The sequence below is a fragment of the Lipingzhangella rawalii genome (assembly GCF_031628175.1).
GTDB classification, from domain to species: Bacteria; Actinomycetota; Actinomycetes; order Streptosporangiales; family Streptosporangiaceae; genus Lipingzhangella_A; species Lipingzhangella_A rawalii.
Genome location: NZ_JAVLVT010000009.1, coordinates 98,430 through 156,100, shown reverse-complemented (window position 1 = coordinate 156,100; position 57,671 = coordinate 98,430). Strand labels below are relative to the sequence as shown.

The following is a 57,671-nucleotide window of genomic DNA, read 5'->3' as shown; positions in this document are numbered from 1 at the left end:
TAGCCGCGACCTCGATCGGACAGGCCGCTCGGGCGGACCATCTGGCCGACCAGCCACAGAGCCGTCGCCGGGTCCAGCCGCGTCGTCGCGAATGCGTCCAAGCCGAGGTCGAACCGCGCCCGCGGTGTCGGCTGGATCGGAACGGCGCCTGCGTAGGTCCAGGGCGTGGTATTCGTCACCAGGGCCAGTTGCAGATTCTCAAGCGGGGGATGGCCGGGAATCTCCAGGCTCACCGCGGGTGCGCGCAGTGTCCGCTCGGCGAGGAATACGCGCACCGCGGCGGCCGCGTACCGTGCGGGTGAGGCCCGGGCGCCAGAACGGCGTTGTTTCTCCACGGCCCGAATCACGCTGGCATCCCAACCCAGGCCGGCGCAGAACAGGAAATGACGCAGAGTGATCCCGTCGTCCAGCCGACCCACGCCGATGGTGCGGGGGGAATTCCGACGCAGGGACTCCAGGATCGCGCCGCTGGCTTCGATCGGATCGGCGGGTAGCCCGAGGGAGCGAACGAAGACATTGGCGCTGCCCCCCGGAAGCGCGGCCAGGAGCGGACGCTGACCCGCGGGAGTCTCCAGGATCCCGTTTGCGGCCTCGTTGACGGTGCCGTCCCCACCCAGGCACACGACGACGTCGTCGCCGGCCTGGCTTGCCGCTCGGGCCAGCTCGGTGGCGTGCCCGCGGTGCGCGGTGTGGGTAACGCGCAGCTCCAGTTCGCTGGCGAACGCACGCACGATGACGTCTCGCGCCCGCGTTGTCGTCGAGGTGGCCCGTGGGTTGACGATGAAGAGTCCGCGCACACCGGCAGTGTACGCAACCGGATCGTGGCCGGTCACCGAGCGCCGCGGGCGGGTAGAGTGCCTGGTGTGGTGTTTCGCCGTCCGCTCACACTCGTATTCGCCGCCGCTGTGGAGGCCCTCTACGGAGTCGCACTCGCGGGGGCGGGCCTGTTCTGGCTGGTCCTCACCACCCTGGGACACGCCGAGGATCTCATGGCCGCGTTCGGGGTGGCCCTCTTCGCCGTCGGCACTGGTGTTGTGCTCTGCCTGGCAGCTTGGGGATTGTTCACCCGCCGGAACTGGGCGCGCACACCGGTGGTTCTCACCCAGCTGTTCGCGCTCGGAATCGCCTGGTACCAACTGACCGCGGAGCCCTACACACTCGGCGCCGCGTTGGGGCTGCTCTCGGCCGTCACCCTGGGCTGCGTACTGGCCCCCGCCACGACCACGGCGCTGTTCCCGGAAGAACATGGCGGCAGCACCGCCGAGGAGGGATCTGCGGACGGGTCGCGGCCCCGGTCGTCGCCACCTCGAGGCCCTCGCTCCGGAGACTGACCCGTCCGGAGCCGCTGTACCTGGCCCGGCGAGCCAGGACCCAGCTGCCTCGTTCCGGCCCGCTGCGACGGTGTGCGGTCCAGGCCCGCCCTATTCCTCGGTGGTGAGAGCCTGGCGGAGCTGTGCCAGGGTTCGTGCCAGCAGCCGCGAGACGTGCATCTGGGAGATCCCCAGTTCGGCGGCGATCTGCGACTGGGTCATGTTCCCGAAGAAGCGCAGTAGCAGGATGCGCTTCTCTCGGGGCGGCAGCCCCTCCAGGAGGGGTTTCAGCGACTCCCGGTACTCCACTCCCTCCAGCGAGTCGTCCACGATCCCCAGCGAGTCCGCGACGGCCGGGGCGTCATCATCCCCGGAGTCGGGGGCGTCCAGGGACACGGTCGAGTAGGCGTTCGCGGACTCCAGCCCCTCGAGGACGTCCTCCTCCGACATGTTGAGATGGTCGGCGAGTTCGTGCACCGTGGGCGCGCGACCCTCCCGTTGGGACAGGTCACTCACGGCTTTCGTCAGAGACAGTTTGAGTTCCTGGAGCCGTCGTGGAACCCGGACCGCCCATCCCTTGTCGCGGAAGTGTCGCTTGATCTCACCGACGATAGTGGGGGTTGCGTAGGTGGAGAACTCGACCCCTCGGTCCAGATCGAACCGATCGATCGACTTGATCAGCCCGATCGTGGCCACCTGAGTGAGATCGTCGAGCCACTCCCCCCGATTGCGGAAGCGCCGCGCCAGATATTCCACGAGTGGCAGGTGTAGCTCCACCAACTCGTCGCGGATCTGCTGACGTTCGGGCGCGTCCTCATCCAACTCGCCCAGCCGTTCGAACAGCTCCCGCGCGCGGGCCCGGTCAGGAACGCCATGCGTCGCCTTCGCGGTCAGCGTGAGCCCCCTCTCGCTCATACCGACTCCGTAGAGCCGCGGCGCTTATGGAGGACGATGACCACCCGGTCATCCACGCCCGTGTGTGTGTCCACATCGCCGGCGAGCGCGGACAACACGGTCCACGCGAAGGTGTCCTGTGCGGGAAGCCGCCCATCGGCCGTGAGAACCGAGACCGCTACGCGCATCCCGTCCCCGGTCAGCTCGAACTCGGTAGTCAGATCCGTTCCGGGCAGCGCCTGCGCCAGGAGCATCGCGCAGGCCTCGTCCACCCCGATCCGCAGATCCTCGATCTCGTCGAGTGTGAAGTCCAGGCGCGCCGCGAGCCCGGCGGTAGCCGTACGGAGGACGGACAGGTAAGCACTGTCGGCCGGCATCCGGACGGTCACCGCATCCCGTACCCCGGTGGGCACAGCGATTTCCTCAGTCACGTCCCTCCTCTACTGGAAGCGAGTTCGTCGCTTGGGAGCAATCTATCTTGTTTGACCCCAGTTGCGGGGACGTCGAGGAAGGCGTGTATGCGTCGAGGCCGGTGACCTGCGTGGTGCCGCCGCACACGGGACCGGTCCGTCTCTAGAGCACCTTGGAGAGGAAGCTGCGGGTGCGTTCGTGCTGCGGGTTTCCCAGGACCTCGCGGGGCGCCCCGGACTCGACCACCACACCCTCGTCCATGAAGACGAAGCTGTCCGCGACCTCGCGGGCGAAGCCGACCTCGTGCGTGACCACGATCATCGTCATGCCCTCGCTGGCCAGATCCCGCATCACATCGAGGACGTCCCCGACCAGTTCCGGGTCGAGGGCACTGGTCGGCTCGTCGAACAGCATCAGTGCGGGGTTCATTGCCAAGGCCCGGGCGATGGCGACGCGCTGCTGTTGCCCGCCCGAGAGCTGGCGCGGGTAGGCCCGCGCCTTGTTGGCGAGTCCGACCCGATCCAAGAGCTCCAGGGCGTGCTGCTGAATCTGGGAGCGGGTGCCGCCCCGCCGACCTCGGGCCTGGAGTGGCGCCTCCACCACATTGCCCAACACCGACATGTGCGGGAACAGATTGAAGTTCTGGAACACCATCCCGATGTTGCGCCGCTGTGCCGCCACCTCACGGTCGTGGAGCTCGTACAGCTTTCCGCCTTTCTGGCGGTAGCCCATCAACTGACCGTCGACCCACAGCCGGCCGGCATTGATCTTCTCCAGATGGTTCACACAGCGCAGGAACGTGGACTTTCCCGAACCGGAGGGGCCCATGACACACATGACCTCGCCCCGGCGCACCCGCAGGTCGATTCCCTGGAGGACCGGGAGTCGACCGAAGCGCTTGTACACGCGTTCGGCCACAACCATGTTTTCGGAGCTGGGGGTGGCTTCGGGATGCCCGTGCGCTACTGGCATTGCTGGTAGGTGCCTCGTGCTTCTAGTTGGTAGGAACTGTGGTGCCGCGTTCCCCCTGGTGGAACGAACGTTCGAGGAAGTACTGGCCAATCATGAACAGGCTCGTGATGGCGAGATACCACAGGCAGGCCGCCACCAACATCGGAAACAGGTTGAAGGTACGTGCACCGATGTTGTTCAGCTGGAAGAACAGCTCCGTCGTCACGGGCACGTAGGCCACGAGCGCGGTGTCCTTGAGCATGGCCACGGTCTCGTTTCCGGTCGGCGGAATGATGACCCGTAGCGCCTGTGGCAGGGTGATCCGGCGCAGGATCGTCGACCGGCGCAGGCCCAGAGCCTGGGCGGCCTCGGTCTGTCCCCGGTCCACGGACTGGAGCCCAGCCCGAACGATCTCCGCCATGTAGGCCCCCTCGGACAGGGCCAGGGCCAGCAGCCCCGCCGTGAACCCGCGGAGGTAGGTGCGGGTCTCGATTCCGAAGATCCGGGCCTCGCCCTCCAGGCCGAGGAGCGGCATCCAGTAGTGGTCGAACGGGATGCCGAACTCGATGGTTCCGTACAGGATCGCGATATTGCCGAACAGGACCGCGAGTACCAGCCGGGGTACCGCACGGAACACCCAGGTGTACAGCCAGGCCAGTGTTGCCAGTACCGGGTTTCCGGACAGGCGCATCACGGCGGCCAGGATCCCCAGCACGATGCCGATGAGCATCGCGAGCACCGTCAGCAGGAGGGTGGTGCGGACCCCGATGAGCACGGGTTCGGTGAACATGTTGTCGAACATGAAGTCCCACTGGAATGCGGGATTCGTCAGCAACATGTGTACGAACTGCGCGGCCAGGACCATGCAGACCAGGGCAGCGAGCCAGCGGCCGGGGTGTCGGACCGGGATGGCCCGGATCTCCTCGGGAGGTGGCCCGTCGGCGGTGCCGACAGTGCCGCCAGCGTCGGTGATGCCGCCGGCACTGTCGGCACCACCGGAGTCCGTTCTGGGTGGCTGGTTGCCGGCGGCGTGTACGCCGCCGGCGTTGTCCGCGGAGGAGGATGTCACGTCCGAGGACCCTACCTACTCGTCGAGGTCGGGATTGACCTGCGGCTCTGTGATTGCTCCCTCAGTGACGTCCCACTCGTCGAGAACCTCGTCGTAGACGCCGTCCTCGATGATGGCCTCGTAGCCGGCACGGATGGCCTCGGCGAGCTCGTCCTGGTCCTCGTGGACCACGGCCCCATACGGCGCCGCCTCGTACTGCTCACCGAGGGTTTCCAACTGGCCGTCGGTCAGCTCCACGGCGTAGGCCACCACGGGCATGTCCGCCAGGCCCGCGTGGTTCACTCCGGAGACCACGGTCTCGTTGGCGTTCTCCTGGCTGGGGAACTCCTCGATGGAGATCTCCTCCTCGCCGGCCTCCACACACTCCTCGCTGCGGGCCTCGAGGTCCTCTACCTGGACGGTGGCGGTCTCCACGGCGATGTTCAGCCCGCAGGCGTTGTCGGGGTCGACGTCGTCCGGGTTCCCGGAGCGGGTGAACCACTGGGTGCCCACGGTGAAGTAGCTCACCATGTTCACCTGTTCGAGGCGGTCCTCGTTGATGGTGAAGGAGGAGACGCCCGCGTCGTACTCACCGGAGTCCACACCGATGATGATGTTGTCGAAGGGAGCGTTTTCCCACCGCACGTCCAGATCGAGCTTGTCCGCCACCGCATCGAACAGGTCCACGTTGAATCCGACGATCGTCTCCTGGTCGTCGTCCAGGAACTCCCCCGGGGGATATTCGGCGTTCACCCCGACCACGAACTCCTCGGCCTCGCGGAACTCGTCGGGAACCATCGCGGCAAGCTCCTCGTCGGCCTCGACTTCGGGAGCCTCAGGTTCCTCGGCGTCCTCACCGTTGCCACACCCGGCCGCCACCAGCATCGATGCCAGTGCGGTCGCTCCTATCACCGTGGTGCGGCGATGGGAGCGGCGAGTGGGACTGCCTGCCATGTCGGCCTCCTCGTCGTTCTGCATCATTGTGCGTGTCTCGCTGGGGTCTGCATCGTAGTGCGTGGTTCCACGGTGCGCCGCCCCACCACGGGCCGGCCGCAGGCGTGGGGTATCCCGGACTCGTCCTTATCGTGACCGATCCGGAGTGTTGCCTCGGTTACCTTTGTGAGATGATTGGATAACGGGCCAACCCCCGAAGTGATCAGCAGCGCCGAGTTTCACCGAAGAACCGCGGAGCCGACCCTCACTGGCCGCGGCCATGGCCAGAGCCGAGGGAGCCGTCCGGGTGTGGGACCACCACGGGTCACCCTTCCCGAGACGGCGGAGTGGGCACAACCACGAGCACGCTCCGCACGCGCTGCGTCCGAGGCGTGTGGCCGGCATGAGAGGAACCGACCCCCGCGTGACAGCGCGATCCGGTTCCGGGAGCCACCGGACGCACGAGAAGTCGTCTTCGTCCGAGTTCGGACGGGGACCCTAGCGTCGACGGGAATTCGCGTGACTACGCAAGCTGAGCAGACAAACCGTAACTCCGATCCCGCGTTCACCCTGCACGAGGGCGGAAAGCTCGAGGTGCGTTCCGCCGTTGAGGTGACCAGCCACGCCGACCTGGCGCTGGCCTACACTCCCGGCGTCGCCCGGGTGTGCAGCGCCATCGCTGAGGAGGGGGAGCTGGTCAATGACTACACCTGGAAGAACAACGTCGTCGCCGTCGTCACGGACGGCACCGCGGTTCTGGGCTTGGGCAACATCGGCCCGGAGGCGTCCCTGCCGGTGATGGAGGGCAAGTCTCTGCTTTTCCGGGAGTTCGGTGGGCTCGACTCGGTTCCGGTGGCACTCACCTGTAGCGACGTGGACGAGTTCGTGGAGACCGTGGCGCGGATGGCGCCCAGTTTCGGCGGGATCAACCTGGAGGACATCGCCGCCCCACGCTGCTTCGAGATCGAACGGCGACTGCGGGATCGGTTGGAGATTCCGGTGTTCCACGACGATCAGCACGGCACCGCCATCGTCGTCCTCGCCGCTCTCCAGAACGCGGCCCGGTTCACGGGTCGCAGCCTCGGCGACCTGCGCGCCGTCGTCTCCGGAGCCGGGGCCTCGGGGCTGGCCGTCTCCCGGATCCTGCTCAACGCCGGGATCGGGGACCTCGCGGTCGCCGACAGCAAGGGGCTCATCTACGCGGGACGGGAGGGGCTCACCCCCGAGAAGGCGGCGATCGCGGCCGACAGCAACCGGGCTGGGCTGCGCGGATCCATCGAGGGAGCCCTGAACGGGGCGGACGTCTTCATCGGACTGTCCTCGGGTGAGGTTCCGGAGGAGGTTGTGGCCACGATGGCACCCCAGGCCATCATCTGCGCCATGGCCAACCCCAACCCGGAGGTGCACCCGGACATCGCCCAGACCTACGCGAGTGTGGTGGCCACCGGCCGCAGTGACTTCCCCAACCAGATCAACAACGTGCTGGCCTTCCCCGGTATCTTCCGGGGCGCGTTGGATGTGCGCGCCAGTGACATCACCGAGGGCATGAAACTGGCCGCGGCCGATGCCCTCGCCGGACTGGTGGGCGAGGATCTCGCCGCGGACTACATCATCCCCAGCGCGTTCGACACCCGCGTTGTCCCGGCGATCGCCGAGGCCGTGCGCGTCCAGGCCCGCGCGGAGGGTGTGGCCCGCGGATAGTCGGGTTGCCCCAAATACCGGGGGGACGAGCCGGGGACGGACACGCCCGGTTCCGGTTGTCGGGCCGGCACTGCCGGCACTGCCGGGGCCGCAGCCGGGTGCGGCGGAGTCTGCCGCTGCGTTTCCGCCCCACTGCCATCGCGTTGGCACCACGGCACTCACCCGGGCCACGGCCCGGGTGAGTGCACCGTGCTGTCGGGGCCTCTCGGCTCAGCTACACGTCACCGGGTCACACGTCCCCGTGCACGACACCCGAGAGGAAGTCGGACCATTCCGTGTTCGAGAACTGGAGGACGACGTCCTGCGGACGTCGAGAATCCCGTACCGCGACCGCCGTTGCGGTGGGTGCCACCTCGACGCACTGTCCCCCTCCGGTGCTGCTGTAGGAACTGGTCCGCCACGGCAGGTCCTGCGATGTGCTCTGATACGCGGTCATCCCGCGCCCCCTTCCCTGTTTTCTCCTCCGTGCGCTGGCCGGATGCGTTGTTCCACCCCGGCCAGGAACTCCCGTGTTGCCACGGGGTGCAATGCGGCCGTACGCAGGTGTTCGAAGGCCACCGTGTAGTGCCGCACTTCGTGCGCCCGTTCTATGTAGAGGCTGCTGGTCAGATTCTCCAGGTGAACGAGCTTCGGTGCGTGGATATCCGACTCGGTGAACTCGAGGATGTCGAAGGAACCGTTCAGGCCGGAGTGCACGCCGCAGCTGAAGGGGAGAAGCTGGAGCGTGATGTGCGGCTTTCGACTCATCTCGATGAGGTGGTGCAGTTGGTCAGCCAGGACGGTCCCCGTGCATGGGGTGCGCTGGACAACCGCTTCGTCGAGGACCACCCAGACCTGTGGCGGGTGTTCCCGGGCGAGGAGTTCCTGTCTGCGGATCCGGAGTTCGGCGCGCCGGCTGACCTCGTCGGGGTCGACCGGCAGTGGGTGAGCCTGCATCAGTTCCCGTGCGTAGGACTCCGTCTGGAGTAGACCGGGCACGATCTGGGCCTGGTAGAAGCGGAGGGTGCTGGCTTCTGGTTCGAGACCGAGGTAAACCTCGAAGTGTTCGGGCAGCACGTCGCCGTACACGTGCCACCAACCGCGACGGCGGGACTCGCGGGCCAGTGTGACCAGGCTCTCCCGCAGGGTCTCGTCCGTGACCCCGTACAGGTCCAGGAGATCCCGAACGTCATCGGAGTTGGAGGCGACCTGGCCACGTTCGATCCGAGACAGTTTGCTTCCGGACCAGCGCATCCGTGCCGCAGCCTCCTCACCGGTCAGGGCTGCGGCTTCCCGGAGTCGTCGGAGTTCCACTCCGAGACGGCGTCGCCGGACGGTCGGGTTGTAACCCGCACTCACGTGAGCCTCCTTGACTGAGGGGGAGAGGCTGGGGCGCGCTACCGAGACTAGGGTGGCGAAAGTTGTCCCGAAGTTATCTCGTGTCAACCCGAAGCGGCAATGCGCTGTTCAGGAACGGCACGGATATGGCGCAATGTCACTCCAGGGGTGCCCGTGCCGGGTTTCGCCGGTCTGCGTAGTACCCGCAGTGTGCCCCCCTGCGCGGCCGCCCGTGAGCCCCCTGTGAGCGAGGCCACGGGCGATGGTTAGAGTCTGGGCCATGTTCGCTATCACTGCATCCGGAATCGATCCCGAGGACCCACTGGCCGGGCTCGCCGCTTCGGACCGCCCCGAACCGACCGTTCCCGACGGCTGGACCACGGTCACGGTTCGGGCCGCGTCCCTGAACCAACATGACCTGTGGAGCCTGCGCGGGGTGGGACTGCGCTCCGAACAGCTGCCTATGGTGCTGGGCTGCGATGCCGCCGGTGTCGACGAGGATGGCAATGCCGTCATCGTGCATTCGGTGATTCCGGGGTCCGAGACGGTGGGTCAGGACGAGACCCTGGATCCGAAACGGTCACTGCTGTCCGAGGTGTACGACGGGACCTTCGCCGAACGGGTCGCCGTTCCCCGACGGAACCTGGTTCCCAAGCCGGAAGGGCTCTCTTTCGAAGAGGCCGCGTGCCTGCCGACCGCCTGGCTCACCGCGTACCGCATGCTGTTCGAGCTGGCTCAGGCACAGCCGGGAGCGCCGGTGCTTGTGCAGGGAGCCGGGGGAGGCGTCGCAAGCGCCCTGATCCAGTTGGGCGGCGCCGCGGGCTACCGTGTGTACGCCACGAGCCGGGAGGAGCACAAGCGTGCCCGCGCGCTGGAGCTGGGGGCGTACCAGGTCCTCGAATCCGGGGAGCGACTTCCGGAACGGGTCGACGTCGTCTTCGATTCGGTGGGTCAGGCGACCTGGGCACATTCCCTGCGTTCCCTGCGTCAGGGGGGACGCATCGTCACCTGCGGTGCGACCAGCGGCGATGCCCCGTCGGCCGAGTTGCGTCGGGTGTTCTTCCTCCAACTGTCGATCGTCGGCTGCACGATGGGTCGGCGGGAACAGCTGGAGAATCTCGCCTGGATGTGCACCCGCGCCGGAATCCGGCCCGAAATCGACCGGGTGCTTCCGCTCAGCGAGGCCAGCGCCGGATTCGCTGCGATGGAACGCGGCGAATTGATGGGCAAGGTCGTCTTCACCGTCTGAGGTGTCCCAGGCCGCTCGACGGCCCGGGCAACGCGGGGCGTGCGGGGCGGGCCGTCGAGCCGCACTGGCATCGTCAGGGTCTGCCCTGCTGGGCACCGACCGCCCCGCGCGGTGCCCAGCAGGCTCCGTCCCCGTACGGCGGTCAGGTGCCGGGCTGCGCGCTATCGCTGCGGCCGTGGCCATCCTCCTTCGCCTCCGCGGGCGGATCCTGTGGGTCGGGGGTGGCGGCCGTGTCTGCCGCCGTGCTGGTCGCGTCCCCGGCGTCGGCAGAGCCAGGGTCTGGTTCGGAATCGGTGCCGGCCCTGGCGTCCGTACTGGTTCCGGGGGATGTCGGACCCCAGTGTGCGAGGTCGCGTCGCAGTACCGCGATGGTCTCGTCCAGCATCTGGCGCAGGTTGGTGGTCGCGGTCCCACTGAGCTGGCCCGCGTCCCGCACCGCCTCCCGAATCTGGTTGGTGAACTCCCGCAGGGTACGTTCCAGGTCCCGAACCTGCTGGGAGTCGGTGTTCCCCCAGGAGACGAAGCTGTGACGCAGACGTTCCCACTCCCGGTGCCACCACGTGTCGTCGTGGGCCGACCCGTCGTTGCCCTCGCGGCTGGCACGGCTCCAGACGTCCTCGGCGTCGTCGCCGCTGTCGGGGCCGGTGGCGGCGCCGCGGTCCGCCCCCGCCCCGGCCTCCTGGGGACGGTGGGGGTCGTGGGTTCCGGCGTCGCGGGTGCGGTCGCGCTCCTGGCGCCGTGCGTCACCCGCCACGGATTTGAGTTCCTCGCGCAGGGTGCCGATCGTGTCCCGTACATCGCGCTGCACCGCCCGAGCGATGTCGCGGACCGAGTCGGTGAGGTCGCGTTCCAGGTCGTCCAGGTCCGCTGACCGCCGGTTCAGCTCGGCGCGTCCGGCCTCCGTCAACCGGTAGACCTTGCGCCCGTCCACCTCTTCGTGTGTGACCAGCCCTTCCTCTTCGAGGCGAGCCAGGCGCGGATAGATCGTGCCTGGTGACGGGGAGTACACACCCAGGAAGCGATCCCGCAGGAGGCTGATGATCTCGTAGCCGTGCCGGGGGTTCTCCTCCAGCAGCTTGAGTAGGTACAGGCGGAGACGGCCGTGTCCGAAAATGGTGCTCACTGTCCATTCCTCCCCTCGGGGATCGCGGCGGGCGCCTCGGGGTCACGGCGCAGCAGGGACAGAGCTCCGGACACGGTGGTACCCGTGATGTGCGCGGGATCGATTCCGTTGCCCACCTTGCCCCTGAGCTTGCTGAGGCCGCGTTGGTCCTGTCGGTCCAGACCGAAGGCGGAGTCCAGCGTTCCGGTCGCGCTGCGCAACTCCACACTGGCGGAGGTCTCCGCGGGGATGCGCAGGGCCACGTCACCGGAGACCGTGGCCAGGCGGACACGGCCGGCCCCGGAGACGTCGACGTCGGCGAGTAGCTGCCCGGCGCCGGTCTTGGCGGACAGGTCCGAGAGTTGACCTCCCGCGACGGCCAGCCCGCCGTTGGCGCTGGTGAAGTGCAGGCTGCCCGTGACGTCGCGAACGTCCAGGGCTCCGGAGAAGGTGCTGACCTCGATCTCCCCGCCCACGTCATCCAGGGTGAGGTCCCCCGAGGCGCTGCGCAGGGTGGTCTTTCCGGAGAGGCCGGCCGCGACGACCGAGGCGGAGGCGGTGGTGACCTCGACCGGGCAGTCTTTGGGGATCCGGAGGTTCACGGTGGCGCGACGTTGGGACACGTGCCGATACCCGGACAGGCGGGAGGGGCGCAGGCGTTCCATGAAGCCGTCCCGGGTCAGGTCCTCGTACGTGATGGTCAGAATCCCGGCTTCCTGGGTCGCCAGGATCGGTTCGCCGACGATGTCGGAGACCTCGAAGGTCACCGGGTCGTCAGTGGGCAGTATGTTGACGTGTCCGCCGACGATGCGCACGCGTAGCGCGACGATTCCGTCGAGGGTGCGTACCGTTGGTTGGTCGATGGTCCAGCGCGCCATCACAATCCCTTCGGTTTCCGGCTCCTGCGACATACGATATATCGCAAATCTCGAGAGTCAAGATATGTCGCGTCTGACGTCGGAGTGGTCGTGACCATGCAACGGCCCCTGTCCGCGCGCGGACAGGGGCCTCGACCCGGATGGCCGTTACTCGTCGTCGGGGTCGTCGTTACGGGCCAGCCAGGTGGCCAGCCGTTCCATGGCCGTCTCGAACTCGGGATTGAGGTCGGTGAAGTCCCGGAGCCGATCGGCAACCCAGGCCAGGGTCACCTCCTCGTCTCCGCGACGGTCGGTGAGCTCCTCGATACCACGATCGGTGTGGTACATCGTCACTCCTCGGCGGGCGGGAAGACGGTGTCGATCAGCGACTGCTGCTCGTACTCGTGTCGCTTCGGCGAGCCCACGGCCGGCGAGGAGCTCGCGGGGCGGGAAACCCGGATCGGCGGCTGGTCGAGCTGCTCGGCGAAGGCAAGCGCCACGAACGGCCACGGCCCCATGTTCGCCGGCTCCTCCTGCACCCACAGGGTCTCTCCAGCGTTCGGGTAGGCGGCCAGCTGGTCGCGGATCTCCTTCGCCGGCAACGGGTACAGCCGCTCCACCCGAATGAGGGCCGTGCTCTGGTCCCCCGTTCGCTGCCGAGCCGCCTCGAGCTCGTAGTAGATCTTTCCGGAGCAGAGCACCACCCGACGCACCGCTGCGGGGTCGAGGTTGCCCTGGTCTCCCAGAACCGGCTGGAACGACCCCTCGGTGAACTCGGAGACCGCGGAGGTGGCCGCCTTGAGTCGCAGCAGCACCTTCGGAGTGAAGACCACCAGCGGACGGTGGTAGCTGGACTTCACCTGCCACCGCAGCAGATGGAAGTAGTTCGCCGGGGTGGTGGGCAGGGTCACGGTCATGTTGTCCTGCGCGCACAGCTGGAGGAAGCGCTCGATCCGGGCGGAGGAATGGTCCGGCCCCTGCCCCTCGTAGCCGTGCGGCAGCAGCATAACCACACTCGACTGCTGGGCCCACTTCTGCTCACCGGAGCTGATGTACTCGTCCAGCACGGTCTGGGCGCCGTTGACGAAGTCCCCGAACTGGGCTTCCCAGGCAACGAGGGCGTTCGGCCGCACGTGCGAGTAGCCGTACTCGAAGCCCAGTGCGGCGTATTCGCTGAGCAGCGAGTCGTGGACGTAGAACTTGGACGTTCCCCGGTCGAAGGACTTCAGCGGGGTGTGCTCCGTACCGGTTTCCCGGTCCACGAGGACGGCGTGCCGCTGCCCGAAGGTGCCCCGCCGCGTGTCCTGGCCCACCAGCCGTACGGGATGGTCGTCCAGCAGCAGCGAGCCGATGGCCAGAGTCTCGCCCAGCGCCCAGTCGATGGCGTCGTCCGTGACCATCTGACCCCGCTTCTGGAGCTGGGGGCCGAGCCGGGGATGCGGCTGGAACCCCTCGGGCAGGTTGAGCTGGGTGTCCACGATGGTCTTGACGGTCTCGGAGCTGATCGCGGTGGCGGCTTCCGAGTGGTCGATCCGGTTCTCGTCGTAAACTTCCGCACGCACCGGCAACCCCTCGGGAGTGGCCTGCTTGCCCACCTCCCGCGTCTCCGTGAACGCGCGCTCGAGCTCGCCCTGGTAATCCCGCAGGGATTGCTCGGCCTCCTCCATGGTGATGTCACCACGGCCGATCAGCGCCTCGGTGTAGATCTTGCGCGTGGACCGCTTGGCGTCAATGACGTCGTACATCCGGGGCTGGGTGAACGAGGGGTTGTCCGCTTCGTTGTGGCCACGGCGCCGGTAGCAGACCAGATCGAGCACCACGTCCTTGTTGAACGCCTGGCGGTAGGCGAAGGCCAGCTTGGCGACGCGGACCACGGCCTCGGGATCGTCGCCGTTCACGTGGAAGATGGGAGCCTGCACCATCCGGGCGACGTCGGTCGAGTAGACACTGGACCGACTGTCCTTCGGGGAGGTAGTGAAGCCGACCTGGTTGTTCACGACGACGTGCACCGTGCCCCCGGTGCGATAGCCGCGGAGCTGCGACAGGTTCAGGGTCTCGGCCACGACGCCCTGCCCCGCGAACGCCGCGTCTCCGTGGATGAGCAGCGGCAGCACAGTGAACCCGCTCTGCCCCTTGTCCAGGATGTCCTGCTTGGCGCGGACGATGCCTTCGGCGACCGGGTTGACCGCCTCCAGGTGGCTGGGGTTCGCGGCCAGGGTCACGTTGATCTTCGCCCCGTCCGGAGCTTCGAAAACGCCCTCGCTGCCCAGGTGGTACTTCACGTCTCCGGAGCCGTGGGCGCTGCGGGGGTCGATGTTGCCCTCGAACTCGCCGAAGATCTGGGCGTAGGACTTACCGCAGATGTTGGCCAGGACGTTGAGCCGGCCGCGGTGGGCCATCCCGATGACGACCTCGTCGAGGTTCTCGTGCGCCGCGTCGGCCAGCACCCCGTCGAGCAGCGGAATCAGGGATTCGCCGCCCTCCAGGGAGAATCGCTTCTGGCCCACGTACTTGGTCTGGAGGAACGTCTCGAACGCTTCGGCGTTGTTGAGCTTGCGCAGGACGTGCAGCTGCTCCTCACGGGAGAGCTGGTCGTGGCCCCGACGCTCGATGCGGGACTGGATCCAGTCCCGCTCCTCGGGGCTCTGCATGTGCATGTATTCGATGCCGATGGTGCGGCAGTACGTATCCCGCAGGACGCCCAGGATCTCGCGGAGCTTCATGACCGGCTTACCGCCGAAGCCGCCGGTGGGGAACTCGCGATCGAGGTCCCACAGGGTCAGCCCGTGTTCGAGTACGTCCAGGTCGGGATGACGACGCTGCTTGTATTCCAGCGGGTCGGTGTCGGCCATGAGGTGACCCCGGACCCGGTAGGCATGGATCAGCTCCTGGACCCGCGTGGCCTTGTCCAGTTCCGTGCTCTCGTCCACGGAGATGTCCTGCACCCAGCGGACCGGCTCGTAGGGGATCCGCAGCGCGTGGAAGATCTCGTCGTAGAACCCGTCCTCACCCAGCAGCAGCTGGTGGATCGTGCGCAGGAACTCGCCGGACTGGGCGCCCTGAATAATCCTGTGGTCATAGGTCGAGGTGAGGGTCATCACCTTGCTGACCGCCAGTCGGTTCAGGGTCTCGGGCGAGGCACCCTGGAACTCTGCGGGATACTCCATCGAGCCCACGCCGAGGATCGTGCCCTGCCCGGGCATGAGGCGCGGGACCGAGTGCACCGTTCCGATACCGCCCGGATTGGTGAGGCTGATCGTGGTGTCCTGGAAGTCAGCCACACCCAGCTTATTGGTGCGGGCCTTGCGGACCACGTCCTCGTAGGCCGTCCAGAACTCCCGGAAATCCATGGTCTCGGCGTTCTTGATATTCGGCACCACCAGTTGCCGAGACCCGTCCGACTTCTGGAGGTCGATCGCGATGCCGAGGTTGATGTGCTCCGGCTTGCGCACACCCGGCTTGCCGTCCACCTCCGTGTAGGAGTGGTTCATGACCGGCGTGGCGCGTGCGGCCTTCACCATCGCGTAGCCGATCAGGTGGGTAAAGGAGATCTTCCCGCCACGTCCACGCTTGAGATGGTTGTTGATGACAACCCGGTTGTCGAACAGGAGCTTCACCGGAACGGCGCGCACACTCGTTGCCATCGGCAGCGCCAGGCTGTCCGCCATGTTCGTGGCTGTGCGGGCAGCCGCGCCACGCAGGCGCTCCTCGGTGGCCCCACCGGTGTCGTCCTCGGTCGTGGATGACGCGGGAGCCGATTCTGTTCGGGGTTCGGCGGCCGGTGCGCTCTCGCGCTTCGTGGGTTCCTTCGTGGGTTCCGGGGTCGCCTGCGGCGTGGCCCCACCCTTACTGTCCTTCGATGCGGGCTCTGGTGTGGAACTCGTGGTGCCGTAGTCGGCGAAGAAACTCCACCACGCCTTGTCCACAGAGTTGGGATCGCTCAGATACCGCTGGTACAGCTCGTCAACCAACCACTCGTTGGGCCCGAAGTCTGTTGGGGGTTGAGACGCCTCAGACGACACGGCGGAGATCGCCCTCTTCCGCAACTCGCTAGTTCATTGGAATGTCCGAGATGGGCGGGCGCCGAGCTGGCGAGGCCTTGCGCCAGGCCACGGCAGGACGCCAAGCCGGATATCTCGCTTCTCTCAGGCTAATGCCCGCGTTGGTGGCGCGCGGCCACGTGGCCCGTCCCGGCCTGGGACAAAGCTAACAATTGCTGGCCAGACACGGCCACGCCTGGGACCTGTGGTGTCTCGCAGCTCACACGGGACACGGTTCGTCTGAGGTTCTGGCCGCGGCGGGGGAACCGCACGAGAGCGCGGGGGCGTCGGACTAGTGGCACGGCCGGGCAGGACGGCCACCGTCCCCACGCACCACCCCTGTGGTGGGCCAGCGGCGGGGCGGTGGGCCCGGCCGTCGCCGAGCAGCAACCGGAGCCGCCGCACAGAAGTTCCGGGGCGCCCCATGCGCAGTTCCCCGAATTGCGGGCACTTTGCGAGCACTTTTGCGAAATCGGCCCCGACGAGCCCGGTGTGTCTCTAGCATGACGCTCCGGAGGTGGGTGAGGTTGCGAGAGTTCGGAGAACTCGAGTCCGCGATTATGGACACACTCTGGCAGGCGGAACGTCCCCTCGTCGTCCGCGAGATTCGCGAGAGCATGACCTACAACCGCGAGGTCGCCTACACGACCGTGATGACTGTGACCAACATCTTGCACAACAAGGGAGTGCTGCGCAGGGAGAAGGCGGGCCGAGCCTGGAGATACTGGCCCTACGCCAGCCGGGAGGAACACACCGCCCGGATGATGTGTCAGGTCCTGGATGGGAGCGGGAACCGCGGGGTGACCATGCGTCGGTTCGTCGAACACTGTAGCGACGAGGACATGGCCCACCTGCGGGATGTGCTCGCCCACACGCATCGTGGAGTCGCCTCCTGAACCGGGGTGGAGGGACTGGGACCTGGGACTGGGACACGACCACCGGCGAGCGAGGCCCGGCGTTCCCGGTGGTGCGGGAACCCAGGTCCGGGACACCGGCCGCCCGGCCACCGCCAACCAGCGCCGCATACTGGAGGGCGGTACCCGCGGACGCACCCACCGCCCGGGGCGGGGATGGAGCCGGCAACGCCCCGCGGCCTATGCTTGGACGCATGTCTGACGCCCTCGTCGCCCGCATGCGCCAGTTCGGCGAGACAATCTTCGCGGAGATGACCCGGCTCGCCGCCGAAACCCAGGCCGTGAACCTCGGACAGGGGTTTCCGGACACCGACGGCCCCGAGGCACTGGTGCGCTCCGCCGGCGCCCACATGGCCAACGGAGTAAACCAGTATCCCCCCGGTCTGGGGCGTCCGGAGCTGCGGTCGGCCGTGGCCGCCGACCGCAGGCTACGTTTCGGACTCGACTACGACCCCGACTCCGAGGTCTACGTCACGGTCGGCGCCACGGCCGGGATCGCCGCCTCGGTGCTGGGGCTCGTCGAGGCCGGCGACGAGGTGGTGGTGCTGGAACCCATGTACGACTCCTACGCCGCCGCCATCGCCCTGGCGAACGGAGTCGCTCGGCCGGTCACCCTGCGTCCCGATGCCGGCGGTACACGCTTCACCTTCGACCCCGCGGAACTGCGGGCCGTGGTGGGGCCGCGCACCCGCATGATCATCGTGAACTCGCCGCACAACCCGACCGGGACCGTGCTACGCCGCTCCGAGCTCGAAACCATCGCCGAGCTGTGTCGCGAGCACGACCTTCTCGCGGTCACCGATGAGGTCTACGAGCACCTGATTTTCGACGGTGCCGAGCACATTCCCCTGGCCAGCCTGCCGGGCATGCGCGAGCGTACCCTGGCGATTTCCTCCGCCGGCAAGACCTACTCGGTGACCGGGTGGAAGATCGGCTGGGTGATGGGGCCCAAGCCGCTGGTGCGCGCCGTGCGGACGGTGAACCAGTTCCTGACGTTCACCGCCAACGGCGCCCTACAACTCGCCGTCGCCGAGGCCATAACGTCCCAACAGGAGTGGGTTCAGCAGCAGCGAGCGGCGTTGGAGCAGAAGCGGGACCGGTTGGCGACGGGGCTGGCGCGGGCCGGTCTGCGGCCCCACGTTCCCCAGGGCACCTATTTCGTGATGGCGGACATCCGTCCCCTGGGGTTCGAGGACGGTGTGGAGCTGGCACGGAGCCTGCCCCACGCGGCGGGAGTGGTCACCGTGCCCGCCCAGGTGTTCTACGCCGACCCAGCCGAAGGCCGGCACCTGGTGCGCTTCGCCTTCTGTAAACAAGACCCGGTGCTCGACGAGGCTGTCCGGAGGCTGGAGGCGCGGATGCCGCAGCCGCAGGGCACCTGACGCCTCAGCGGACGCTGCCCACCAGTTCGGTGACCAGGTTTCCCGGGTCGATGTCCCCCGAGTTCGCGGCCGTGTACAAGCCCTCGAGGTCTGCGTATCCCAGACGGCGCGCCACGGAGGTCGCCACCCCGGTTCCTTCCAGCTCCAGGAGGCTGTAGCCGGCCGTGCGTAGGCGCTCCCGGATCTCGGCGCGGCCCTGGCTGGCGTCGCGTTCGGCCTGCTGTTCGGCCAGCCGCTGGGTGATTCCACTGCGGGCCGGCCCCGTCTTGACGACCGTGAGCCAGGAAGCCGAAGCGCTCGAGTCCTCGCTGGTGAGGATCTCCACGGTCTGGCCGTCCCGCAGGCGGGTCGCGGCCGGGACAAGGCGACCGTCGACCTGGGCCCCCATATAGCGGTCGCCGAGCTCTGGGCTGAGGGCGTAGGCGAAGTCCAGCGCCGTCGCGCCTCGCGGGAGGGTGACCAGGTCACCTTCGCGGGTGAAGGTCACCATGCTGTCCGGAACGAGGTCCGTGCGTACCCCCTGGAGCAGCTCGTCCGCGCTGACCTGCCCCTGCCAGGACAACAGCCGTTGCAGCCACTCCAGATCGGCGCGGCGCGTCACCGCGCGTCGACCGTCGTCGGAAGTGGCGTCGGCAACGTGTGCGATGAGCCCGTACTCGGAGACCCGATATTCCTCGGCGGTGCACACGATCACCTCGAAAACCCGACCGCTGTTGTTGACAACGGTGGTGTGCAGCGCCCGGTAGAGGTTGTACTTGGGGACAGCGATGAAGTCCTTGAGACGCGCCGGTAGGGGTTTCCACGCGCTGTGTACCGCTCCGAGGGCGATGTAGCAGTCGCGGCTGTCCCGGGGAACCGTCACGATAATGCGGGACACCCCGAAACTGTCCAGACCCTCCAGGTGGCCGCCGCGGGTCGTGTGCACCGAGTAGGGGTGTCGGTCCCGCACGATCACGTCGTTTTTGATGCGGAACTCGGACAGGACGTCACGCAGTCGACGCACCACCCCGTCAAGTTCCGCGCGGTCGCGGGAGCGGGCCTCGGCGATCGCGTTCACCGTCGCCTCGTACGCCTCGGGTTCGAGGTAGGCGAAACACAGGTCCTCCAGTTCCCGCTTCAGGGCGTAAACACCCAGCCGTTCGGCGAAGGGGATCAGCGCCTCGCGCGTCGCGGCTGCGATCTTGCGCTGCTTATGCGGTGGCTGGAACGCCAGGGTCCGTAGATTGTGGAGTCGGTCCGCGAGCTTGATCAGGAGGACCCGTAGATCGGCCGAGGCCGCCAGCACCATCTTGCGGAAGGTCTCGCCGGCGGCGTCCGCCCCGTACATAGAGCGGTCCAGTTTGGTGACCCCGTCCACCATGATCGCCACCTCATCGCCGAACTGGGCGCGTAGCTGTCCCACCGTGTACGGCGTGTCCTCGACCGTGTCGTGCAGCAGCGCGGCGACGAGGGTCGCCGTATCAACACCGGTTTCCGCCAGGATGAGTGCGACCGCCAGCGGATGGCTGATGTAGGGCTCGCCGGACTTTCGGCGTTGGCCGTCATGGAGATGGTGGGCGACCGCGTAGGCCCGACGTAGGGTGTCGACTCCGGCTCTGGGGTGCCAGCGCAGGTGTTCGCGGACCAGTGGTTCCACTTCGGTGTGGTGGATCCGTCCGGCTGTGGCCGCGTTGAGTCGCTGCCACCAGGTTCGCGAGGTGGCTCCTGTGGTCGGGTCCGCTGTGCCCATGCCTCCGACGTTCTGTCCCGGGTGCCTCGCTCCCGGCTGGCCACAGTCCATATGAGAGATTGGTGCCGCCAGGTCTGTCCACGATACCTGTGGTACCCGTGCCGCGTGTGGTTGGTTGCCACATTGTCGGCTCTCCTGGCGCTACTGGCACAGTGTCCACGGCCCGGTGGCCGTGGCCCATGTCCGTCAGCCCGCCCAGCGCCGTGCTGACGCCTGCGAGGAGGGAATGTGACTGAGGGGGCTGTGAGCGTCGGGCCCGGGAGGTTTGCGGCCCGACCCGCGGAGTCCGTCCGGCGTGTTGCCGAGGAGGCCCCCGGGTTCATGCCCGAGGACGAAGGACAGGTGCTGTACGCGGTTGCCCGGGAGTACCTGGCCCTCGGGCCGGTTGTGGAAATCGGAACCTACTGCGGCAAGTCGACGGTGTACCTCGCGGCCGCGGCCCGTGAGGTCGGCGGAACGGTGGTCACGGTCGACCATCATCGGGGCTCGGAGGAGCATCAACCTGGCTGGGAGTACCACGACCCCGAACTCGTGGATCCACAGGTCGGGCTGTTGGACACCCTGAGCGCGTTTCGCAGGACCATCCACACCGCCGGTCTCGAAGAGTATGTGCTCGCCATGGTCGGTCCCTCCACCACCGCCGCCGCGATGTGGGGACGGCCGGTTGGGATGCTCTTCATCGACGGGGGGCATACCGAGGAGGCGGCCCAGAGCGACTACGCCGCCTGGAGCCCCTGGGTGGCGGCCGGGGGGGTGCTGGTGATCCACGACGTGTTTCCGAACCCCGCCGACGGTGGCCGGCCGCCGTACCATGTCTACTGTCGGGCTCTGGAGTCCGGGAAGTTCCGGGAGATCCACGTGCACGGTTCACTCCGGGTGCTGTGGCGCATCGCGTGACGAAGGATCGCGGATCCGCGCCAGGCGGATATCCGCGTCTGCCACGTGAACTCACGTCCCGCAGCCGCAGAACACCCGTCGTGCCGGTATCGTTGTGGACAGTGCGTGCAGCGGATCCCCCACACGAGCTGACAGCCGAAGCCATCGCAGTGAAACCAAATCGACCCCCGTACGTGTCCAATACACAGGGTCAGCTGGCCACGTTTCCGGGTCGATGAGCAGGGGGCGACGGAACTGAGTGAGAGGACAAGCGGCGACGGCGACGAGCCCACGCCGCGCCGAGACGACGACACCGACGGGGTCTCCGTCCCTGAGGACGCCATGGAGCCGACCGTCGCGGAATCGGATGTGTCGCCCGACAGTGGGGCGCCGGACCGTGGGGCGGCCAGTGCTGGCAGTACTGCGAGCACGTCCGATGCCACCGGTGGCGACAGCGTCGCAAGCACGGTAAGTGCCGCAAGCAGCGATCATGCCGACAGTACTGCCAGCGCCGGCAGCTCCGACAGTGCTGGGGACGCGCACAGCGTGTCCCGCGCGGGCGGCAGCGACGGCGACGGCGACGCTCCCGCGGACAACGATGTGACGTCGGCCTCTCCGGCCTCGCCGTTTCTTGCCGACAGTGCCTTCACGGACACCGGACTCTCGTTTCGCGACCGGGTCGCCCGACGGCTGAACGAGCAGTACGGGGTGGATATCACCGGTCAGGCAGTCCGTGGGGATGCACCCTCGGGCGACGGCGACCCATCGGGGGCGGACGGTTCCCAGAGCGCCGACAGCGCCGACAGCGCCGACAGCGCCGACGGTACGAGCAATGGTGCCGCGGCGGAGGGCGCCGACGCAGCGGCGCCCCGAGAATCCCGCGTGGACACCGGTGACGAGAGCAGGAGCGCTACCGAGACTGATGGTGTCCGTGGCCGCGCCGGGGACACCGACCCTGCCCCGGAGGCCACGTCCGGGACCGTTCCCGAGGCAGACTCGGGGGTTACGTCCGGCCTGACCGGGCTCGCGACCGGAACGGGCGGCAGCGAGGCCCCCACCCGTGGTTGGTTCGACCCGAAGCCGGACACGCGACCGTTCCACGCCGTGACTGACGGGACCGCCACCACCGACTCCGCTGCCGCGACATCCCCCTCCGAGGCATCAGGCGCGTCGACACCGGCGGATCCCCCGGCAGCGGACACAGACGGCGCCGCTGCGTCCGGTGGTTCGGAGGCAGCGGATATAGCCGCGGAGCCGTACCCGGGTGATGCTCCGATCACCGGAAGCGCAACGGGTCCCCTGCCGTCCCCCGGCGAGGAAGAGCCCCCAACGGGGGAGACCACCGCCGTAGCGCCGCCAGGGGCCGTCCCGGAACCGCAAGCGGACTCGACCCCGGCGGCCCATGTCCCGGATCCTGCCGATACTTCCGACACTGCCGAGACCGCAAGCGTTGGCATGCCCGCGACACCGGGCGGCGACGACGACGCGGGTACGGCTCCGCCCACGGATCACGGCACCGCGGGGGCGGCTGCCGCACCCCCGGCGCAGCCCCCCGGCCCTCCTGGCCCCCCGGGACCGGCACCCATGTCCGATGCGGCCTCCGGGCAGCCACCGCAGGCCGATGCGGCGTCCCCCGCCCAGCAGGCGGCATTCGCCGGTGGTGGGGACGGTTCCACCGACACGGAGCACGAGGGCGGGAACACCAGCGCGGACCAGGCGTCCGGGAAGCGTCCCCTCTGGGTTCGGATCACCCGGGGCGTCCTGATCGGCGCCGGTGTCCTCGTGCTGCTCGCGGGAGGGGCCTTCGGCGTCGCCTTCGCCATCATCGACATTCCGGACGACACGCAGGCCTACGCCACGGACCAGAAGTCCACGTTCTACTACGCCGACGGGGAGACCGTGCTCGCCGAGCGTGGGGTGGACCGCGACCCGGTGGAGCTGGACGACGTACCCGAAGAGGTACAAAATGCGGTCCTCTCCGCCGAGGACCGGGATTTCTGGGACGAACCAGGGGTGTCCATCTCGGGTACCGTCCGCGGCATCTGGAATACCGTGACTGGGCAGCAGGTCCAGGGTGGGTCCACGGTGACGCAGCAGCTGGTTCGCAACTACTACGAGGGTCTGAGTCAGGAACAGACCATCAACCGGAAGTTCCGCGAGATCATCATCGCGTTGAAGGTGGATCGTCAGGAAGCACCCGAGGGCTACGACGACAACAAGGAGTGGGTCTTCGAGCAGTACCTCAACACCGTGTACTTCGGTCGAGGTGCCTATGGGATCCAGGCGGCTGCGCAGGCCTACTACCACAAGGATGTTCAGGATCTGAGTCCCGACGAGGCCGCGTTCCTCGCGGCAGCCATCCAGAATCCGTCCCCGTTTGGTTCGGCTGACGTGGAGACGGCCACCTGGATGGAGGACCGTTGGAACTACGTGGTCAACGGGCTGGTGGACATGGGCTCGATCACCGAGGCCGAAGCGGACGAGATGGAGTTCGCCCAGCCGGAACCCGAACGGTCCCACGACGACCGGAGCCTGGAGGGGTACCAGGGATACATGGTCCAGCAGGCCATGTCGGAGCTGGAACAGCTCGGATACACCGAGGATGACATCCAGCGTGGTGCCTACAGCGTGTACACGACCTTCGACGAGAACCTGATGAACATCGCCGAGGAGGCGGTGGAGGCCCACGTGGATCTGGACACGGTCCCCGACGGCGTCGAGATCGGGATTGCGTCCATCCATCCGGAAACGGGCGAGGTTCGGGCCTTCTACGGTGGGGAGGACTATCTCGAGAACGCCTACGACAGTGCGTTCCGGGGATCCGCCCAGGCCGGTTCGGCGTTCAAGCCCTACGTTCTCGCCGCTGCCCTGGAGAGCGGGCTGAGCCTCAACACCGTGGTGGACGGCAGTGGGCCGATGAGTATCCACGGGGCCACGATCAGCAACGCGACAGGGGACAATCCGCGACAGACGCTGATCCAGGCCACCCAGAACTCCTCGAACACGGGCTTCGTTCGGCTGGGCCAGCAGATCGGGCTGGAGAATGTCGTGGATCTGGCCCACGACGCCGGGATCCCGGAGAACATGATCACGGACGAGCAGGCGCACGCCGCGACACTGCCCCTCGGGGTCTCCGATGTGAGCCCCGTGCACCAGGCGTCGGGGTACGCGACCTTCGCGAACGCGGGCGAACACGTGGAGCCGCACGTCATCCGGGAGATCGAGAATCGTGAGGGCGAGAACGAACGCCCCGAGGTGGACCGGAACCAGGCGATGTCCCCGGAAACGGCCGCGGACGTCACCCACGCCATGGAGCGGGTGATCACGAACGGAACGGGGACCCGGGCCGGTATTGGTCGCCCCGCCGCAGGAAAGACCGGGACCACGGACGGAAGCGTCGCGGCGTGGTTCGTGGGCTACACCCCGCAGCTGTCCACCGCCGTCGGTGTGTACAACGGCGACAACCAGTCCTTCAGTATGCCCGGCTACGGCTCCCTGTCCGGGGGCACCCTGCCGGCAATGATCTGGCAGACCTTCATGAGTCGTGCGCTGGAGGGTGAGGAGGTCCAGCAGTTCCCCTCCCCGGATATGGGCGGCAACGTGCAGGACTGGGGTGGCACACCCGAGCCGACCCGTGAGCCCCAGGACACCGAGGAGCCGGAACAGGACGGATCCGAGCAGACCGAGGAGCCCGAGGAACCCCCGGAGGAGCCGGAGCCCGAGGAACCCGGGGTTCCGGAGGATCCGGGTGACCCGGAGGACCCGGGTGGCCCGGAACCGGAGCCTCCGGAGGAACCCGGTAACGGTGGTGATGAGGGCCAGGACACGGAGTGAGGCCAGCGCCCCGGCGGGGCCACGTGGTGGTTCCAGCCGGGCTCCGGGGCGCGGTGGAACGACGCGGCCCGGAGCCGGTGCTGCGGCGGCCAGACCACGACTCACCCACGGGCACGGGCCGGGCACGCTCTCGGCGATGACGATGCCGCCCAGCCCCCGGCGGGGCGTACCGGTTCACGACGCGACGTGGCTTGATTGGGAGCGGGGTGCTGGTGGTGGGCTCCCCGTACGCGCCGTGTCGGCCGCCGGCGGCGTCGCGCCGTGGTGGTCACCGGTGGTGTGCTGGTTCCGGGGCGCTCCCCCGCACGACGGCCACCGGAGGATGGTGGGGGCGGTGTGTTCTCCCGCGCGGCGGTGCGTGGGCATGGGGTGGGCGTGCTCCGGAGCAGCCAGGAGACCCTTCACACACGGCTAACGGGCGATCGTGGTTCCGGTGCTTGGTGAACCGTGCGGGCCGTGTCAGCCGACATCTCCCGCGCGACACCAACGACCACCCGGTCCCCAGCAGGCTGGCCACAGTGTGAAGACATGAGTCCTACGCGTTACATCACCCAATCAGCAGGCCGGCCACACGCGGCACTGCGCGCTGTGGCGCTGAGTTCAGACCGCCACACCAGGATGGTGCTCTCGCCCTGGGCAGGCGCTGGCCCCGCTCGCGAGAACCGCTGCCTGATCCGAAAGCTGTCCCCAACGCTGCCTAGCGCACCAGGACGCCGCAGCCGCACCGGTCCGGATCAACCGCGCCGGGCTCGGCCGCGACGTCGGTGAAGACCCGGGCGCCCGGGGTGGTCTGGGTCAGGGCGTCCGCAGCCAGGATCACCGAGGCCGCGGTCCAGCTGCTGCGTTCCACGGGCCAGTTGCGCCGTTCGACGAACTGGTAGCCGGTCCAGTACGCCCCGTCGGCAGGGTCGCGGAGGTGCTGCATGGCCGCGAGGAGCTGTGTTCCATGTTCCCGCAGGCCCAGCGCGGCCAACGCGATCACCAGTTCGCAGGTTTCCGCGCCCGTCACCCAGGGCTGGTCGCTGACGCAACGGATGCCGAGTCCCGGTACGACGAACTGGTCCCAGCGTTCGTCGATCCGGGTCTGTGCCCCGAGGCGGACGGCACCACCGAGGATGGGGTAGTACCAGTCCATGGAGAATCGGCTGCGGTCGGCGAAGATGTCCTCGTGCTCGCTGATCAGATGGCCGAGCTGGGCGGCTGCGAGTTCCCAGTCCGGGCGGGCCGCGCCCAGCCGGTCGGCGAGGTGCACGCCGCACCGCAGTGCGTGGTGGATGCTGGAACATGCGGTGAGGAGGGCATGATCCCCGGCTGTCCCGTCGGCGTCTCGGGCCCACCGCACCTCGCCCCGGGGGGTACGGAGGTCGAGGACGAAGTCGAGGGCCGCCTGCACGGTGGGAAACAGGCGGTGTGCCCAGTTCTCGTCTTCGGTCAGTACCAGCTGGTGCCATACGCCGACTGCGATGTAGGCGGCGTGGTTGGCCTCGCGTAGTCCGGTGACGGCGTGCCCGTGGCGCAGCTTCGCGGGCCAGGATCCGTCGGGAAGCTGGATGTCGGCCAGCCAGCCGTACGCCCGCATTGCGGCTTGGGTGTGCCCGGCTGTGGCCAGGGCCATGGCACACTCCACATGATCCCACACGTCGAGGTGGCCACCACGAAACCAGGGAATGGCTCCCGACGCCTCCTGCATATCGGCCAGGTACTCGGCGGTCTGTGCGATGTCCTCGGGGGAGAGGACCCCGTCCAGCTCGGGAAGCCTATGCGTCGCCATGGCGGCCTTCCGTGCCTCCGGTGGCTGTGGGAGGTTTACGAACGTAGACCACCAGGCTCTTCCCAACGAGTGGGTTCAGCAAGCGTTCGGTCACGCGGGTGAGGCGGGGAGCCGAGAGGATGTCCCACACGAGGAGTTGGTGATAGCCGCGGGCCAGGGGATGCTCCTCGTTGTCCGGCCCCACCGCACACTTGATCCACCAGTACGGAGTATGGAGCGCGTGCGCGTGGTGGTGTGGGCCGATGCGGAAGCCCTGAGCCTTGAGCTTCGCCTCGAGCTCGGCACGGGTGTAGATGCGCACGTGCCCGCCGGGGCTGGTGTGGTAGTCCTCGGACAGTGCCCAGCACAACCGTTCCGGAAGCCAGCTGGGAACGGTCACGGCGGCGACACCCCCAGGGCGGAGCACCCGGTACAGCTCCGCGATGGCGGCCGTGTCGTGTGGGATGTGCTCGAAGACCTCGGATACGATCACACGGTCGAACGAGCCGTCCGGGAAGGGCATGTCCAACGCGTCCCCAGAGACGGTGCGGGCTTCGGTGGTGTCGCTCACCTCCCCCTCGGCACGCATCGCGGCGAACATACTGTCCACGGTGGCCAGCTCGGTGGCGTCGTGGTCGAACGCGACCACGTTGGCGCCCCTGCGCAGCGCTTCGAAGGCGTGCCGGCCGCCGCCACAGCCAAGGTCCAGCAGATGGTTTCCGGGTCCGACGGGAAAACGGTCGAAGTCGACGGTGATCAGGGGTGGCTCCTTCAGGGTTGGGGTGGTGGAGGGTTGGGACCGGGACCGCTCAGCGCGGGGCTGTCGCCATCGTGTCGCGGTAGCGCGCGGCGGTGGTCTCCGCCACGGCGCGCCAGCTGAAATGCGCGCGGACCCGCTCCCAGGCGGCGGCCCCCATGCGTTCCCGCTCGTCGGGGGCGTCGAGGAGTCGACCAATGGTCATGGCCAGTTCTTCGGGATCCCCGGGCGGAACGAGCCGGCCTGCGGTCTCGTTGGACCCGACGACCTCGGGCAGGGCGCCCGCCCTGCTGGCAACGAGTGGTGTTGCGCAGGCCATGGCCTCCACGGCGGGCAGGGAGAAGCCCTCGTAGTAGGAGGGCACCACGGCAACCTCGGCGCTGGCGAGGAGCCGTGCGAGTTCCTCGTCACTGAGGCCGTGCACAAAGTTCACGCGATCGCGCAGGCTGAGCGCGTCCACGAGCCGGTCCGATTCGCCCCCGGGCTTCGGTCGACTCACCACGGTCAACCGTACGTCCCGTTCGGTGGCGAGTTTGGCTGTGGCGCGGAGCAGCACGTCCACTCCCTTGAGCGGGCTGTCGGCGCTGGCGACGCACACGAGGTGTCCGGGAGCGCGGCTGACCTCGGGGCGCGGGTGAAAGTAGCGGGTGTCCACGCCGAGCGGTACCACTTCGGTGCGGGCACGATCTACCGCGAACTCACGGACGATGTCGTCGGCCGAGGACTGGGAGGGAACCAGGATGGGGCTCAGTCGTCGGGCCACGCGTGCCTGCATGCCCACGAAGCTGTACCAGCGACGTTTGCTGAGTCGCTGGAGCCCCCGGGCCTGGTCGAGTTCGATCCTGCGGTCGACCGTGATGGGGTGGTGGATCGTGGTGACCAGGGGGAGACCGACTCGCCCGAGCCCCAACAGCCCGTAGCCCAGGGTCTGGTTGTCGTGCACGACGTCATAGCACTCGGCGCGGGAGCGGAGTTCTCGCCGGGCGCGCAGGGAGAACGTGAGTGGTTCGGGGAATCCTGCGGTCCACATCGTGGCGACTTCGAGTGCGTCGATCCAGTCCCGCCATTCCCGGAGCGGCGGGGTGCGGAACGGGTCCCGGTCGTTGTAGAGGTCCAGGCTGGGCACCGGCACGAGTTCAACTCCGGCATCCAGGTCGGGGTAGGGCTGGCCGGACAGCACGTGGACACTGTGACCGAGTGCGGCGAGTTCCCGGGACAGGTGGCGGACATAGATTCCCTGTCCGCCGCAGTGCGGTTTGCTGCGATAGGACAGCAGGGCGATGCGCAGTGGGCCGTGGTGCATGGGTGGGTCGCTTATCCGGTGCTGGCCGGCAGGATGGTCGAAAGGGTGGCAGTGGCTCGAAAGCCTCGGTTCGGTACGGGCGGTACCGCTGTCTGGTTGTCCTGGTGCTTCGACGTGCGTCAATCCGGCGGGCTGGGCCGTCGGCCAGGTTACTCGGTAGTTTAACTGGGGCTGGTGATGCGCGTGCGTCCGGCCCGGTTGTCGGTGCTGTGGGTCGAAGCTCCCATCGCACGTCCGATCACATAACGTGTTAGATCTACTACAGTTTCGGGGTGACCGGTTGGTCATCTGTCGGATTCGCCAATGATCGCCAATGAAACGTGTTCTAGTTGTGGTCGGTGGGTAGGACCGTGGTGGATCAACGTCGCGCGGCTCCATCCCGGGAGGACGTGAGCTCCGGCACCGTTGTCTCCGGCCGCGGAGCCCGTACTCGATCATTGGATAACGTGTTCGTGGAGTTGTGGACGCATGCCGTGTGGCGGGCGGGGGACGTGTAGCAATCCCTCCCGCGGAAGGGGTAGCCGTCCCTACGGGCAACGAGGGGAGTGACGCTGTGGGAGCCCAGGCGCCAGCCAGCCTGCGGATGCGCAACCAGAGCCAACGTCGGAAACGGATCGTGCAGACCGCCGCGGCCCTCGCGCTCCGTGGCGGCGTCGAGGCCATGCAGATGCGGGCTGTGGCCGAGCGTGCGGGCGTTGCCCTGGGGACTCTGTACCGCTACTTTCCGTCCAAGATGGATCTCGTGGTGGCCGTCGTCACCGAAGAGCTCGACCTGCTCGAACGCAGTATCGAGCGTCGCCCTCCGGCGGCCCCGACCGCGGCGGGACGTGCCGTGGACGTGTTGCTACGCGCGACCCGGGGCCTGATGCGGGAGCCCGAACTCGGCGACGCCCTGGTGCGGTCGTTGATCATGACCGAGGCCACGACCGATCTCGCCCCCCGGATCACGGATCTGCTGTGGCGGGTCGCCCGCCAGGAGACCGACGCGGAGCGCGTTCCGGACCGGGAGAGTCCGGACTATCTCGTCGTGGGGTCCCTGTGTGGGGTGTGGATATTCGAGGTACTCGAGGTACTCAAAGGCCATCGCGACGTGGAGCAGGTCCAGCACCGGTTGCAGGTCACCGCTGACCGCCTGCTGGCCGGTATGGACTGATATCCGCGTGCCGCCGCACGCTACAGACCGTTCCTGGCCAGTGGTGGCGCAGCGGGACATGGTCCTGGCGGGCGAGGTCGAGCACCCCGACGGTCCACGGGCAACCTCGTGCGCCCGGGTACGCGGAAAGGCGGCGCGATCCTCGGTCGCGCTTCGGCGTTTGTCACCACTCCCGTGGCTTCCGGCCATGTCCCCCTCCTTCCCGGACACTGCCCGCGGCAGGCCGAGGAGCAGGGGGACGGGGCGAGCGACCGTCAGGGCATTCAGTTGGCGGCCGTGATGCGGCCCTCGCCGCCCTCGGGGTAGTCCGCGGCGCGAACCTGGCCATCCAGGTTGGTGGACAGGTGCTCAGCCAGGGCCTGCTGGTAGGTGAGCGGCGCGGATACGTAGTCCGCTCCGCGGAACGGGTACTGGTCGCCGCCACCGGCGGAGAAGTCGTTGGTGGCCACGTGGATGTCGGGGCCGGCAACGACCTCGCCGTCGTCGACAAGGACGGTGCCGTCGTCCAACGTCACCTCCCGCACCCGCTCTCCCGGCTCTAGGACCCTGCCCTCGGCATCCAGGACCTGGGCGGTTCGCTCCACGTCGTAGGTGAAACTGAGGCCGGCGACCTGCGCGAACCGGCCGTCCGCGGCCGGCAACTCGGAGACTCCGTTCTCCAGTAGTTCCTTGACCTGCTCGCGCGGGACCTCGGGGACCACGGCGACGAAGTTGGAGAAGGCCGCGATGTTGTGGGTGTCCAGCTCGGTGAGCTCCCCGGCGGGGATCAGGGAACCGTTACGGATGCCGCCGCCGTTTTGCAGGGCGATCTGCGGCGCAGGGACATCCAGATCCGCGGCGTGGTCCTGTCCCGCCGCGAGGAGGGCGTCCGCCAGGAGGTTGCCGAGGTTGGTCTCCTCGGTGCGCACCCCCGGATTGCGTCGTCCCTCCAGGTCCACCTCGCTGACCGCGAGGACCGACTCACCGAGGCTGTCCACGTGCTGCTGTACCGGTGTGGTGATCTCCGCGTGCACATCGGGATGTGGCTCGACCGCGTCCGCCCCGACCCCGGACACGCGCAACGGACCGGAACGTTCGGACACGGACATCAGGTCACCGCTGCGGTCGAAGTTCAACACGAGCCGTCCGACGTACTTGTAGTTGTCCCCCGCGGTCACGATCGGCACGTCGGTCCCCTCGGCGTCACTGACCCACAGTGGATAGTGCAGCGGCTCTCCCGTCGCAGGGTCGGTGGGGACCTCGTCCCCGGGCACGAGCGGGGTGTCCTCCGGAGCGTGCGTCTCGTGGCCACCACCGGCGATGGCCGCGTCCACGTCCGTGAGTTCCCGGATGAGCTCCCGATCGTGCGCGATGCCCTGAAGGTGGGAGATCAGGATGATCGTGTCCACACCCTCCGCGGTGAGGCGGTCCACCTCGTCCTGGACCACGGCACGCAGGTCGTCGGCCACCTCCACTGCTCCCGGGTTGGAGAGCTCGCGCAGGAGGGGAGTGACGGCCCCGACCAGCCCGATGTCCGTGCCGCGCTCACGAACCACGGTGCTGGGGGCCAACACGCCGTCGGCCTCGAGCTGTGCCAGTTCCGCCACGTCCGAGAAGTCCAGGTTCGCCGACAGCCACGGTGTGTCCCCCGGCGTCGCCTCCACGAACTCCGCGAAGGTCTGCGGACCGAAATCGAACTCGTGGTTCCCGATCGCAATGGCGTCGTAGTCGGCGTATCCGAGAGCCAGCGCGTCGTAGTAGGGGGTGTCCTCCCGAAGACTCGCCCCGAACTCCGGACCCGCGAGAAAGGTATCCCCCGTGTGCACGGACAGGACACCGCGCCGGTGTGCCTCCGCGCCCTCGGCCGAGCGCGGGTGGCGCTCCGCGGCCTGGAGGTCGTTCAACAGGGTGGTGAATCGAGCGACGCCACCGAAGTTCGGCGCAGAGGGGGCACCCAGCAGGTGGGACTCGGTGTCGTTGGCGTGCAGGATCGTCAGGGTGTAGTGGGTTCGGTCGTGGGGATCCGCGGCGGCGCCTGCGGCCAGCCCCAGGGTCAGCCCACAGGCGAGTGCGCTCGCTCCGCCGACACGGAGCACGGTTCGGACGGTCACCAGAATTCTCCCTTGCCTTCTGTGTGTGCCGTGGATGCTGTCGAGTGACGCACGTTACGTCCGCATCCGAAACGGCACATATCCACAAGCCCGCATCGCGGCGACTGTGGGGTTTCCGCTGTCGAAACCCCGGGCAGGGGTCGTTCTCAGGAGCGCCCCAGGAGCTTGTCGAGTGCGTCAGTGACCTCGGACAGCAGGCCCCCACGGCCGCCGTCGTCACCGTTCGGATCCTCTCCGTTGTCGTCACCGTCGCCGTCGGAGTCCTCACCAGGGGGAGTGTGTGGCGGAGCGCTGGGCGAGGGGTCTTCTGTGGATGCTCCAGAGCCGCCGGTGTCGTCGGGGGCCTGCTCTGGTGCCGCCGCGCTCGCCCCCGAGTCTGCGGTGTCCTCAGCCGGGGGAACAGGGGCGGGGTCCGGTGACTCCTCGGGGGCTGGTGGATCGCCGGTGGCGGACGGGGCGGTGTCCGCGCGGCCACCCGGGTGGGCTGCGGACGGGCCCGGTGGCGTGGGAGCGGCCTCAGCCCCGGTGGGACCGCCGGTGTCGCCGGCGGGTGTACTCGCCGCGGGCAGGTCCAGGGGTGGACCGGCCACGACCCGCGGGCCACCGAGATAGGCGGCCGCCCCCCATACGGCGAGTGCCACGATAACCGTGCACAGCCCGGCGACCGCGGGAAGCAGCCAGTGACGTCGGGACACGCCCGGCCCGGTATGGGACGGTGCAACATCGACGTGAACCGGCCCCGCCGCCTCGGGGCCGGCCAGGCGATCGTGTGGATCCACGGAGCCGTCCGTGTCCGTGCCCACGGGAGATGGTGCGGCCCAACGCGCTTCGTCGGGATCGTGGGCAGCGCCAACATGTCGAGGCCACACCCCGACGTCGTAGGGGCCGAGCCGCTGCACGGCGGCCTGTCGCGCGGTGGCCTGCTCCGGAGCCGTACAGCCGTGCCGGACCAGTGCGGTCAGCTTCTGGGGTGGGTGGGGTGGCGGCATCTCGGCCAGGACGTCAGCCAGGCGTCGGGGGGACAGCGACCGGTCCGTCTCCAGCAGCTCCGGGGCTTCGGCGGCGATGATGTCCCGGCACCGGCTGATGGCGGCCTCCGTGAGTCGGGCCACGGTGGTGCGGTCCAGGCCCGTCACCAGGGCGGTCTGGCCGGGACTCAGGCCGTGCCGCAGTGCCAGCTCCAGCAGTTCCCGCTGGCTTGGTGGCAGGCTGCCCAGGACAGCCGCGGGTGCCGCCTCGGCGTCGGTGATGGACAATGCCGCATACGGGGAGCTGCGGATCCAGCCGCTTCGTTGACATGCCGCGCGGGCCAGGGCGAATAGCCATACCCGCAGGGGTGGGGTGTTGGCGTGGTCGGTCCGCTCCGACAGCCGCTCGGTGGCCGTGAGTAGTGCTGTCCACACCGCGGCGCAGGCTCCGGTGAGTCGGGTGCTTGGGCTGCCGGTGGTGGCGATCGCCCCGGGGCCAACCAGGGACCAGCAGTACTGGTACAGCTCCGGCACGGCGGCTAGAAGCTGTTCGCTGGTGGTATCCGGGGTGGGGGTCGTGTCGCTGCCGGGCGTGGACGCGGCACCGCATGCCCCGTCGGTGCCACCGCATGGCTGTGCCCGGCCGGTGGCACTGTCTCCGGTGCTGCCCTGTTCCGCTCCCACCACCCCCTTGACGCTGACGGTCGGCCGTCCGGATTCCACCGCGAACGCGGGCCGCGGCGGTAACCAGGGCCGCACCTGCCCCGGTGCGGGTCGTACGCGGGCGCCCGACGCGTGACCGCCCCGGGTGGGCGGATGTGGGTGGGGGCGCCCGGCCCGGGACGTCGGAGTTGTCCCCGAATGGTAGCGGCAATTGGGGTGGGGGTGCTGCCGATCGCGGAGAGATCCGGGTGTGTGGGTGGTGCGCTATTCGCCGCCGCGGCCCGATGATCCGATGGCGACCATGTGGCGCACGGAGCGGCGGGCCCGTTCCGCGATGTCCTCGGGCACCGTGATTTCCGTTGTTGCGGTCCGCAGGGACTCCAGGAGCCGATCCGCCGTGATCATCTTCATGTAGTGGCACTCCGCGCGGGGGTTCACCGCTTCGAACTGGGTGTTCGGGTTGGCGCCGCGTAGTTGGTGCAGCATTCCGGTCTCCGTCGCGATGAGCACCTTGTCGGCGGAGGTGGACTCGGCGGCGCTGAGCATGCCGCCCGTGGACAGGACCTGGACCCGGTCCTGATCCACGCTGCCGGACCCCACGAGGTACAGCGCGGAGGTGGCACAGCCGCATTCCGGGTGGACATAGACCTCGGCGTCGGGTTCGGCGGCGACACGTTCCCGTAGGGTGTGGCCGTCGATGCCGGCGTGGACGTGGCATTCACCCATCCAGACGTGGATGTTCTCCCGCCCGGTTACCCGCTTGACGTGTGCTCCCAGGAACTGGTCCGGGAGGAAGAGAATCTCCCGTTCCGGCGGGATGGAGCGGACCACATCGGCCGCGTTGGAGGAGGTGCAGCAGATATCGGTTTCGGCTTTTACCGCGGCGGTGGTGTTGACGTAGGCCACCACCACGGCGTCGGGGTGTTCGGCCCGCCAGGCGCGCACGTCCTCGGCGGTGATGGTGTCGGCCAGGGAGCATCCCGCCCGGGGGTCGGGCAGGAGGACCCGCTTGTCCGGGGAGAGGATCTTGGCGGTCTCCGCCATGAAATGAACGCCGCAGAAGACGATCGTGCTCGCGCTGACCTCGCTGGCCAGCCGGGATAGCCCGAGCGAGTCGCCCGTGTGGTCGGCCACCTCCTGGATCTCTGGGCGCTGGTAGTTGTGCGCGAGGATGACCGCGTCCTGTTCGCGTGCGAGGCGACGGACCTCCTTGGCCCATTCCGCGTTCGCCACCGTGCCCGGGGCGGCATCGGCCGTCCCGGTCCCTGCCTGCGCCATTGGATCCCCCACGGTTGATCCTCTCGGAAACCAGACAGTTTGTGTCTGGAAAGCAAAAACTAGAAACACCCTAGCATGTGCGGTATGAGCGGACAGGATGGGGGTTGTGACATGGAGGGTGGGCCCGACGTGTCGTGGACTGCGGAGGTGACGACGTCGGGCGTCTCAGCCGCGGCTGTGCCGTCCGGCTCGTCCGGCTCGTCCAGCTCGCTCGCGGGCCAGGCACACGAGGTCCTGGCTGTCGTGCTCCAGATCCGGGCCGGACGTCTGTCGGTGCTGCTCTGGGAACGTGCACGTGCCCCCTTCGCCGGCTTCTGGGCGCTACCCGGAGGGCGGCTGGGCTGGCAGGAGGACCTTGACCCCTCGATCCGTCGTCAGCTCGCCCAGAAGGTCGACGTGCGGGACCTCACCCATCTCGAGCAGCTGGAGACCCGGGGCGAGCCGGAGCGGCACCCCGGCGGCCGCGTGTTGGCCACCGCCTACCTGGGGTTGGTTCCCGCCGATCTCGATCCGGTCATCCCGGCGGACACCAGCTGGCATCCCGCCACCCAGCTTCCGCAGATGGCCTTCGATCACGCGGGCATCGTCGACTCGGGGCGCCGTCGGCTGCGGGCCAAGCTGTCCTACACCAATGTCGGCTTCGCGCTTGCCCCGCCAGAGTTCACCATGTCGGAGCTGTCCGGCTACTACCGGGCGGCGCTGGGGCACGACGTGGCCGCGACCAACCTTCGGCGGGTGCTCCTGCGCCGGGGCCAGATCGAGGATACCGGTCGGTGCGTTCCCTCGGGGCGCTCCGGCGGCCGACCGGCGGCCCTGTTCCGGTTTCGCCAGCGGGAGCTGGAAGTGACCGATGCCTTCGCGGTGTTGCGTCCCCCGCATCGCGGGTAGCTGCGAAGCAGCCGCGTGCCGTCGATAGCGGGGGCCGGACTGGGTGGTAGCGTCCGTCCGGGTTAGGCTGGATCTCAAAAGCGTACACACGTTCGAATCTGGTTGCTGCGGCACGGTGGACCCGCGACCCACGCGGGAGACGGCCGCGGTCCCGGCGAAGCGACACAGGGAGGATCGCCCCGAGGTGCCGGGGAGAGGAAACCGGCCTGGGGCAGAACGGACTCATGATCACGTTTACGGGGGTCTCGAAGCGCTACCCGGGTGGCACGGTGGCCGTCGACCAGCTGGACCTGGAGGTGCCCGCGGCCCGAACCACGGTGCTCGTCGGTCCCTCGGGATGCGGCAAGACCACCACCCTCCGGATGATCAACCGAATGGTCGAGCACACCGAGGGGCACATCGCCATCGACGGCCAGGATATCCGGGCCCGGGATCCCGTCGCGCTCCGGCGCTCGATCGGATACGTGATCCAACAGGCCGGACTGTTTCCCCACCGAACCGTGCAGCACAACATCGCGACCGTCCCCTTCCTCGTGGGGACGACGAGACGCGCCGCGCTACGCCGCAGCGCGGAATTGATGGAGCTCGTGGGGCTGGCCCCCGAACTGGCGCAGCGGTACCCCCAGCAACTGTCCGGGGGCCAGCAGCAACGAGTCGGAGTCGCCCGGGCCCTGGCGGCCGACCCACCCATCCTCCTCATGGACGAGCCGTTCAGTGCGGTGGACCCGGTGGTGCGCAAGAGCCTCCAGGAGGAGCTGCTGCGGCTCCAGCGGGAGTTGCGGAAAACGATCGTGTTCGTCACCCACGACATCGACGAGGCCGTGCGTATCGGGGACGCGATCGCGGTGTTCCGTCCCGGAGGCCGCCTCGCCCAGTTCGACCACCCCGAGCACCTGCTGGCGGAGCCCGTCGATGAGTTCGTGGAGGCGTTCCTGGGCTATGACCGGGGAGTACGCCGGCTTTCGTTCTTTCCCGCGTCCGAGTTGCAGCTGCGGCGTGCGGCCATCGTGGATGCGGATCACCCCGCCGGTGCCGCCCTGGGCCAGGCCAGATCCAAGGACGAGCCCTGGCTGCTCGCGGTTGACTCCAGGGAACATCCCCTGGGCTGGATCCACGCGGACACGCTCGCGAACACAGCGGCTACCACCCCCGTGGGCGAGCTCGACCTGGTGCGGTACGGCCACGTATTCACCGTGTCCACCGACTCGTTGCGCGCGGCGCTGGACGCGGCGATGCTCTCGCCGGCCAGCCGCGCGGTCGGGGTGGACCGGACCGGCCGGGTCTTGGGCGTGGTACGCCAGACCGACCTGAGTGCGGCCATCTGGGATGCGGGTGGCAACGGTGCTGCGGGAACGCGTGCCCATGGGTGAGGACCCGTTGATCCGTTGGGACTGGGTCTGGAACAACCTGGACGACCCGATTCTCGCGTTGCTGCTGGAGCACCTGCACCTGTCGCTGGTGCCGTTGCTGTTGGGGCTGGGGATCGCCCTGCCGGTCGGGATTGTCTGTGCTCGGTGGCAGCGGGTGTACCCCTGGGCGTTGACCACGGTCAACATCCTGTACGCGGTGCCGTCGATCGCTCTGTTCTTCCTGCTGCTTCCCTACACCAGCTTCAGCCTGTGGACCGCGATCATCCCGTTGACGATCTACAGTCTGGTGATTCTCCTCCCCAACGTCACCGACGGGCTGCGGCAGGTTCCGGATCACGTGCGCCAGGCCGCGGTGGCCATGGGATTCGGGCCGATCCGGCGACTGGTGCAGGTGGAGCTCCCCGTGGCGACACCGGCCGTGATCGCGGGCCTGCGTGTGGCGGCCGTCGCCACGATCAGCATGGTCAGTGTGGCTTCCCTGGTTGGTCTGGGGGGCCTGGGGCAGCTCATTCTGAGCTGGGGATTCGATCGCCAGTTCGCCACCCCCATCGTGGTTGGGACCGTCCTGTCGGTGGCCCTCGCCTTCGCCGTGGACGGGCTCCTGGTGCTGACGCAGCGCTGGCTCACTCCCTGGACCAGGATGGCGGCCCCGCGGCGTGGGCCGCGAATCGGGGGAGGTGACCGGTGGAGGTGATTCCCGCCCTCTGGGAGTGGTTCACCCGCCCCGAGGTGTGGCACGGACCGGGGGGAATCCCGACGCGGTTGGCCGAGCATATCGGCTACTCCGTCCTCGCCCTCGGCCTCGCGGCACTCATTGCGGTACCTGTTGGCCTGATCACCGGGCACACCGGACGCGGTGGATTCCTGGCCGTGAGCCTGGCGAACGTGGCTCGGGCCCTGCCCACGATGGGGGTGCTGCTGCTCGTCGTGCTGCTGGCGGGAATCGGCCTGCTTCCCGTGCTGATCGCCCTCGTGGCCCTGGCGGTACCCCCCATCCTCGTCAACACCTATGAAGGTGTCCGCGGCGTCGACCCCCAGCTACGGGATGCGGCACAGGGAATGGGGATGCGGGGCCGGCAGGTTCTGATGCAGCTGGAGCTCCCGGTGGCCTTGCCGCTGCTGCTGGTGGGACTGCGTACCGCCGCGATCCAGGTCGTGTCCACGGCCACCATCGCGGCCTACGTCGGCATCGGTGGGCTCGGCCGCTACATCTTCGACGGTCAGAGCAGTCGTCAGTACGACATGATGCTTGGCGGGGTGCTCCTCGTCGTTGTGCTGGCCGTCGTTGTCACCAGCGTGTTCGCTGGTGCGCGGCGGTTGCTTGTGGCGCCGGGGATACGGCACCACACGACCGCCAGTTCCTAGGTCAACCCCAGAGGGAGCCAAACGTGCAGTCATACCAGCGATTCACCCAGAGCCGTGCGTCCCTGCCCACGCTCGGTGCCGTCGTCCTGCTACCGGTCGTCCTGGGCGGGTGTGGAGCCGGCGGCACCGGCAGCATCGTCGTGGGATCGGCCGATTTCCCGGAGAGCACCCTGCTGGGCCACGTCTACGCCCAGGCCCTGGAAGCGTCCGGGGTGGATGTCGACACCCAGTTCAACATCGGCAGCAGGGAGATCTACTTCGACCAGGTCGAGGCCGGGGAGCTGGACGTCTTTCCGGAGTACAACGGAGGGATCCTCTTCGAACTGGACCCGGAAGCTACCGCCGCCGGGACCGAGGAGACCAACGCCGCGATCGAGGACCTGCTTCCGGACGGTATGGAGATCCTCGACTCCGCCGATGCCGAGAACAAGGACTCACTCACGGTCACCGCAGCGACCGCTGCGGACCATGGACTCGAAACCATCGAGGACCTGGAACCGGTCGCCGCCGAGCTGACGCTGGGCGCCCCGGCAGAGTTCGAGGAGCGTCCGCAGGGACTGGCGGGCATCGCGGACACCTACGGTGTGGAGTTCGCGGAGTTCCGGGCACTGGAGACCGGGCTGATCCCCACGGCGCTACTCGACGGGGACGTGCAGGTGGCCAACCTGTTCACCACCGACCCCGCGATCCTCACCCACGACTTCACGGTGCTGGAGGACACCGAGAACGTGTTCGGGGCACAAAACGTCACCCCGCTGGTGAACCAGGCCGGTATCGCCGAAGCCGAAACCGGAGGTGACGACCCGGTGCGCGACACCCTGAACGCCGTTTCGGCAGAGCTGGAGACCGAGACGCTCGTGGAGCTCAACGAGCGAGTGATTGTCGAGGAGGAGAATCCAGACGACGTCGCGTCCGCATGGCTGGCCGAGACCGGACTGGACTGACTGACCCTGCCCCGGACGCCGGACACGTGGCGTCGGGAAGCTGGGCGCGTGGTCGGTCCGCCACCGGAACGAGTGTCGGGCCGCCCACCTTCCCCCGACGGTGGGCGGCCCGGTGCCCCGGGTGTACGGCGAGGTATCTCAGCCGAATCCACCCTGGGAACGCCGGAGAACTCTCCACGACGTACCTATACCGTAACGCACTGCACACGATTAGTCACACTGGGCAGGGTGGGTGGTGCGGTGGATCGCGTTGGTGACCAGTTCGCTGACCACCAGCTGGGCATCGTCGAGGATCTCGCCGTCGGTCACACGCTCAAGCCGCGGTAGCGGCCCATATACCGCACCAGCGGTGCGGCATCCCGCGTAGGAGCACCGACGTCCGGCAGGCCGTCCACGTCCGCCAGGTAGACCACGTGATCACCGGCGGTGATGCGTTGCCGGACCCTGCACTCCAGAGCCATGAGGCAGGCATCCAGGATGAGGGCGCCGCTGTGTTCCCCGCGGTGGTGTGGCTCGCTGGCCAATAGCAGCCGTGCACTGGGCCGGCCCTCGGCGGCGAACCGGCCGGCGATGGCCCGCTGGTTCTGACCCAGAACACTGACCGCGAATGTCCCCTGACGATCCATCACCTCGGTCAGATACCCGGTGCTGGTCAGACTCACCAGCACGATCGGCGGATCCGCGGAGACCGAGGCGAACGAGCTCACGGTCCCCCCGATGTCGTCGCGGCCGTCCGCGACGGTCAGTACGGTCACACCGGTTGCCAGCCGGGCCATCGCCTCCAGGAACTCGCCCGAACCGAAGTCTGGGGTCGTGTCACTGTCACTCACTGGATGTCCCACACGCCCGGCATCGTCAACGGGCCCGTGGCCGGCAGCCCGAGACGCGCCGACGCCGAGGCCAGTGGTCCCCACGCGCTGAGGCGCAGCTGCGTCAACGCCGCGCTGCGGTCCTCACTGGATTCTGGTGGCACGAGGCGTTCCAGGGGGTTCAACCGCGGATAGGCACGCAGCTCCGCCCGCTGGGGCAACCCCGCCTGTTCGCGCGCGACCGCGGCGGCGGTGTCGATACCCCCCAGTCGATCGACGAGTCCGTTGTCACACGCATCCTGCCCGGTCCAGACCCGCCCCCGGGCGAGTTCGTGTACCCGTTCCACAGACATGCCGCGGCCCTCGGCAACCTTGGACGTGAAATCGGTGTACACGTGGTCGAGTCGAGCATTGACGTGTTCCCACTCGGCCTCGGTGAACCGATGGTCCAGGGAGAACATGCCGGCGTGCTCGCCCTCCTCGATGGATTCCGTATTCACCCCGATCTTGCCCAGAAGATCGGTGAGCACGGGCTTGGCGATGTAGACACCGATGGATCCCGTGAGGGTGCTCGGCTGGGCCACAATGACGTCGGCACCCAGCGCCACGAAGTACCCGCCCGAGCCGGCGACCTCGCCCATCGACACCACCACGGGAATCCCCGCGGAGCTGGTCAGCCGCACTTCGCGGAGGATCGTGTCCGAGGCCACGTGCGAACCGCCCGGGCTGTTCACGCGGAATACCACGGCGCGCACGTGCGGATCCCTGCGTGCGGCTCGGAAGGCGGCGGCAATGCTGTCCGCACCCATCGTCGTTCCCCCGCCCACTGGGGAGCGGCGGGTCCGCCCACTGAGGATCGGTCCGGTGCCCGAGATCAGGGCGATATGGTCTGCACCGCGACGGACGGCCCGCACTTGGCCGGGCAGAGAGTGCAGGGCACGGTTGCGCTGGTACCGGCCGACGTACTGGAGCTGGGGAGTGAGCGTCTCGCCCCGGTCCCCGTTGTGCTGCGGGGTCCGCCGGAACCGCTCCATAATGTCGCTGTAGATCTCGTCCCGGTAGGCGGTCCGGTCGATCAGTCCTTCGCTGAGTGCCTCCTCCGCCATGAACGGGCCACGGTCGATCAGGGCGCGCACCCGCTCGCGGTCCAGCCCTCGCCCCTCGGCGATTCCGTGAACGATCTGTTCGGTGAGTGACTCCAGGATCCGCCCGGTGGCCTCGCGGTGCGCCTCGGTGAATCCGCGTTCGGTCATCTGGTTGGGGCCGGACTTGTACTCGTAACGCGTCGCAGCCTCGTACTCCACCCCCAGCCGATCCAGTGCGTCCCGGAAGAAGGGGTTGACCACGCGGAGACCGGTCAGCCCCACGCCACCCGAGGGCTGGAGGACGATCTCGGTGCAGGCGGCGGCGAGATAGTAGGGCAGGTTACCGGGACCGAAGTCGCCGAACGACTCCGTCCAGGCGATCACCGGCTTGCCGGTTGCCGTGAACTCCTCAAGCGCGGCACGGAGCTCCTGCACGACCGCCATTCCGATCGGTTGCCCCCCGACTTTGACCACGAGGGCGCTCACCCGGGGATCCGCGGCGCCGGCGCGGATCCCGTCCAGGGTGTCGTTCAGGCGCACCCGACGCATGGCCTTCAACTGGGATATGGGGTCCTGGGGGGTTTCCTCGACGACCCCTTCGGTCAGATCAAGTTCGAGGACCAACGGGGTGGCCCGACGTTGGCGCAGACCGGACACGGACTCGATTAGTTTCGCGACATCCACCATGCGTCAAGGCTAGTAGGATCCGTCGCCTGCACGGGTGTCGTGGACACAGGCGAAGGGCCCGCAGCGGCACCGAGCGGAGGAGCCCCGTAGCGGCCGTGCGTCCCCGAACGCGATGTGCCGATATGGTCGGCGCGGGACGGGCGTTCGGGCTCGCCCGATGACGCGGAAGGACAAGTGCGATGGTGCAGGGTTGGCCGGGCGGCCGGCCGTGGCGCGGCCCCGCCGTCCCCAACAGCGGCGTGTGGGGTTCGGCCCTGGTGGGCATCGGCCTGCTGGTCGCCGGGTGCGGTGGTTCCGACGGTGCCGCGGAGGGTGCTGCACAGATCCCGGAGGAGGCGCCGAGCCCGGACACGACTTTCGACGAGGTGATGCCGGCGGTGGAGTCGCCGCCGGAAGGCTTCGACATGGCCGAGTTCCAGGGGGTGCGCGTCGATGTCCCGGAGGGCTGGGAGATCGACGACGGAGACGACGCGATGTGCGTGCGTCCGCCCGGCCAGGAGGAGTGTCGCTTCGGCGCGTTCCTGGTCTTCCCGTCGGCGTCGGAGCGTCAGGACGAGTCCTGGCCGGCCGAGCATTTCGACGAGGATGACGGCTGGGCACCGAACCCCGAACGGTGCCGCAGCTTTGCCACCGCCAGCGACGTGGATGGCGACGTTGGCATTGGTGAATCCGACCTGGTGGTCCAGGACTTCGGGGAGCACCCGGCCGAGGACCGGGACGACGGCGTCCGTCGTTCCCACTTTCGGCAGTGGGATGTCACCTGCGAAAACGAGGACACATTCGCGGTGCGGCTGTGGTATCTGCCGCAGAGCGACGTCGCGGCCTACGTGTGGTCCGTGGACGAGCAGTACTCCGAGACCTACACCCAGATCGCCGAGTCCATGAATATCGACGACTACCTGGACTGAGATGCCGATCGAGAATGACGACGGGGGCGGCACCCCGGCTCCCGCATACCGGGCGAGTGCGGCCGGGGGAGCCCTGTCGGTCGATCACGCGTTCTACGCACGGCTGGCGCAGGCACCCCGATCCCAACGGACCACGGTGCACAGTTTCGAGGTCCCGATCCGATCCGGACGTGCCTGGGAGGTCCCGGCCGGGCACCTGTTCCGGATCATCGCTCCGCAGGGGCCGCAGGTCGGGGACCTCAACCTCTGGTACCGCCACGACCCGCGGGAACGCATGTGGGCGGCTCGCACCCGCCAGCTCCAGGCCGCGCACGTCAGTACCTACGACCGGTTGTGGTCGACGCTGCCGTTCCTGCGTCCACTGGCGACCATCACAGCGGACACGCTGGCCGACTATGGGCCGGACAGCGTCGGGGGGCGGGTACACGACCTGCTGGGATCCCGCTGCGATCCCTACGTCAACCAGATGCTGACCGGGCAGCAGTTCGACTTTCACTGTCACTCGAACCTGACGCGCGCGGTTCTTCCCTACGGGCTCACCGAGTTCGACGTGCACGACGTGCTCAACGTATTCCAGTGCACCGGGCTGAATGACGAGGACCAGTACTACATGCGAGCGTGTCCTGCACGCCCCGGGGACTACCTCGAGTTTCTGGCGGAGGTGGATCTGCTGGTCGCCCTGAGCACCTGTCCGGGCGGTGACCTGTCGGTGCCGCTGTGGGGGCCCGAGGCCGGGGATCCGCTGGACGTCTGTCGACCACTGGGTGTGGAGGTCGTGCGCCCCGCGGAGTCTCTGTTGGCTGACTGGAGCCCGCCGCCGCGGGCCGAGTACCGCGGCGTTCATGGCCTCGGGTTTCCGGAGTGGGCGGACCGGGAGCGCTGAGAGACGCCGTCCCCCCTGGGAGGTCACCGGGCATCGCCCTGGCAGGATGGCGGTCACCGCACACACTCGGGGAAAGAGGTAACCATGGCAGAGTTCGTACGGCTCGAGTCGGACCCGACCCATCCCGCGGTCGCCGTGCTGCGCGTGGACCGGCCCAAGATGAACGCCCTCAACTCCCAGGTGCAGCGGGAGATCCGTGCGGCGGCCGAGCAGATCACGGCCGACGACCAGGTACGAGCCGTCGTGCTGTACGGCGGGGAACGGATCTTCGCTGCCGGGGCCGACATCGCTGAGATGGTCGACATGAGCTACGCCGATATGACCGCGCAGTCGGGTGAGCTCCAGCGGGCCTTCACGACCGTGGCCCAGATTCCGAAGCCGGTCGTGGCCGCCATCAACGGTTACGCCCTCGGGGGTGGCTGCGAGCTGGCACTGTGCGCGGACTTCCGGGTCGCGTCCTCCGCGGCCAAGCTGGGCCAGCCCGAGATCCTGCTCGGGGTGATCCCGGGGGCCGGGGGAACCCAGCGGTTGTCCCGGCTCGTGGGGCCGGCGCGGGCCAAGGACCTGGTGTTCAGCGGGCGTATGGTCGATGCGGCAGAGGCCGCGAACATGGGGCTGGTGGACCGGGTGGTCGATGTGGAGGAGAGCCAGGCCGCTCCGGATGAGGACCCGGTGTACACGGCGGCGGTGCAGCTCGTCGCGCGGTACAGTGACGGGCCGGCCGTGGCGCTGCGGGCCGCGAAACAGGCCATTGATTCCGGGCTGGAGACCGATCTGGAAACCGGACTGGAGATCGAGCGGTTGCACTTCGCCGGACTGTTCGCGACCGAGGACCAGACCACCGGAATGCGTAGTTTCCTGGAGCACGGGCCGGGCAAGGCGACGTTCAACGGGCGTTAGGAGCGGATTCGGACATGGATGCGCCTGGGGCGATCCGCATGTGGGGATTGTGGACCTATCCCGCCAGTGAACGTGCGGACCTGCTGGCCAGGCCGGTGCGGGCCGCACTCGAGGCGGCCCGGGGAACCTCGACCTGGGCGCAGCAGGCCAGGGTCGCCGAGATCGATCCCGAACTCGCCGACACCGCGTCCTGCTGCGCCGCCTACGGGGTCCCGGCCGAGGCGTCGGCCAACTGTGTGGTGGTCGTGGGCAAGCGAGGCGCACAGCTGAGCATGGCGGCGTGCGTGGTCCTGGCGACCACCCGTGCCGATGTCAACGGCGCCGTGCGTGGCTGGCTGGGCGCCCGCAAGGCGTCGTTCGCGAGCCAGGACGACGTTCTCGCCCGGAGTGAGATGGCCTACGGGGGGATCACCCCGATTGGGCTTCCCGCGCAGTGGCCGATTCTGGTCGATTCGGCGGTTCTGGACCAGGAGCATGTCATTCTCGGAAGTGGTATACGAGGGTCCAAACTGGTGGTGCCGGGAGCCGCCCTGGAGGGGCTCCCCGGCGCTGAGGTGCGCTCGGGGGTGGCCCGACCGATTTCGACGGACTCCGACGCGTCGCCCGGGCCGGTACGCTAAGGGCGCCCCGGAGCCGTACCCGTCGGTGCTGCCCCTAGCTGGGGTGGGATTGTGGCGGGTTCCGGTGCGGCGTCCCGGAGGCGGTATGGCGAACCGTGGCCCGGTCGTCGCCGGACCGGCCACGGCGGTCCGGCGCGGTCGCCGTGGTTGGGAGAGCTGGCGGTGACGGCACTTTCGGGGGCGGTCCGTGCCGGCTAGCGTGTCTGGTGCAGGGCGCGGTCGTCCCGCTGTTGCCGGGCTTGGGCTCATCCGGGCGCGGGGCGAGTGGCGTGCGTAGCGAATAAGGGGATGAGATGCCAGGGACAGCCGGTTCCACCGGCGGCGACGAGATGCCGGAGCGTATTGGGCAGTATCGGATTCGTCGGCGTATCGGCTCGGGTGGGATGGGCGTCGTCTACCAGGCCGAGGACGCCCAGGGCCAGTTCGTGGCCGTGAAGGTGCTGCGCTCCGAGGTGGCCGGGGACGAGGTTGCGCGCGCCCGGCTGGCGCGTGAGGTCGAGACGATGCGACGCGTGCACAGTCGCAACGTTGCGGAGGTCCTCGACGCCGATACCAACGCACACCAGCCGTGGGTGGTCACCGAGTACGTTCCCGGTATGACCCTGGATGACACGGTTACCGATCACGGGCCCCTGCGTGGGCGGGCCCTGACCCGTCTGGTCACCGGACTGGCGCGGGCACTGGACAATATTCACCAGGCCGGGGTCATCCACCGGGATCTCAAACCGGGCAACGTGATCATCTCCAACGGTGAACCGATCGTGATCGACTTCGGCATCGCACATGCCGTGGACAGCGCCAAACTCACCCAAACCGGGACCTTCGTGGGTACCCCGAGCTACCTGTCCCCGGAGGTTATTGAGGGAACCGACCTGGGGCCCGCGACGGATGTGCACGCCTGGGGCGCCACGGTGGCCTTCGCGGCCACGGGGAATCCGCCCTACGGGGCCGGCGCGTTTGAGGTGATTTTCTACCGGATTCTCAACGGGCACATCGAGGTGGACGGGGTGCCCGAGGAGCTCAAGCCCTTGGTGCAGCGGGCGGTTGCTCGGGAGATGTCGAACCGCCCGAGTTCGGCGGAGCTGGTGAGCGCTACCGAGCAGCTCAATCTCGACCTGCCCCTGGAGGGGGCGGACGCCGCTCAGGTCTCCGGATTCACCGGGACCTACACGACGCAGGGGCCGATGACCTCCGCGGGACTGATCACGGCGGCGTCCGGTGCGGACCACGGTCGCGGAGCGACGGGGCGGGACGATTCCCACCAGCAGGACTCGGGGCCGCAGGAGCCCGCCCAGGCCGATTCCGCGGCCACGATGGCGGCGCCGGCCGCCGCGGCGGACCAGACCATGGTGTCTCCCGCCACGGAGGGCACGGACCAGACCATGGTCTCCCCGCAGGCGGGGGGAGAATCCGGCCCCGCGGATCAGACCATGGCCGCTCCGTCCGTGGCGGGCACGGACCAGACCCTGGTGGCGGGAATGGAGGATCCGCAGACCATCGCGGACTCGAGGACGTCTCCGGCCTCCGGTTCCGGGGGAGGTACCGCGGAGGGGCCCCAAACCCAGTTCTTCAACTCCACGCTGCGTCCCGACGAGTTCCGCGACATTCTCACCCCGGTGGAGGAACGCGGTCGGCAGGCGGCCAACCCGCAGGACACGGCGATGTTCGAGCCGCAGCAGCGGGATGACAGCTACTACGAGCCCTACTACGACCCGGATTTCGTTGCCGAGGAGGAGGCGGACGAGCCACGTCGGCTGCCGTCCCTGATCCTGATCCCCCTGTTGCTGAGCCTGGTCGGGCTGTCGCTGATGCTGCCCGGGATCGGGCTCATCGTGGGCCTGAGTACCGCTGTGGTGTTGGGCGCGGCCGATATGGTGCGACGTCAACACGCGCGGCGGCTGATGGAGCGTGGGCCACGCAACACCGACACCATGTTGATCGCGATGAGTTTGTTCCCGGCCCTGCTCCGCCGCCTCGGCTGGGTGCTGGTCTACGGTCTGCTGTATCTGCTGATCGGCGCGGTGGTCGGTCTGATCGTGGGGCTTACTCCCCTGGCCGAGTCCACGGCCCTGTACTGGGGGGCCTACTCGGTGGCTATCATGATTCTGCTCACATTCGTCGGTCCGGACGGGCGTGGAGCGCGGGAGCAGGCCAACCGGTGGTTGACCGGGATCGGGATCCGCAATCCGTACGTCTACTGGGGATCCATCATCGCCTGCTGCCTAATGGCCCTGTTCTTTATCGGCCTGGGGCTGGATGTGGCTCCGGACTGGAGGCCGATCCCGTTCATCAGCTGACGGGATTGACCTGGTGGTGTGTGCGGTAGGTCTCATCGGAATGTGCCCCACTGGTGCTACTAGCGAGTAACATCGGGGGGAGGGCCCAGGTGTGGTCGGTTACCACGACGACCGTTGCCCCACCGCGGGTCAGCGCCGACGGTTTTGGCAGTCTGGAGAGACACCAAAGCAGGTCGACGAGGAGGAACCGGGGCGCCACCGCGCCCACAAGCCCGTACGCGGGTACACAGCAAACACAGCAAGCGGAGTGCAGGTCCAGTTCAGACCCAGTGCAGGGAGGTCGGCTAGCGGCCATGAATATCGTCGTATTGGTCAAGCAGGTCCCGGACACGGCGACCGAGCGTAAACTCAACCCCGCCGACCACACCCTCGATCGAGCGGGGTCGGACGGTGTGATCAACGAGCTGTGTGAGTACGCGATCGAGGAGGCACTCCTCCAGCGGGAGAAGCACGGCGGCGAGGTCACCGTGGTGAGCATGGGACCCGACCAGGCCACGGACTCGATCCGCAAGGCGCTGTCGATGGGTGCCGACAAGGCCGTGCACCTGAACGATGAGGCACTGCACGGCTCGGACGCGCTACAGACCGCCTACGCGCTGGCACAGACCCTGTCCACCGTTTCCTACGACCTGGTCATTCTGGGCTCGGAGTCCACCGATGCCCGCACCGGTGTGCTGGGCGCGGCTCTGGCCGAGTACCTCGGCGTTCCCCAGCTGACCCAGGCCAGCAAGGTTGACATCGAGGACGGCACCGCCACGATCCGCCGCACTACCGACTACGGCTACGACGTGGTGACCGCCTCCCTGCCGGCGGTGGTGTCGGTGGTCGAGAAGATCAACGAGCCGCGCTACCCCTCGTTCAAGCTCATCATGCAGGCCAAGAAGAAGCCGGTGGAGAAGCTCGACCTCGCGGCCGCGGGGATCAGCGCCGAGAAGGTGGGACTCGCCAACGCCGCGACCGAGGTCACCGACGCCGCTCCGGCACCGCCGCGTGCGGCGGGAACCGTCGTCAAGGACGAGGGCGACGGCGGAGTCAAGATCGCCGAGTTCCTGGCCGAGAAGAAGTTCGTCTGACTCGGGCGCGACTCCCGCGAGCAAGGAAGGGATTGCACGACATGGCAGAGGTCCTCGTCCTCGTCGACCACGTCGACGGAGAGGTAAAGAAGGTCACTCAGGAGCTGTTGACGGCGGCGCGTCGGATCGGCGAGCCCAGCGCTGTCTGGGTCGGCGGCGGTAGCGCCAACGGCCGCGCCACCCTGGCCGAGTACGGCGCCGCGAAGGTCTACGTGGCCGACGGCTCCGAGTACACCGACCACGTGGTCGCACCGCAGGCGGAGCTTCTGGCCACGCTGGTCCAGGACCACGCACCGGCCGCCGTACTGGTCTCCGCCACAGCCCAGAACAAGGAGGTCGCGGCCCGTGCCGCGATCAAGACGGACTCGGGCATCCTCACCGACGTCGTGGACGTCACCGGGGAGCTGGTGGCCGAACACTCCATCTTCGGCGGCGCCATGGTGACCCACGCCAAGGTGCGCAAGGGAACCCCGTTCCTGGCGGTGCGGCCCAACGCTGTTCCCGCGGAGCCGAGCCCGGCGGATGCCGCCGAGGAAGCGGTGAGTGTGGAGCTGTCCGACGCGGCACGAAGCGCCACCGTGACCGAGCGGGTCGTGGAGGAGCGCGGGGAACGTCCGGAGTTGACCGAGGCCGCGATTGTGGTCAGTGGCGGCCGGGGTGTGGGCTCCGACGACTTCACGGTCGTGGAGCAGCTCGCCGACTCCCTGGGGGCCGCCGTGGGCGCCTCGCGGGCTGCCACGGACGCCGGCTGGTATCCGCACCAGTTCCAGGTGGGGCAGACCGGCAAGACGGTGAGCCCGAACCTGTACATCGCACTGGGAATCTCCGGAGCGATCCAGCACCGTGCCGGGATGCAGACGTCGAAGAACATCGTCGCGGTGAACAAGGACCCCGAGGCTCCGATCCACGAGATCAGCGACTTCAGTGTGCTGGGTGACCTGCACACGGTGGCACCGCAGCTGACCGAGGAGGTCAAGAAGCGGTCCTAACACCCCGGTCGCCGCCCCGGGTTGGGCCGGTAAGGCCGGGGCGCGCGGTCGGGCTGGACTGTGACAGTCTGTGGTGGGCCGGCGGGATCCCTGCCGGCCCACCACCGTGTGAAGCCCACATGCCGGGCCGGACTAACGCCCGGGCGGCGGCAGGCGCCGGCCGCCGATTCTGGGCCGAGGGCCAGAACCACCGAGCCGCACTCCGGTGGGCGACGGGATGTGGAGCCAGCCCGCCTAAACTGGGGTGCCATGGTGTACCTGGACCACGCGGCCACCACACCGGTACGCGCCGCCGTAGCCGACGTTGTCTCTGCGGAGATGGGGCGGATCGGTAATCCGTCCTCCCTGCACAATGCGGGGCGACGCGCCCGGCGGGTTGTGGAGGAGGCCCGGGAGACCATTGCCGGTGCACTCGGGGCCACACCACACGAGGTGGTGTTCACCGGTGGGGGAACCGAGGCCAACAATCTCGCGGTCAAAGGCCTGTACTGGGCCCGAACCAGGGCCGATCCCCGCCGACGCCGGATCCTGGTCAGTAGCGTTGAGCACCACGCCGTTCTGGATGCCGCCCACTGGCTGGCCGAGGCCCAGGGGGCGGAGTGTGTGCAGCTTCCCGTCGACGAGTACGGGATGGTGCAGCCCGAAGCGTTTCACGAGGAGCTGCGCCGGGACCCGGACGGCACCGCACTCGCCTCCGTCATGTGGGCGAACAACGAGGTCGGAACCATCCAGCCGGTGGCCGAGCTGGCGCGGATCGCGCGGGACTACGACGTTCCCCTGCACACCGACGCGGTCCAGGCTCCGGCGCAGTTGCCCGTGGACTTCGCCGGAAGCGGTGTCAGTGCGCTGACGGTGTCCGGACACAAGCTCGGTGGCCCCATGGGGGTTGGCGCCCTGCTGCTGGAGCGTGGCGTTGAGCCCACGCCGGTGTTGCACGGTGGCGGGCAGGAGCGGGACCTCAGGTCGGGCACGGTCATGACGCCACTGGTCGCGGGGATGGCTGCGGCGGTCGAGCTGGTGCACCGGGAGCGGGACGAGCACGTGGCCACGCTGACCGCACTCCGCGGCAGCCTCCTGGACGAGGTGCGACGGGTCGTTCCGGACGTGGTGCTCAACGGCCATCCCAGCCAACGCCTGCCAGGTAACGTGCACCTGACCTTCCCCGGATGTGCCGCGGACGCCCTGCTGTTGCTGTTGGACGCCGCCGGCATCGCCTGCTCCACCGGCTCGGCCTGCACCACCGGGGTGGCGCAGCCCAGTCATGTGTTGTTGGCGATGGGCGCCGATCGGGACAGCGCATTGGGGGCGCTTCGGTTCACGCTCGGGCCCGGATCGAGCCCTGCCGATATTACGGAGCTGGGCCACGCCTTGGGGCCGGCGGTACAGCGGGCGCGCCGGGCCGAGGCGGTTCGAGGCGACCGCTGACCCCGGCCCACGCCTCGGCGCTGCCGGTGTGTGACGGCCGGTCTGCCGGTTCGCGGATGCTCCCCAGCGCGCGGCTCAGCGGCCCAGTTTCCGGCGCAGGGGCTTGGCCAGCTGTTCGATGGCCTGCCAGTCGGGATCCAGGAAGCTGCTCAGGGTTGCGCGTCCCTCCGGCCACTGCTCGAGAGCCTGCTCGAGCTGCGGGAGGATTCCCGACTCCGGATCCAGGTAGAAGTGGAACTGGCGCTGGCCGCCCATCGTTCGGTGCGCCAACAGGGCACCGTGTTCGCCGAGAAGCTCGCTCAGGGTGTCGCTGAACTCGGTCAGGGCACGCGCCGAATCCGCCGTGGGAAGCCGGTCCTGACCGCTGTTGGCGTAGGGAACCGTGACCAGGACATACAGGGTGAAGGCGGGATAGTCCCGGCGGCTTAGCGGGTGCCGTAGGGTGATCTCGAACGGCCCCCCGACCGGGATTCGGCCCTGGGCGACGACCCAGCCGCCACTACCGAGAGCGCTGGTCAACTGGCGAACCACCGAGGGCATGGACGTGGGGGGAAGTGGGTCGAGCGGCTTCTCCGTCAGCGGGTGAATCGCCCCAATCCAACGGACGAGATCATCCTCGCCGAGCGCGAGCAATGTGATGTGCCGCGCCACCGCGTGCTGCACATCCTCGGCGAGAAACATGAAGTCGGGATGGAAGACGCTGGCTTCGATCTTCACGGCGGACTGGTTGACCCGTAGGGCCACGGTGGCGTGACTGAGATCCAGCTGGTGGTCACCCCAGGACAGCGTCCGGGCCAGTTGGTCGTGATCCGCCTGGCGCGCCGGATGGAAACTCCACTCGCCGTCCTCTGGGGCGGCCTGCCGCCACCGTTCGGCCAGCACCCGAACCGCGTCGTCGGTGCCGCCAGTGAGGGTCAGCGTGTACTGGCCGGTTTCGGTCGAATTGGCGGGCGTCTCTGCTGCGTCGGTGCGGTCCGCCGACCGTGCCGCATCAGTCTCGTCCATGTCGGTCGGCGCCGGTGTGTCGTCGGATCCGGCCGAACCGTCCGCGGGGTCCGTCGCAGCGGACCGGCCCGCCGGGTGCGTCGAACCGTCCGCGTCCTGCGGATCCAGGTTGTTCAACTCCGCAAGGTCGGCGAGGGCGCTGTCGCTGAGGTCTTCCAGCCCCAGGCCCGCCAGTGGATCACTGGCGCGAGCAATCTCCCACTCCAGCTTGGGATGGATGCGTCGGACACGCTCGTCCATCCGCGAGGCGATGTCCTCGGGGACGGGTTCGCCTCCGTCGAGTGCGCGGGCCAAGGCGTCGCGCAGCTCGGGCCACGCTGCCCAGAACTCGGCGATGGCGACTGCGGGGTCGGTTGCGGCGGAACTCTTGCGACGAAACAGAGCCATGTCTCCAATACTGGCAGAGCACCAGTACCGCCTGTTCGCGGCCGGGGGCACGAGGGGCCGGGGGAGGCCGTGGTTGCGCATAGGCTGGGGGCACTATGAGCTTGCGTGTTCTTGCTGCCATGTCCGGAGGAGTCGACTCCGCCGTCGCCGCCGCGCGCGCGGTTGAGGCTGGCCACGAGGTTACCGGCGTTCATCTGGCGCTGGCGAAGAATCCACGGTCCTACCGCAGTGGGGCGCGGGGGTGCTGCACCGTCGAGGACTCCCGGGACGCCCGCCGGGCGGCCGACGTGATCGGGATTCCCTTCTATGTCTGGGACATGGCCGAGGAGTTCGACCGGGATGTGGTCCAGGATTTCGTGAGTTCCTACGCCCAGGGCCGCACGCCCAATCCGTGCCTACGCTGCAACGAGAAGATCAAGTTCGCGGCGGTGCTGGACCGGGCCGTGGCCCTCGGCTTCGACGCGGTGTGCACGGGGCACCACGCGCGCCTTGTGGACGGCCGTCTGGTGCGTAGCGTGGACCCGGGCAAGGACCAGTCCTACGTGCTGGCTGTACTGCGCCCCGACCAGCTGGCGCACGCCATGTTCCCGCTGGGGGGAATGACCAAGGACGAGGTGCGCGCGGAGGCGGCGCGACGCGATCTCGCCGTGGCCCAGAAGCCGGACAGCCATGACATCTGCTTCATCCCGGATGGCGACACCGCCGGGTTCCTCAACGAGCGTCTCGGCAGTGAGCAGGGCCCGGTGCTGGACGAGGACGGTGCGGTTGTCGGAACGCACGCGGGGGCGCACCAGTTCACTGTGGGGCAGCGGCGTGGGCTGAACCTCTCGGGAGCGCCCCACCGTCGGTACGTGTTGTCGATCGAACCGGTGGAGAACACTGTGACGGTTGGCCCGGCCGAGGCGCTGGACGTGACCGAGATCGTGGCCGAGCGCCCCGTGTGGTCCGGGACGGAGCCCACGGCGGAGCCCGTGGCCTGTGCGGTTCAGCTCAGCGCCCACGGCGAGGTTCAGGCCTGTCGCGCCTGGGAGCGTTCCGGGGAGCTCGTGATCGAGTTGGACGAGCCTGCCCGGGGGGTGGCTGCGGGGCAGGCGGCCGTGTTGTACGGCGGGCCGAGCGCTGACACGGTTCTGGCCTCCGGCACCATCGCACGGACACGGAACCGGGACCGGTCAGCCGTGTCTGGCTAGACCGGCCCGCGAGGTGCCCGGGCGGCCGGCTCGTGGCTGCGCACTATCATCGTGGGTAGGTTAGGTTAGGCATAGTTAACCTGCGGGCCGGAGGGGTGGCATGTCCTACATGGAGTTCATGCAGGGGTGGCCACTGTGGGGTGTCTACCTCTCCCTGCTGGGCATCGTCTTCCTGCGGGCGCAGGCCACCTACTGGTTGGGACGGGGTGTGAGCCTCAGCCTGCACCGCAGCCGGATCGCCACCCGGCTGGGTGCGAAGTTGGAGCGTGCCGAGCGGGCGATCAACCGGTTCGGACCCCCAGCCGTGACGGTCTCCTTTCTCACCGTGGGCATTCAGACGGCGATCAACTTCAGTGCCGGGGCTATGCAGATGCGTTTCGGCCGCTATCTGGTGGCCATGTTCCTCGGCTGTCTGGCCTGGGCCGCCATCTACAGTCTGGGCGGAATGGCGGTGTTCGCCGCATGGTGGTCCCTGTTCGTGACGTCCCCGGAGCTCGCGGTGAGCGCGGTGGCGGTGACCGTCCTGGTCATCCTGGGATGGATCCGGTGGCGACGTCGGAACGCGGGTCGGTCCGCTGCTGCCCAGGAGGCGACGGGCCACCAGGAAACTCAGGCGGCTATCGGCCCCTGACCGGCTCTCCGGCGTGGGCGGAGGCGTGGCGAGCGTCCCGGGGCATTGACCCAAGATCCACTTTTCTATTAATTTTGTTTACAGTTCTTGGTGGGTGTGTTCCAGATCACCCTCCAGGGGTGGCCTGTGTGGCCGGAATGGTGCCGTTCACCGCGGCGGGATGATGGGCCGTTCCGTGCGTACAGGTCATGACGGGCCGTACCACGTCGCCGACCCCCAACGACGTCGAGGAGGCACCCTTGACCCGTACCCGACCCCGATCACTCGCCACTGTGGTGGCGTCACTCAGCACAGTCCTGCTGGCGGTTCCGACTGCGCTCGCTACCGCCACCGCACATGCGGACGCCCCCACAGATCCGGAGGCGGAGACGCTCCAGAGTCAGCAGTGGCTGACCGGATACTGGCACAACTTCGACAACGATTCGACCGTCCTGGAACTGGGCGACGTTCCCGATGCCTACAACGTGGTCGCCGTGGCCTTCGCGGACAACCACCCCACCCTGCCCGGCGGGATCACCTTCAACCTGAACAGCGACGAGCTGGGCGGCTACAGCGAGCAGGAGTTCGTGGACGACATCGCCGAGCTCCAGGACGAGGGCCGTCGCGTCGTGATCTCCGTGGGTGGAGAACTGGGGCATGTGGACGTTACCAACCCCACGGAGGCCGAGAACTTCGCCCAGACCACCCAGGACCTGATGGACGAGTACGGGTTCGACGGTGTCGACATCGACCTGGAGCACGGAATCGACGCCGAACACCTCGGTTCGGCCCTGCACACGCTCGAGGATGCGGTCACGGCAGCCGGTGACGACCTCATGCTGACCATGGCGCCGCAGACCCTGGACTTCCAGTTCCCCGACGGCTACTACGAGCTGGCTGGCAACGTCGCCGATATTCTCACCGTCGTCCACACGCAGTACTACAACTCCGGATCCATGATGGGCTGTGATGACCAGGTCTACTCCCAGGGGACGGTCGACTTCGTCACGGCGCAGGCCTGCATCCTGATCGAGGACATCGGTCTGGCTCCCGAACAGGTGGCCCTGGGACTTCCGGCCATTCCCGAGGCCGCCCCCGCCGGCGGGTACCAGCCCCCGGCGGACGTCATCCGCGCGATCGAGTGCCTGGAGGAGGGAACGGGCTGCGGGGACTTCAGCCCGGAGACGCCCTACGGGGAGATCGGTGGCGCGATGACCTGGTCGGTGAACTGGGACGCGACGAACGGGTACGCCTTCGCTGACGCGGTTGGCGGGCATCTTGGCACCGGAGATACCCCCGGCGACCCGGGTGACCCCGGCGATCCGGGTGACCCCGGCGATCCGGGCGACCCGGGTGACCCGGGCGAATGCGAGGTGCCGCAGTGGACCGCGGGCGATGTTTACACCTCCGGTGACCAGGTGAGCTACGAGGGTTTCGTCTACGAGGCCCGACACTGGACCCAGGGTGACACCCCCGAGCACACCCAGTGGGGACCCTGGGAGCAGCTGGGCTCCTGCTAACCCCCCAACGTCCGGGCTGGCCGGCACGGCCCGCGGCCAGCCCGGACACCGCCGGTCGCCACGCGATCCCGCCGCCGTGTGGCGGCCGGTCGCACCAGCACACCTAAGCTGTCCACCATGAGTGAGCAGCACCGTTTCCCCTGGCCCCGAGCAAGCGTTACCGGGGTGGGCTCCCTCCCGGGAACCGAGCCGGATGAGGCGGCACGAACCGTCTCCGGTGAGCTTCCCGAGTTCGTCCATCTCGCCGAACTCCCGGACCGAGGGCCCGGGGCCGATCTGGTCGGGCGCGCGGCGGCCACACTGGTCGACTTCCCGGTGGAGGTGCAGCCCTCCGGCTGGCGGGTGGCCGACCGGCCCGGACGGGACCTCTGGCGCGCACGCTCCCTGCTGTCGGCGGATCTGGACGCGGCCGAGGAACACACCCAGGGCTACACCGGCCCGTTCAAGCTACAGCTGGCCGGCCCGTGGACACTGGCCGCCACTCTCGAACTGCGAACCGGGCAGCCACTGCTCGCCGATTCTGGGGCCGTGCGCGACCTCTCCTGCGCACACGCCGAGGGCCTGGCCGCCCACCTGGCCGAGATTCAGCGGCGGATTCCGGGTGGCCACCTCGTCGTCCAGCTGGACGAGCCCGCCCTGACCGCTGTCCGGGACGGGCGCGTGCCCACAGCGAGTGGCTACGGCCGCATCGCCGCCCCCGATCCGACCACCCTCCAGGAGCATCTGCGGGAGGCCTGTGCCGTGATCGAGACGGCCGGTGCCGTTCCCGTGGTCCACTGCTGCGCCGAAAACCCCCCGATCGAGCTGCTGCGCCGCTCGGGGGCTCGCGCCGTGGGCCTGGATGCGACGCTACTGGAAGAGGAGCATGACGAGCCCCTGGCAGCCGCGGTCGAGGCCGGGATTGCACTCTTTCTCGGGCTGGCGGCGCGTACCGGGGGCGAACCGTCGGACCCGGCCGCTACCGTCGATCCGGTACGAACACTGTGGCACCGCACCGGCCTGGATCCGGAGACACTCAGTGACACTGTTGTCGTCACCCCACGGTGCGGACTGGTCGGGCTGGCGCCCACGACCGTCCGCGAAGTGCTCGCCGACTGTCACACAGCTGCTCGGGTGCTGCGCGAGGAACCGAGAAGGGACGGCCGGAAGTGAACGCGGGAGAGCAGGGGCCACGTCAACGACACGCCCAACTCAGCCAGGAGGTCGCCGACCACCGCTATCGCTACTACCTGGGCAGCCCGATCGTCTCGGATGCCGAGTTCGACGCGCTGATGCGGGAGCTGGAGGAACTGGAGGAGCAGCACCCCCAGTTGCGCACACCCGACTCGCCCACACAGCAGGTGGGGGCGGTGCTCACCGAGTTCGCACCGGTAGAGCATCTGGAGCGCATGGAGAGTCTCGACAACGCCTTCGACCCGGCCGAGCTGGCGGCCTGGATCGAGCGGGTCACCAACGAGACCGAGATCCATGGCTATCTGTGTGAGCTGAAGATTGATGGGCTCGCCGTGGCGCTCGTCTATGAGCAGGGCCGCCTGGTACGGGCCTCCACCCGGGGGGACGGGCGTGTCGGCGAGGACATCACGTTGAACGTGCGCACCATCGAGGCGGTCCCGGACCGGCTGGATGACTCGCTGGCGCCGGTCCCGGAGCTGGTGGAGGTGCGGGGAGAGGTGTTCCTGCCCGTCGCGGACTTCGAGGAGCTCAACGCCGGCCTGGTCGCCGACGGCCGCACCCCGTTCGCCAATCCCCGCAACGCCGCGGCCGGTTCGCTGCGGCAGAAGGATCCCAGAGTGAGCGCGACCCGCCCCCTGACGATGGTGGTGCACGGGGTCGGCGCCCACCGTGGGGTGAGCTTCACCCACCAGTCGCACGCCTACGAACTGCTGCGTTCCTGGGGGCTTCCGGTCAGCGACCACTACCGTGTGGTCTCCGACCTCGCAGGGGTGCGGGCCTATGTCGACTACTACGCCCAGCACCGGCACGAGCCTCCGTTCGAGATTGACGGCGTTGTGGTGAAGGTCGACGACGTGGTGACGCAACGTCGCCTGGGCTCCACCAGCCGCGCACCGCGGTGGGCAATCGCCTACAAGTACCCACCAGAGGAGGTGACCACGCGGCTGGTGGACGTGCGCGTGAACGTGGGCCGCACTGGGCGGGTCACGCCCTACGCGGTGTTGGAGCCGGTCCGGGTGGCGGGATCGGAGGT

The 57,671-nt window shown here is 68.4% G+C and carries 48 protein-coding genes (2 of these 48 cut by a window edge); 26 read left to right on the top strand and 22 right to left on the bottom strand.

The features are described from left to right. Positions 1 to 797 carry the 5' portion of a diacylglycerol/lipid kinase family protein gene (locus RIF23_RS17335; RefSeq protein ID WP_310913658.1) on the bottom strand. The gene continues 139 nt to the left of window position 1, outside the view, so the window shows 797 of its 936 coding nt (coding positions 1-797); it begins with the start codon at positions 795 to 797; the stop codon falls past the left edge of the window. A 69-nt stretch (positions 798 to 866) separates the two neighbouring features. Here RIF23_RS17335 and RIF23_RS17330 point away from each other — a divergent pair, with 69 nt between their 5' ends. Next, positions 867 to 1,331 carry a hypothetical protein gene (locus RIF23_RS17330; protein ID WP_310913607.1) on the top strand — a complete coding sequence of 155 codons (465 nt, stop codon included), beginning with the start codon at positions 867 to 869 and terminating at the stop codon, positions 1,329 to 1,331. 90 nt (positions 1,332 to 1,421) lie between these two features. On the opposite strand, the gene RIF23_RS17325 is transcribed toward RIF23_RS17330, so the two are convergent. The 5 genes from RIF23_RS17325 to RIF23_RS17305 all read right to left on the bottom strand — a co-directional run bounded on the left by RIF23_RS17325 (position 1,422) and on the right by RIF23_RS17305 (position 5,568). Then, a complete protein-coding gene (locus RIF23_RS17325; RefSeq protein ID WP_310913657.1) occupies positions 1,422 to 2,153 on the bottom strand; it encodes an RNA polymerase sigma factor SigF in 732 nt (243 codons plus the stop codon). A 68-nt stretch (positions 2,154 to 2,221) separates the two neighbouring features. Continuing rightward, positions 2,222 to 2,635, bottom strand: a complete 414-nt coding sequence (locus tag RIF23_RS17320) for an ATP-binding protein (protein ID WP_310913606.1) — start codon at positions 2,633 to 2,635, stop codon at positions 2,222 to 2,224. 142 nt (positions 2,636 to 2,777) lie between these two features. Then, complete coding sequence (locus RIF23_RS17315) at positions 2,778 to 3,587, bottom strand: amino acid ABC transporter ATP-binding protein (RefSeq protein WP_310913605.1); 810 nt, start codon at positions 3,585 to 3,587, stop codon at positions 2,778 to 2,780. 22 nt (positions 3,588 to 3,609) lie between these two features. Then, positions 3,610 to 4,539, bottom strand: a complete 930-nt coding sequence (locus RIF23_RS17310; protein WP_310913656.1) for an amino acid ABC transporter permease — start codon at positions 4,537 to 4,539, stop codon at positions 3,610 to 3,612. 111 nt (positions 4,540 to 4,650) lie between these two features. After that, positions 4,651 to 5,568 (bottom strand): ABC transporter substrate-binding protein, encoded by a 918-nt coding sequence (locus RIF23_RS17305; RefSeq protein ID WP_310913604.1) that lies wholly within the window; start codon positions 5,566 to 5,568, stop codon positions 4,651 to 4,653. A gap of 498 nt (positions 5,569 to 6,066) precedes the next feature. On the opposite strand from RIF23_RS17305, the gene RIF23_RS17300 reads away from it, so the two are divergent. Beyond that, positions 6,067 to 7,248 (top strand): NAD(P)-dependent malic enzyme, encoded by a 1,182-nt coding sequence (locus RIF23_RS17300; RefSeq protein WP_407659497.1) that lies wholly within the window; start codon positions 6,067 to 6,069, stop codon positions 7,246 to 7,248. A gap of 229 nt (positions 7,249 to 7,477) precedes the next feature. On the opposite strand, the gene RIF23_RS17295 is transcribed toward RIF23_RS17300, so the two are convergent. Next, on the bottom strand, positions 7,478 to 7,684 hold the full coding sequence (locus RIF23_RS17295; RefSeq protein WP_310913603.1) for a DUF397 domain-containing protein: 207 nt from the start codon (positions 7,682 to 7,684) through the stop codon (positions 7,478 to 7,480). Beyond that, a complete protein-coding gene (locus RIF23_RS17290) occupies positions 7,681 to 8,586 on the bottom strand; it encodes a helix-turn-helix domain-containing protein (protein ID WP_310913602.1) in 906 nt (301 codons plus the stop codon). Before RIF23_RS17290 ends, RIF23_RS17295 begins: the two co-directional genes overlap by 4 nt. A gap of 259 nt (positions 8,587 to 8,845) precedes the next feature. On the opposite strand from RIF23_RS17290, the gene RIF23_RS17285 reads away from it, so the two are divergent. After that, positions 8,846 to 9,814: a zinc-binding dehydrogenase gene (locus tag RIF23_RS17285; RefSeq protein WP_310913601.1), complete on the top strand. Its 969-nt coding sequence runs from the start codon at positions 8,846 to 8,848 to the stop codon at positions 9,812 to 9,814. A gap of 142 nt (positions 9,815 to 9,956) precedes the next feature. On the opposite strand, the gene RIF23_RS17280 is transcribed toward RIF23_RS17285, so the two are convergent. From RIF23_RS17280 to RIF23_RS17265, 4 genes are all read right to left on the bottom strand, one after another. After that, positions 9,957 to 10,937, bottom strand: coding sequence for a PadR family transcriptional regulator (locus RIF23_RS17280; protein WP_310913600.1), 981 nt, complete (start codon positions 10,935 to 10,937; stop codon positions 9,957 to 9,959). Beyond that, entirely contained in the window at positions 10,934 to 11,794 is an 861-nt protein-coding gene (locus tag RIF23_RS17275; protein WP_310913599.1) for a DUF4097 family beta strand repeat-containing protein, read from the bottom strand. The genes RIF23_RS17280 and RIF23_RS17275 overlap by 4 nt, the downstream gene beginning before the upstream one ends. Positions 11,795 to 11,941: 147 nt before the next feature. After that, a complete protein-coding gene (locus tag RIF23_RS17270) occupies positions 11,942 to 12,121 on the bottom strand; it encodes a DUF6104 family protein (protein WP_310913598.1) in 180 nt (59 codons plus the stop codon). 2 nt (positions 12,122 to 12,123) lie between these two features. Beyond that, positions 12,124 to 15,795 carry a multifunctional oxoglutarate decarboxylase/oxoglutarate dehydrogenase thiamine pyrophosphate-binding subunit/dihydrolipoyllysine-residue succinyltransferase subunit gene (locus tag RIF23_RS17265; RefSeq protein WP_310913597.1) on the bottom strand — a complete coding sequence of 1,224 codons (3,672 nt, stop codon included), beginning with the start codon at positions 15,793 to 15,795 and terminating at the stop codon, positions 12,124 to 12,126. Positions 15,796 to 16,340: 545 nt separating this feature from the next. Between RIF23_RS17265 and RIF23_RS17260 the strand changes: the two genes are divergently transcribed. Both RIF23_RS17260 and RIF23_RS17255 read left to right on the top strand, forming a co-directional pair. Then, on the top strand, positions 16,341 to 16,709 hold the full coding sequence (locus RIF23_RS17260; RefSeq protein WP_310913596.1) for a BlaI/MecI/CopY family transcriptional regulator: 369 nt from the start codon (positions 16,341 to 16,343) through the stop codon (positions 16,707 to 16,709). Between the two features lie 212 nt (positions 16,710 to 16,921). Continuing rightward, positions 16,922 to 18,109, top strand: coding sequence for a pyridoxal phosphate-dependent aminotransferase (locus RIF23_RS17255; RefSeq protein ID WP_310913595.1), 1,188 nt, complete (start codon positions 16,922 to 16,924; stop codon positions 18,107 to 18,109). Positions 18,110 to 18,113: 4 nt separating this feature from the next. On the opposite strand, the gene RIF23_RS17250 is transcribed toward RIF23_RS17255, so the two are convergent. Further along, positions 18,114 to 19,838: a RelA/SpoT family protein gene (locus RIF23_RS17250; RefSeq protein ID WP_310913594.1), complete on the bottom strand. Its 1,725-nt coding sequence runs from the start codon at positions 19,836 to 19,838 to the stop codon at positions 18,114 to 18,116. Between the two features lie 321 nt (positions 19,839 to 20,159). Here RIF23_RS17250 and RIF23_RS17245 point away from each other — a divergent pair, with 321 nt between their 5' ends. After that, positions 20,160 to 20,735, top strand: a complete 576-nt coding sequence (locus RIF23_RS17245; RefSeq protein ID WP_310913653.1) for a class I SAM-dependent methyltransferase — start codon at positions 20,160 to 20,162, stop codon at positions 20,733 to 20,735. 321 nt (positions 20,736 to 21,056) lie between these two features. Further along, complete coding sequence (locus RIF23_RS17240; protein WP_310913593.1) at positions 21,057 to 24,548, top strand: transglycosylase domain-containing protein; 3,492 nt, start codon at positions 21,057 to 21,059, stop codon at positions 24,546 to 24,548. Between the two features lie 697 nt (positions 24,549 to 25,245). Here RIF23_RS17240 and RIF23_RS17235 read toward each other — a convergent pair. The 3 genes from RIF23_RS17235 to RIF23_RS17225 are packed head-to-tail and all read right to left on the bottom strand — an operon-like array spanning position 25,246 to position 28,358. Next, complete coding sequence (locus RIF23_RS17235) at positions 25,246 to 26,319, bottom strand: prenyltransferase/squalene oxidase repeat-containing protein (RefSeq protein ID WP_310913592.1); 1,074 nt, start codon at positions 26,317 to 26,319, stop codon at positions 25,246 to 25,248. Continuing rightward, positions 26,306 to 27,058, bottom strand: a complete 753-nt coding sequence (locus RIF23_RS17230; RefSeq protein ID WP_310913652.1) for a class I SAM-dependent methyltransferase — start codon at positions 27,056 to 27,058, stop codon at positions 26,306 to 26,308. The genes RIF23_RS17235 and RIF23_RS17230 overlap by 14 nt, the downstream gene beginning before the upstream one ends. A 49-nt stretch (positions 27,059 to 27,107) precedes the next feature. Continuing rightward, the gene (locus tag RIF23_RS17225) at positions 27,108 to 28,358 is read right to left on the bottom strand and encodes a glycosyltransferase family 4 protein (protein WP_310913591.1); all 1,251 of its coding nucleotides are present in this window, start codon (positions 28,356 to 28,358) and stop codon (positions 27,108 to 27,110) included. Positions 28,359 to 28,911: 553 nt separating this feature from the next. On the opposite strand from RIF23_RS17225, the gene RIF23_RS17220 reads away from it, so the two are divergent. Further along, positions 28,912 to 29,511 (top strand): TetR family transcriptional regulator, encoded by a 600-nt coding sequence (locus RIF23_RS17220; protein WP_407659496.1) that lies wholly within the window; start codon positions 28,912 to 28,914, stop codon positions 29,509 to 29,511. Between the two features lie 263 nt (positions 29,512 to 29,774). Here the strand turns inward: RIF23_RS17220 and RIF23_RS17215 are convergent, their stop codons facing one another. The 3 genes from RIF23_RS17215 to nadA form a co-directional block, all read right to left on the bottom strand. Next, complete coding sequence (locus RIF23_RS17215) at positions 29,775 to 31,601, bottom strand: bifunctional metallophosphatase/5'-nucleotidase (protein ID WP_310913590.1); 1,827 nt, start codon at positions 31,599 to 31,601, stop codon at positions 29,775 to 29,777. A 146-nt stretch (positions 31,602 to 31,747) separates the two neighbouring features. Further along, positions 31,748 to 33,253 (bottom strand): hypothetical protein, encoded by a 1,506-nt coding sequence (locus tag RIF23_RS17210; protein ID WP_310913589.1) that lies wholly within the window; start codon positions 33,251 to 33,253, stop codon positions 31,748 to 31,750. A 243-nt stretch (positions 33,254 to 33,496) separates the two neighbouring features. Then, the gene (gene nadA, locus RIF23_RS17205) at positions 33,497 to 34,510 is read right to left on the bottom strand and encodes a quinolinate synthase NadA (protein ID WP_310913650.1); all 1,014 of its coding nucleotides are present in this window, start codon (positions 34,508 to 34,510) and stop codon (positions 33,497 to 33,499) included. A gap of 177 nt (positions 34,511 to 34,687) precedes the next feature. On the opposite strand from nadA, the gene RIF23_RS17200 reads away from it, so the two are divergent. From RIF23_RS17200 to RIF23_RS17180, 5 genes are all read left to right on the top strand, one after another. After that, positions 34,688 to 35,398: an NUDIX hydrolase gene (locus RIF23_RS17200; RefSeq protein ID WP_310913649.1), complete on the top strand. Its 711-nt coding sequence runs from the start codon at positions 34,688 to 34,690 to the stop codon at positions 35,396 to 35,398. A 224-nt stretch (positions 35,399 to 35,622) separates the two neighbouring features. Beyond that, on the top strand, positions 35,623 to 36,768 hold the full coding sequence (locus RIF23_RS17195; RefSeq protein ID WP_310913588.1) for an ABC transporter ATP-binding protein: 1,146 nt from the start codon (positions 35,623 to 35,625) through the stop codon (positions 36,766 to 36,768). Next, positions 36,761 to 37,462: an ABC transporter permease gene (locus RIF23_RS17190; protein WP_407659501.1), complete on the top strand. Its 702-nt coding sequence runs from the start codon at positions 36,761 to 36,763 to the stop codon at positions 37,460 to 37,462. The genes RIF23_RS17195 and RIF23_RS17190 overlap by 8 nt, the downstream gene beginning before the upstream one ends. After that, the gene (locus RIF23_RS17185) at positions 37,453 to 38,133 is read left to right on the top strand and encodes an ABC transporter permease (protein WP_310913586.1); all 681 of its coding nucleotides are present in this window, start codon (positions 37,453 to 37,455) and stop codon (positions 38,131 to 38,133) included. The genes RIF23_RS17190 and RIF23_RS17185 overlap by 10 nt, the downstream gene beginning before the upstream one ends. A gap of 62 nt (positions 38,134 to 38,195) precedes the next feature. Beyond that, positions 38,196 to 39,077, top strand: coding sequence for an ABC transporter substrate-binding protein (locus RIF23_RS17180; protein ID WP_407659500.1), 882 nt, complete (start codon positions 38,196 to 38,198; stop codon positions 39,075 to 39,077). Between the two features lie 305 nt (positions 39,078 to 39,382). On the opposite strand, the gene RIF23_RS17175 is transcribed toward RIF23_RS17180, so the two are convergent. Further along, positions 39,383 to 39,853: a flavin reductase family protein gene (locus tag RIF23_RS17175; RefSeq protein ID WP_310913647.1), complete on the bottom strand. Its 471-nt coding sequence runs from the start codon at positions 39,851 to 39,853 to the stop codon at positions 39,383 to 39,385. Positions 39,854 to 39,903: 50 nt separating this feature from the next. Further along, on the bottom strand, positions 39,904 to 41,658 hold the full coding sequence (sppA, locus tag RIF23_RS17170) for a signal peptide peptidase SppA (RefSeq protein ID WP_310913585.1): 1,755 nt from the start codon (positions 41,656 to 41,658) through the stop codon (positions 39,904 to 39,906). A gap of 179 nt (positions 41,659 to 41,837) precedes the next feature. On the opposite strand from sppA, the gene RIF23_RS17165 reads away from it, so the two are divergent. The 8 genes from RIF23_RS17165 to RIF23_RS17130 all read left to right on the top strand — a co-directional run bounded on the left by RIF23_RS17165 (position 41,838) and on the right by RIF23_RS17130 (position 50,753). Beyond that, positions 41,838 to 42,566 carry a hypothetical protein gene (locus RIF23_RS17165; protein ID WP_310913584.1) on the top strand — a complete coding sequence of 243 codons (729 nt, stop codon included), beginning with the start codon at positions 41,838 to 41,840 and terminating at the stop codon, positions 42,564 to 42,566. A gap of 1 nt (position 42,567) precedes the next feature. Further along, a complete protein-coding gene (locus RIF23_RS17160) occupies positions 42,568 to 43,449 on the top strand; it encodes an urea carboxylase-associated family protein (RefSeq protein WP_310913583.1) in 882 nt (293 codons plus the stop codon). A gap of 84 nt (positions 43,450 to 43,533) precedes the next feature. Further along, the gene (locus tag RIF23_RS17155) at positions 43,534 to 44,349 is read left to right on the top strand and encodes an enoyl-CoA hydratase/isomerase family protein (protein ID WP_310913582.1); all 816 of its coding nucleotides are present in this window, start codon (positions 43,534 to 43,536) and stop codon (positions 44,347 to 44,349) included. Between the two features lie 14 nt (positions 44,350 to 44,363). Then, the gene (locus tag RIF23_RS17150) at positions 44,364 to 44,969 is read left to right on the top strand and encodes a YbaK/EbsC family protein (protein WP_310913581.1); all 606 of its coding nucleotides are present in this window, start codon (positions 44,364 to 44,366) and stop codon (positions 44,967 to 44,969) included. Between the two features lie 293 nt (positions 44,970 to 45,262). Continuing rightward, entirely contained in the window at positions 45,263 to 47,266 is a 2,004-nt protein-coding gene (locus tag RIF23_RS17145) for a serine/threonine-protein kinase (protein WP_310913580.1), read from the top strand. A gap of 293 nt (positions 47,267 to 47,559) precedes the next feature. Next, positions 47,560 to 48,339, top strand: a complete 780-nt coding sequence (locus tag RIF23_RS17140; RefSeq protein ID WP_310913579.1) for an electron transfer flavoprotein subunit beta/FixA family protein — start codon at positions 47,560 to 47,562, stop codon at positions 48,337 to 48,339. Between the two features lie 41 nt (positions 48,340 to 48,380). After that, positions 48,381 to 49,328, top strand: coding sequence for an electron transfer flavoprotein subunit alpha/FixB family protein (locus tag RIF23_RS17135; protein WP_310913578.1), 948 nt, complete (start codon positions 48,381 to 48,383; stop codon positions 49,326 to 49,328). 249 nt (positions 49,329 to 49,577) lie between these two features. After that, positions 49,578 to 50,753, top strand: a complete 1,176-nt coding sequence (locus RIF23_RS17130) for a cysteine desulfurase family protein (protein WP_310913577.1) — start codon at positions 49,578 to 49,580, stop codon at positions 50,751 to 50,753. A 75-nt stretch (positions 50,754 to 50,828) separates the two neighbouring features. On the opposite strand, the gene RIF23_RS17125 is transcribed toward RIF23_RS17130, so the two are convergent. Continuing rightward, positions 50,829 to 52,145, bottom strand: a complete 1,317-nt coding sequence (locus RIF23_RS17125; protein WP_310913576.1) for a DUF695 domain-containing protein — start codon at positions 52,143 to 52,145, stop codon at positions 50,829 to 50,831. Positions 52,146 to 52,240: 95 nt separating this feature from the next. Here RIF23_RS17125 and mnmA point away from each other — a divergent pair, with 95 nt between their 5' ends. From mnmA to ligA, 5 genes are all read left to right on the top strand, one after another. After that, entirely contained in the window at positions 52,241 to 53,335 is a 1,095-nt protein-coding gene (mnmA, locus tag RIF23_RS17120) for a tRNA 2-thiouridine(34) synthase MnmA (protein ID WP_310913575.1), read from the top strand. Positions 53,336 to 53,435: 100 nt separating this feature from the next. Next, positions 53,436 to 53,966, top strand: coding sequence for a DedA family protein (locus RIF23_RS17115; protein ID WP_310913574.1), 531 nt, complete (start codon positions 53,436 to 53,438; stop codon positions 53,964 to 53,966). A 239-nt stretch (positions 53,967 to 54,205) separates the two neighbouring features. Then, the gene (locus RIF23_RS17110) at positions 54,206 to 55,465 is read left to right on the top strand and encodes a glycosyl hydrolase family 18 protein (protein ID WP_310913573.1); all 1,260 of its coding nucleotides are present in this window, start codon (positions 54,206 to 54,208) and stop codon (positions 55,463 to 55,465) included. Positions 55,466 to 55,582: 117 nt separating this feature from the next. After that, positions 55,583 to 56,617 (top strand): uroporphyrinogen decarboxylase/cobalamine-independent methonine synthase family protein, encoded by a 1,035-nt coding sequence (locus tag RIF23_RS17105; protein WP_310913572.1) that lies wholly within the window; start codon positions 55,583 to 55,585, stop codon positions 56,615 to 56,617. Then, a protein-coding gene (ligA, locus tag RIF23_RS17100) for an NAD-dependent DNA ligase LigA (RefSeq protein WP_310913571.1) crosses the window boundary here: on the top strand, positions 56,614 to 57,671 show its 5' portion. Its footprint extends 1,117 nt past the window's final position; only the first 1,058 of its 2,175 coding nucleotides appear in the window; the start codon lies at positions 56,614 to 56,616; its stop codon lies beyond the right edge, outside the window. Before RIF23_RS17105 ends, ligA begins: the two co-directional genes overlap by 4 nt.

Excerpts from the sequence above, each read along its gene's own strand:
- RIF23_RS17285 (WP_310913601.1), top strand. The coding sequence starts at position 8,846 with ATGTTCGCTATCACTGCATCCGGAATCGATCCCGAGGACCCACTGGCC.
- RIF23_RS17240 (WP_310913593.1), top strand. The coding sequence starts at position 21,057 with ATGGAGCCGACCGTCGCGGAATCGGATGTGTCGCCCGACAGTGGGGCG.
- RIF23_RS17255 (WP_310913595.1), top strand. The coding sequence starts at position 16,922 with ATGTCTGACGCCCTCGTCGCCCGCATGCGCCAGTTCGGCGAGACAATC.
- RIF23_RS17160 (WP_310913583.1), top strand. The coding sequence starts at position 42,568 with ATGCCGATCGAGAATGACGACGGGGGCGGCACCCCGGCTCCCGCATAC.
- RIF23_RS17270 (WP_310913598.1), bottom strand. The coding sequence starts at position 12,121 with ATGTACCACACCGATCGTGGTATCGAGGAGCTCACCGACCGTCGCGGA.
- RIF23_RS17295 (WP_310913603.1), bottom strand. The coding sequence starts at position 7,684 with ATGACCGCGTATCAGAGCACATCGCAGGACCTGCCGTGGCGGACCAGT.
- RIF23_RS17305 (WP_310913604.1), bottom strand. The coding sequence starts at position 5,568 with ATGGCAGGCAGTCCCACTCGCCGCTCCCATCGCCGCACCACGGTGATA.
- RIF23_RS17125 (WP_310913576.1), bottom strand. The coding sequence starts at position 52,145 with ATGGCTCTGTTTCGTCGCAAGAGTTCCGCCGCAACCGACCCCGCAGTC.
- RIF23_RS17135 (WP_310913578.1), top strand. The coding sequence starts at position 48,381 with ATGGCAGAGGTCCTCGTCCTCGTCGACCACGTCGACGGAGAGGTAAAG.
- RIF23_RS17115 (WP_310913574.1), top strand. The coding sequence starts at position 53,436 with ATGTCCTACATGGAGTTCATGCAGGGGTGGCCACTGTGGGGTGTCTAC.
- RIF23_RS17245 (WP_310913653.1), top strand. The coding sequence starts at position 20,160 with ATGCCCGAGGACGAAGGACAGGTGCTGTACGCGGTTGCCCGGGAGTAC.
- RIF23_RS17275 (WP_310913599.1), bottom strand. The coding sequence starts at position 11,794 with ATGGCGCGCTGGACCATCGACCAACCAACGGTACGCACCCTCGACGGA.
- RIF23_RS17235 (WP_310913592.1), bottom strand. The coding sequence starts at position 26,319 with ATGGCGACGCATAGGCTTCCCGAGCTGGACGGGGTCCTCTCCCCCGAG.
- RIF23_RS17140 (WP_310913579.1), top strand. The coding sequence starts at position 47,560 with ATGAATATCGTCGTATTGGTCAAGCAGGTCCCGGACACGGCGACCGAG.
- RIF23_RS17145 (WP_310913580.1), top strand. The coding sequence starts at position 45,263 with ATGCCAGGGACAGCCGGTTCCACCGGCGGCGACGAGATGCCGGAGCGT.
- sppA (WP_310913585.1), bottom strand. The coding sequence starts at position 41,658 with ATGGTGGATGTCGCGAAACTAATCGAGTCCGTGTCCGGTCTGCGCCAA.
- RIF23_RS17225 (WP_310913591.1), bottom strand. The coding sequence starts at position 28,358 with ATGCACCACGGCCCACTGCGCATCGCCCTGCTGTCCTATCGCAGCAAA.
- RIF23_RS17165 (WP_310913584.1), top strand. The coding sequence starts at position 41,838 with ATGGTGCAGGGTTGGCCGGGCGGCCGGCCGTGGCGCGGCCCCGCCGTC.
- RIF23_RS17150 (WP_310913581.1), top strand. The coding sequence starts at position 44,364 with ATGGATGCGCCTGGGGCGATCCGCATGTGGGGATTGTGGACCTATCCC.
- RIF23_RS17130 (WP_310913577.1), top strand. The coding sequence starts at position 49,578 with ATGGTGTACCTGGACCACGCGGCCACCACACCGGTACGCGCCGCCGTA.
- RIF23_RS17250 (WP_310913594.1), bottom strand. The coding sequence starts at position 19,838 with ATGGGCACAGCGGACCCGACCACAGGAGCCACCTCGCGAACCTGGTGG.
- RIF23_RS17195 (WP_310913588.1), top strand. The coding sequence starts at position 35,623 with ATGATCACGTTTACGGGGGTCTCGAAGCGCTACCCGGGTGGCACGGTG.
- RIF23_RS17105 (WP_310913572.1), top strand. The coding sequence starts at position 55,583 with ATGAGTGAGCAGCACCGTTTCCCCTGGCCCCGAGCAAGCGTTACCGGG.
- RIF23_RS17175 (WP_310913647.1), bottom strand. The coding sequence starts at position 39,853 with ATGGCCCGGCTGGCAACCGGTGTGACCGTACTGACCGTCGCGGACGGC.
- mnmA (WP_310913575.1), top strand. The coding sequence starts at position 52,241 with ATGAGCTTGCGTGTTCTTGCTGCCATGTCCGGAGGAGTCGACTCCGCC.
- nadA (WP_310913650.1), bottom strand. The coding sequence starts at position 34,510 with ATGGCGCAGGCAGGGACCGGGACGGCCGATGCCGCCCCGGGCACGGTG.
- RIF23_RS17190 (WP_407659501.1), top strand. The coding sequence starts at position 36,761 with ATGGGTGAGGACCCGTTGATCCGTTGGGACTGGGTCTGGAACAACCTG.
- RIF23_RS17155 (WP_310913582.1), top strand. The coding sequence starts at position 43,534 with ATGGCAGAGTTCGTACGGCTCGAGTCGGACCCGACCCATCCCGCGGTC.
- RIF23_RS17315 (WP_310913605.1), bottom strand. The coding sequence starts at position 3,587 with ATGCCAGTAGCGCACGGGCATCCCGAAGCCACCCCCAGCTCCGAAAAC.